This is a genomic window from Clostridioides sp. ZZV15-6388, from assembly GCF_020657755.1.
GTDB lineage: Bacteria > Bacillota > Clostridia > Peptostreptococcales > Peptostreptococcaceae > Clostridioides.
In genome coordinates this window covers 1-44,550 of sequence record NZ_JAGWCU010000030.1, presented here as the reverse complement: position 1 = coordinate 44,550, position 44,550 = coordinate 1, and the positions used below count along the sequence as shown (strand labels likewise).

30 protein-coding genes, 17 tRNA genes and 1 other annotated feature are annotated in these 44,550 nt (G+C 30.2%); of the genes, 1 reads left to right on the top strand and 46 read right to left on the bottom strand.

Translation table 11 applies throughout. The annotated features are described in order from the left end of the window. Window positions 1-351: 351 nt before the first annotated feature. The 16 genes from proS to KGF48_RS15745 all read right to left on the bottom strand — a co-directional run bounded on the left by proS (window position 352) and on the right by KGF48_RS15745 (window position 19,437). Window positions 352-1,797, bottom strand: coding sequence for a proline--tRNA ligase (gene proS, locus KGF48_RS15820; RefSeq protein WP_227839851.1), 1,446 nt, complete (start codon window positions 1,795-1,797; stop codon window positions 352-354). A gap of 123 nt (window positions 1,798-1,920) precedes the next feature. Next, window positions 1,921-3,636 (bottom strand): proline--tRNA ligase, encoded by a 1,716-nt coding sequence (locus KGF48_RS15815; protein WP_227839850.1) that lies wholly within the window; start codon window positions 3,634-3,636, stop codon window positions 1,921-1,923. Window positions 3,637-3,699: 63 nt separating this feature from the next. Further along, window positions 3,700-3,908: a binding site (T-box leader), on the bottom strand. 94 nt (window positions 3,909-4,002) lie between these two features. Next, window positions 4,003-4,488: a 2-C-methyl-D-erythritol 2,4-cyclodiphosphate synthase gene (ispF, locus tag KGF48_RS15810; RefSeq protein WP_227839849.1), complete on the bottom strand. Its 486-nt coding sequence runs from the start codon at window positions 4,486-4,488 to the stop codon at window positions 4,003-4,005. Further along, window positions 4,485-5,198, bottom strand: a complete 714-nt coding sequence (gene ispD / locus KGF48_RS15805) for a 2-C-methyl-D-erythritol 4-phosphate cytidylyltransferase (RefSeq protein ID WP_227839848.1) — start codon at window positions 5,196-5,198, stop codon at window positions 4,485-4,487. Before ispD ends, ispF begins: the two co-directional genes overlap by 4 nt. A gap of 277 nt (window positions 5,199-5,475) precedes the next feature. Continuing rightward, a complete protein-coding gene (locus KGF48_RS15800) occupies window positions 5,476-6,408 on the bottom strand; it encodes a lipoate--protein ligase family protein (RefSeq protein WP_227868233.1) in 933 nt (310 codons plus the stop codon). 178 nt (window positions 6,409-6,586) lie between these two features. Continuing rightward, window positions 6,587-7,237 (bottom strand): class II aldolase/adducin family protein, encoded by a 651-nt coding sequence (locus tag KGF48_RS15795; protein WP_227830176.1) that lies wholly within the window; start codon window positions 7,235-7,237, stop codon window positions 6,587-6,589. Window positions 7,238-7,412: 175 nt separating this feature from the next. Next, a complete protein-coding gene (locus tag KGF48_RS15790; RefSeq protein WP_227830177.1) occupies window positions 7,413-7,886 on the bottom strand; it encodes a hypothetical protein in 474 nt (157 codons plus the stop codon). 29 nt (window positions 7,887-7,915) lie between these two features. Continuing rightward, on the bottom strand, window positions 7,916-9,271 hold the full coding sequence (locus tag KGF48_RS15785) for a PTS transporter subunit IIC (RefSeq protein WP_227868232.1): 1,356 nt from the start codon (window positions 9,269-9,271) through the stop codon (window positions 7,916-7,918). A 77-nt stretch (window positions 9,272-9,348) separates the two neighbouring features. Next, window positions 9,349-9,651 (bottom strand): PTS sugar transporter subunit IIB, encoded by a 303-nt coding sequence (locus KGF48_RS15780; protein ID WP_227437087.1) that lies wholly within the window; start codon window positions 9,649-9,651, stop codon window positions 9,349-9,351. A gap of 81 nt (window positions 9,652-9,732) precedes the next feature. Then, on the bottom strand, window positions 9,733-10,197 hold the full coding sequence (locus KGF48_RS15775) for a PTS sugar transporter subunit IIA (RefSeq protein ID WP_227868231.1): 465 nt from the start codon (window positions 10,195-10,197) through the stop codon (window positions 9,733-9,735). After that, window positions 10,175-13,123, bottom strand: coding sequence for a sigma 54-interacting transcriptional regulator (locus KGF48_RS15770; RefSeq protein ID WP_227868230.1), 2,949 nt, complete (start codon window positions 13,121-13,123; stop codon window positions 10,175-10,177). The genes KGF48_RS15775 and KGF48_RS15770 overlap by 23 nt, the downstream gene beginning before the upstream one ends. A 390-nt stretch (window positions 13,124-13,513) precedes the next feature. Next, on the bottom strand, window positions 13,514-15,244 hold the full coding sequence (lpdA, locus tag KGF48_RS15765; RefSeq protein WP_227830181.1) for a dihydrolipoyl dehydrogenase: 1,731 nt from the start codon (window positions 15,242-15,244) through the stop codon (window positions 13,514-13,516). A gap of 169 nt (window positions 15,245-15,413) precedes the next feature. Then, window positions 15,414-16,460 (bottom strand): 2-oxo acid dehydrogenase subunit E2, encoded by a 1,047-nt coding sequence (locus KGF48_RS15760; protein WP_227868229.1) that lies wholly within the window; start codon window positions 16,458-16,460, stop codon window positions 15,414-15,416. A gap of 12 nt (window positions 16,461-16,472) precedes the next feature. Then, on the bottom strand, window positions 16,473-17,459 hold the full coding sequence (locus KGF48_RS15755) for an alpha-ketoacid dehydrogenase subunit beta (protein WP_227868228.1): 987 nt from the start codon (window positions 17,457-17,459) through the stop codon (window positions 16,473-16,475). Window positions 17,460-17,483: 24 nt separating this feature from the next. Beyond that, window positions 17,484-18,446 (bottom strand): thiamine pyrophosphate-dependent dehydrogenase E1 component subunit alpha, encoded by a 963-nt coding sequence (locus tag KGF48_RS15750; RefSeq protein WP_227830184.1) that lies wholly within the window; start codon window positions 18,444-18,446, stop codon window positions 17,484-17,486. Between the two features lie 37 nt (window positions 18,447-18,483). Then, the gene (locus tag KGF48_RS15745; RefSeq protein WP_227830185.1) at window positions 18,484-19,437 is read right to left on the bottom strand and encodes a sugar-binding transcriptional regulator; all 954 of its coding nucleotides are present in this window, start codon (window positions 19,435-19,437) and stop codon (window positions 18,484-18,486) included. 414 nt (window positions 19,438-19,851) lie between these two features. Between KGF48_RS15745 and KGF48_RS15740 the strand changes: the two genes are divergently transcribed. After that, window positions 19,852-20,682: a MerR family transcriptional regulator gene (locus tag KGF48_RS15740; RefSeq protein WP_227839840.1), complete on the top strand. Its 831-nt coding sequence runs from the start codon at window positions 19,852-19,854 to the stop codon at window positions 20,680-20,682. Here the strand turns inward: KGF48_RS15740 and KGF48_RS15735 are convergent. The 30 genes from KGF48_RS15735 to KGF48_RS15590 form a co-directional block, all read right to left on the bottom strand. Continuing rightward, a complete protein-coding gene (locus tag KGF48_RS15735; RefSeq protein WP_227839839.1) occupies window positions 20,665-21,876 on the bottom strand; it encodes an MFS transporter in 1,212 nt (403 codons plus the stop codon). The genes KGF48_RS15740 and KGF48_RS15735 overlap by 18 nt on opposite strands. Window positions 21,877-21,888: 12 nt before the next feature. After that, window positions 21,889-25,317, bottom strand: coding sequence for an excinuclease ABC subunit UvrA (uvrA, locus tag KGF48_RS15730; protein WP_227839838.1), 3,429 nt, complete (start codon window positions 25,315-25,317; stop codon window positions 21,889-21,891). Window positions 25,318-25,544: 227 nt separating this feature from the next. After that, on the bottom strand, window positions 25,545-27,722 hold the full coding sequence (locus tag KGF48_RS15725; protein WP_227830189.1) for a hypothetical protein: 2,178 nt from the start codon (window positions 27,720-27,722) through the stop codon (window positions 25,545-25,547). A gap of 128 nt (window positions 27,723-27,850) precedes the next feature. Next, window positions 27,851-28,945, bottom strand: a complete 1,095-nt coding sequence (locus tag KGF48_RS15720; RefSeq protein WP_227830190.1) for a PIN/TRAM domain-containing protein — start codon at window positions 28,943-28,945, stop codon at window positions 27,851-27,853. An 88-nt stretch (window positions 28,946-29,033) separates the two neighbouring features. Then, window positions 29,034-30,104 (bottom strand): DNA integrity scanning diadenylate cyclase DisA, encoded by a 1,071-nt coding sequence (gene disA / locus KGF48_RS15715; protein WP_227437106.1) that lies wholly within the window; start codon window positions 30,102-30,104, stop codon window positions 29,034-29,036. 2 nt (window positions 30,105-30,106) lie between these two features. Continuing rightward, window positions 30,107-31,480, bottom strand: a complete 1,374-nt coding sequence (radA, locus tag KGF48_RS15710) for a DNA repair protein RadA (protein WP_227830191.1) — start codon at window positions 31,478-31,480, stop codon at window positions 30,107-30,109. A gap of 179 nt (window positions 31,481-31,659) precedes the next feature. Beyond that, window positions 31,660-34,107: an ATP-dependent Clp protease ATP-binding subunit gene (locus tag KGF48_RS15705; RefSeq protein ID WP_227868227.1), complete on the bottom strand. Its 2,448-nt coding sequence runs from the start codon at window positions 34,105-34,107 to the stop codon at window positions 31,660-31,662. Further along, on the bottom strand, window positions 34,094-35,119 hold the full coding sequence (locus tag KGF48_RS15700; RefSeq protein WP_227839836.1) for a protein arginine kinase: 1,026 nt from the start codon (window positions 35,117-35,119) through the stop codon (window positions 34,094-34,096). Before KGF48_RS15700 ends, KGF48_RS15705 begins: the two co-directional genes overlap by 14 nt. A gap of 15 nt (window positions 35,120-35,134) precedes the next feature. Continuing rightward, on the bottom strand, window positions 35,135-35,629 hold the full coding sequence (locus KGF48_RS15695; protein ID WP_227437113.1) for a UvrB/UvrC motif-containing protein: 495 nt from the start codon (window positions 35,627-35,629) through the stop codon (window positions 35,135-35,137). A 6-nt stretch (window positions 35,630-35,635) separates the two neighbouring features. Then, on the bottom strand, window positions 35,636-36,100 hold the full coding sequence (locus KGF48_RS15690) for a CtsR family transcriptional regulator (RefSeq protein WP_227437114.1): 465 nt from the start codon (window positions 36,098-36,100) through the stop codon (window positions 35,636-35,638). 504 nt (window positions 36,101-36,604) lie between these two features. Further along, entirely contained in the window at window positions 36,605-38,533 is a 1,929-nt protein-coding gene (locus KGF48_RS15685; protein ID WP_227830196.1) for an elongation factor G, read from the bottom strand. Between the two features lie 239 nt (window positions 38,534-38,772). After that, entirely contained in the window at window positions 38,773-42,204 is a 3,432-nt protein-coding gene (locus KGF48_RS15680) for a pyruvate carboxylase (protein ID WP_227839835.1), read from the bottom strand. A 303-nt stretch (window positions 42,205-42,507) separates the two neighbouring features. Next, window positions 42,508-42,921 (bottom strand): hypothetical protein, encoded by a 414-nt coding sequence (locus KGF48_RS15675; protein WP_227830198.1) that lies wholly within the window; start codon window positions 42,919-42,921, stop codon window positions 42,508-42,510. Window positions 42,922-42,995: 74 nt separating this feature from the next. Then, a tRNA-Val gene (locus tag KGF48_RS15670) sits at window positions 42,996-43,071 on the bottom strand. A 12-nt stretch (window positions 43,072-43,083) separates the two neighbouring features. Further along, a tRNA-Arg gene (locus tag KGF48_RS15665) sits at window positions 43,084-43,160 on the bottom strand. 7 nt (window positions 43,161-43,167) lie between these two features. Further along, a tRNA-Cys gene (locus tag KGF48_RS15660) sits at window positions 43,168-43,241 on the bottom strand. Between the two features lie 7 nt (window positions 43,242-43,248). Further along, window positions 43,249-43,324: transfer RNA gene (locus KGF48_RS15655), tRNA-Lys, on the bottom strand. Between the two features lie 8 nt (window positions 43,325-43,332). Further along, window positions 43,333-43,409, bottom strand: a tRNA-His gene (locus KGF48_RS15650). A 20-nt stretch (window positions 43,410-43,429) separates the two neighbouring features. Further along, window positions 43,430-43,506: transfer RNA gene (locus KGF48_RS15645), tRNA-Ile, on the bottom strand. Window positions 43,507-43,520: 14 nt separating this feature from the next. Next, window positions 43,521-43,594 (bottom strand) — tRNA-Met (locus tag KGF48_RS15640). A 6-nt stretch (window positions 43,595-43,600) separates the two neighbouring features. Then, window positions 43,601-43,676, bottom strand: a tRNA-Phe gene (locus tag KGF48_RS15635). Window positions 43,677-43,679: 3 nt separating this feature from the next. Beyond that, window positions 43,680-43,768, bottom strand: a tRNA-Ser gene (locus tag KGF48_RS15630). Window positions 43,769-43,770: 2 nt separating this feature from the next. Then, window positions 43,771-43,846: transfer RNA gene (locus KGF48_RS15625), tRNA-Lys, on the bottom strand. A gap of 11 nt (window positions 43,847-43,857) precedes the next feature. Next, a tRNA-Gln gene (locus tag KGF48_RS15620) sits at window positions 43,858-43,933 on the bottom strand. A 9-nt stretch (window positions 43,934-43,942) separates the two neighbouring features. Beyond that, window positions 43,943-44,019: transfer RNA gene (locus KGF48_RS15615), tRNA-Arg, on the bottom strand. A 23-nt stretch (window positions 44,020-44,042) separates the two neighbouring features. Then, a tRNA-Gly gene (locus KGF48_RS15610) sits at window positions 44,043-44,117 on the bottom strand. Window positions 44,118-44,140: 23 nt separating this feature from the next. Beyond that, window positions 44,141-44,224, bottom strand: a tRNA-Leu gene (locus KGF48_RS15605). Between the two features lie 9 nt (window positions 44,225-44,233). Then, window positions 44,234-44,318: transfer RNA gene (locus KGF48_RS15600), tRNA-Tyr, on the bottom strand. 14 nt (window positions 44,319-44,332) lie between these two features. After that, window positions 44,333-44,407 (bottom strand) — tRNA-Thr (locus tag KGF48_RS15595). 18 nt (window positions 44,408-44,425) lie between these two features. Next, window positions 44,426-44,502, bottom strand: a tRNA-Asp gene (locus KGF48_RS15590). Window positions 44,503-44,550 lie beyond the last annotated feature (48 nt).

Sequence of the window (44,550 nt, the reverse complement as noted above, 5' to 3'; positions counted from 1 at the left end):
CCTCCTACACATAATCTATCATTCGTAGTGTTAGGTTGCAAGTATTATTCTGACTTTTATTTATATTAAGACCTTGCCTTTCATCCCCACATCTAAAGAAGGGGGCTTTTCGGCAATTTTATTGTAATTTCTAAATCCTTCTTCTACATGTTCCTTGCTATTAGAATCTTCTTTAACATTATTTAAATTTAAAATTTTACTTTTTCAAATCTTTAATCTACTCAGTTATATTATTATCACCCATTGAAAGTATTATTAATCTTAGTAGAATATTAAACAATAAAAAACTGGGATAAAGTATTTAATACTTTACATCCCAGCTAAACTATTTTTACATTTAAATATTTGATTCTAGTAAGCTTTTGCCATTACTACCATATGGTCTGCTTCTTTTCCACAATATATACACTTGTGACCTAAGTTTTCTTGTTCAAAAGGTAGACATCTTATAGTCGCCCCTGTCTCTTCCTTAATCTTAGCCTCACATTCAGCATCTCCACACCACATAGTTTTTATGAATCCTGGTTTTTCTTCCAAGGCCTTTCTAAATTCATCCATATTTTCAACTACAGATGTATTATCTTCTCTATGTTTTCTTGCTTTTTCAAACATATCATTGTGTATAACATCAAATAAATCATATACAGCATCAGCTAATCCTTCTAGAGGCATAGAACTCTTTTCTAGAGTATCTCTTCTAAATATCATAGCTTGATTATTTTCTATATCTTTTGGTCCAATTTCAATTCTTACTGGTACACCTTTCATTTCCCACTCATTAAATTTCCATCCAGTTGTATAGTTATCTCTATCATCAACTTCTACAGTTACTCCTTTAGCTTTTAAATCTGCATATATTTTATCAACAGTTTCCATTACATTGCCTTTTTTAGCAGCTATAGGAACTATAACAACTTGTATTGGGGCTACTCTTGGTGGTAATACTAAACCTCTATTATCACTATGAGTCATTATAAGCCCACCTATAAGTCTTGTAGATGCTCCCCAAGATGTATGATATGGATTAGCTAAGTTACCTTCTCTATCTGCAAAAGTAATATCAAACGCTTTTGTAAAGTGTTGTCCTAAGAAGTGACTTGTACCTGATTGTAATGCTTTCCCATCATGCATCATAGCTTCTATAGTATATGTTCTTTCACCACCTGCAAATTTTTCACTTTCACTTTTTTGACCAGATACAACTGGCATTGCAAGCAATTCTTCACATAAAGCTTTATATATTTCTAATTGTTGTATTGTTTCTTGTTGTGCTTCTTCTGCTGTTTCATGTAATGTATGACCTTCTTGCCATAAGAATTCAGATGTTCTTAAGAAAGGTCTAGTTGATTTTTCCCATCTAACAACTGAACACCATTGATTATAAAGATATGGTAACTCTCTATATGATTTTAGCCATTTAGCATACATTGTACATATTATAGTTTCTGAAGTAGGTCTTACACATAATCTTTCTTCTAGTTTTTTATTTCCTCCATGTGTTACCCATGCAACTTCTGGAGCAAACCCCTCAACATGCTCTGCTTCTTTGTTTAATAAACTTTCTGGTATCAATAATGGAAAATAACAGTTTTTGTGTCCAGTTTCTTTGAATTTTTTATCCATAAATTCTTGCATTTTTTCCCATAAAGCATATCCATATGGTTTTACGACCATAAATCCTTTTACTGGTGCATAATCAACTAAATCAGTCTTAGTTATAACATCCGTATACCATTGTGGAAAATCATCTTCCATCTTTGTTATTTCTTCAACAAATTGTTTTTCATTTTTTGCCATCTTAATTACCTCCTCATTTATTATGTTTTTATACAAAAACACCCTTTTATCTTTTTTATATAGATAAAAGGGCATTTATAAAGTACAACTCTGATTATCTATACAGTAGCTTTCTTTAAATTATTATCCTAACTTAACATTGTTTTTGATAAATTCTGCTTTTACTTTTTCACTTATTTCTTCTATTTTAATTAACTCTTTATCTTCTTCGTATCTAAGTTTAAATTCTACTTTACCTTCATCAATATTTTTACCTACTGTAATTCTCATAGGTATTCCTATTAATTCTGAATCGTTGAATTTAACACCAATTCTTTCATCTCTATCGTCTAATAAGACTTCAACACCCATATCTTGTAAATCATTATATATCTTTTCAGCTAATGACATTTGTTCCTCATTTTTCATATTTGCTGGAACTATCACAACATGATATGGAGCTACTGATAAAGGCCAAATTATACCTTTTTCATCATTATGTTGCTCAATTATAGCTGCTGCTGTTCTTTCTACACCTATACCATAGCATCCCATTATTATAGGTTTTGATTTACCATCTCTATCAATAAAGTTTGCATTCATAGATTCTGAGTATTTAGTTCCTAACTTAAATATGTGTCCTACTTCAACACCTCTAGCTATTTCAAGAGGTTTACCACACACTATACATTTGTCACCTTCTTGAACATTTCTAAAGTCTCCAACTATACCTTCAAAATCTCTTCCATAGTTAGCATTTCTTATGTGATACTCAGTTTTATTAGCTCCAACAACTATATTTCTTTGCTCAACAATTTCTTTATCTATAAAGACATAATCAGCATTTACTCCTATTGGCCCAGCAAACCCAACCTCTGCATTAGTTACTTCTCTTACAACATCGTCTGTAGCAAGTGCAAATTCTATAACAGAACCTATTGCATTAGATACCTTAACTTCATTAACTTCTCTATCTCCTCTTACAACAACTACAACTGTTTTCCCATCTGCTTCATATACTAAAGTCTTAGCAAATTTATCTGGAGAAGCATTTAAAAACTCTTCTAATTCTTTTATTGTAGATGCTCCTGGTGTATGAACTTCTTCTAATTCCTTCATTTCTTCTTTTTCTGATACTGCATTACAAGACTCTGCTCTTTCTACATTGGCTGCATAGTCACATCCACTACAGAATACAACTTCATCTTCTCCAACTTCTGATTTAACCATAAACTCAGCTGATGTAGAACCTCCTATAGCTCCTGAGTCTGCCTGTACTGGGCTATTGTCTAATCCACATCTATCAAATATACTTACATATGCATCAAACATATCTTGATATGATTTATCTAACCCTGCTTCATCTACATCAAAGCTGTATGCATCCTTCATTGTAAAAGTCTTAGTTCTCATAACACCAAATCTTGGTCTTCTCTCATCTCTATACTTTACTTGTATTTGATACAAGTTCAGTGGTAATTGTTTATATGAAGTAATCTCTTGTCTTATTATGTCAGTAAAAGCTTCTTCATGCGTTGGCCCAAGGCAGTACTCTCTTTCTGTTCTATCTTTTAACCTAAACATTTCTGCACCCATAGCAGTCCATCTTCCAGATTCTTTCCACAATTCTGATGGAAGTAAAGCCGCACATAATATTTCTTGACAATCTTTTTTATTTAATTCTTCTCTAATTATTTGCTCAATTTTTTTGAATACCCTTAACCCCATTGGCAATTGATTATAAACTCCTGAAGTCATTTTTTTTATCATTCCTGACCTCACCATTAATTGATGGCTTGTGATTTCAGCATCTGCTGGAATCTCCTTCAATGTTGGCATAAACATTTTAGACATTTTCATTAATAAATTCCTCCTGAATATTGTTTTCCTGAAAATATAAAAAACCCCTCATCTCTATACAAGTATAGAGACGAAAGGTTTGATTTCCGCGGTACCACTCTAGTTAGCTATATAAATAGCTCTCTTTAGGGAATGTAACGGTTCCTACCGTAAAGATTTTTATACCTTTAAGCTAAAAGACAGGTTCAAAGACTTCCTCTTGAAAACTCTCACCTCTGTTTTCTCTCTGTGAAGATTTCGTCATTTTACTATTTCTTTATCATAGCTAATTTTATATTTATATTAATTTTACTTAAATTCACATATTATAGATATTCTATATAGGCCTATTATTTGATATCCATTAAACTTATTACTAATAATATATTAATTATTCTGACTTGTCAATAATAATAAACAAATACTTTGTGAAGCTATTCCTTGTTTTGCTCCTGTAAAACCAAGACCTTCTTCTGTAGTTGCTTTTATATTTATGTTTTCAATATCTGTATTTAAAACTTTTGCTATGTTTTTTCTCATACGCTCAATGTGAGGAGCCATCTTAGGACTTTGAGCAATTATAGTACTATCTATATTACCAATTTTATATCCTTTACTTGTTATTAGATTATATACATGTTCTAATAATTTCATACTATCTATTCCCTTATATTTTTCATCTGTATCTGGGAAATGCTTACCTATATCGCCTAAAGCTAATGCCCCTAAAATAGAATCCATTATTGCATGTATCAATACATCAGCATCAGAATGACCTAGTAAACCTTTATCATGTGGTATCTCTACTCCACCAATTATAAGTTTTCTTTCTTCTGTCAATTTGTGTACATCATATCCCAATCCTATTCTCATATAATTCTCCTTCTACTATTCACTTCATCTCTTTTTTCCATATTTAATATTTGTTCTGCTATATTTAAATCTTCTGGACTAGTTATTTTTATATTTTCATAAGAACCCATTACCATCGTAACACTTTGCCCTATATTTTCTACTAGCATTGAGTCATCTGTTCCATAATAGTTAGTTTTATACGCTTGTTCATAAGCATTTATTATAAGATTATATTCAAAAGTTTGAGGGGTTTGTGCTGCCCACAATAGACTTCTTTCTGGAGTTTCTTGTACTGTACCATCAGATACTATTTTTATAGTATCACTTACTGGTACACCTACAACTACGGCCTTTTTTTCTTTAGCCATTTTTATAGATTCATTTATTATTCTATGGTCTACAAAAGGTCTCGCTCCATCATGAATAAGTACTATATCACAATTTTTATCTAATTTTTTTAATCCATTATATATTGAGTCTTGTCTTTCTTTTCCACCATATGCTATTTTTATATTTTTAAAGTTATATTTATTTATTATATTTTCCTTAAAAAAATCTTCCTCTTCTTTTTTTATACATACCACAATTTCATCTATATTTATATTTTCGTAAAAAACTTGAATTGTATGCGCTATGATTTCTTTTTCTCTTAATTTTATGAACTGCTTATTTACGTCTAAGTTCATTCTCCTTCCGCTTCCTGCCGCAACAATTATAACACTATACATGGTATCACCTCGTATTTTATTTTTACCTATCATTTATTAAAACTTTTAATGTTTTTATATTTTAACCATCTGATTAATTATATATTAAATTTTCAGTTGTATAAATAGGTAATATCCATTTTCTAGCCTAAAATATGTGTGTTTGTTGCAAATTATATTGATTTTTCAATAGCTTCATCTTTTTATTTTACAACTTTGTAACAGTTTGTATATCTATAAAAAATATTTAAACCTCTAGATTGATATAAAACAAGTTTATCAATCTAGAGGTTTTGTATTAAAATATTAAATCAATTAAATCCATGTAATCTGGATAATTTTCTAAAATTTTGTTTTTTATTTCTTGTTTGTTAAAATCTACTTCTATCAATTTATCCATATTGACTATACCATCTTCACAAGAAATAAAACATTTTGATATTTTCCATTTATTAACATGTACATTGATTTTCCTTTTATTATCAATTGGTAAAACTATTTGAAACTTAGGCGTTTTATTATATATCCATTCTGTTTTTTTATATTTATCTTCTACCAGATTGTATACACTTTTGATATCATCATCGTCTAATTCAACTTCTTTTATATTTTTTATATTATTTTTTATATAATTAACACAATAATCTAAAAAATAATATATATCTTTTTTAAGTAGAAAATTAATATTTGTAACTTTGCTTGAAACAGACTTAGTTGCCTTTGATTCTGTTGATTTATCTGAATTTAAATACTTAGTTAATTTATTTAAATCTGAATCATAAAGAAGAGTTCCATGATAAAGAGAATTTTGCCTTTTTATAGATTGTGCAGAACCAGAAATTTTTTTGCCATTCAAGAATAAATCTTTTCTTTCTGTTATGGATACATCTAATCCAAATGATAAAAGCATACTTTGCATAAATTTAGTATGTTCTAAAAAATCTATTTCATGAAGACTTCTATTTTTTTGTATAAATGACATATTGATGTTTCCTAAGTCATGATACACAGTACCTCCACCAGATATTCTTCTTAAAATGGGAATTTCGCCATTTTCAATAACATCATGATGTATCTCCTGATATGGATTTTGATTTTTTCCTATAAAAATAGATTCTTCATTTCTCCATATGATTATGATATCATCATTATATTTCTCATTTAAAAATAGATACTCTTCTAGAGCTAAATTAAAGTAAGGATTGGTGTTTTTGTTTAATAAGTAATACATAAAAATATAGACTCCTTTTATATTTTATCTTCCTATTTATTTTAAATTTAAATAAGTTTACATAGTATTTAACTTTAAATTATTCTTTCTAAATCATTAAACTTATTATAACATAATACAACACCTTACTATTACTGAACATCTGTGTTTTTATATTACTATGAGAGTTTTATTAGGTTTACTTGTCTTGACCATACACATTAAGAAATACATTTCTAGCTCTTTGAATTTCTTCATCTGGCAATAATACTGGTGTACCAATTGACTTTGCCAAATAATATACTTTTGCTGCGTCTTCTAACATTACTGCTGCTGTAAATGCATGGTTTACAGATGGTCCAACTGCAATTACTCCATGATTTGCTAAAAGACAAGCTCTCTTATCACCTATTGCATCAATAACACATTTTCCCATCTGATTAGATGTTGGTGGTGAAAATTTTGCAACTGGAACTGAACCTCCTACTTCATTTGCAAGAGTTGTACTTGCACACTCTATAGACTCATTTAAAATTGCAAAGCAACTTGAATATGTAGAGTGTGTATGTATTATACTATTTATATCATTTCTATGTTTATATATATATAAGTGGTCTGGTGAATCCACTGATGCTTTCCATTTACCATCTACAGTATTTCCATCTATATCTATTACAACAATATCACTTGGTGTAAGATTTCTATAATCCATTCCACTTGGTGTGATTGCTATATATCCAGTTTCTTCATCTCTTCCACTGACATTTCCTCCTGTCAATGTAACTAAATTATAGTTTAGAAGGTCTAAAGACGCTTGTAATACCTCTTTTCTCAAATTTTCTAATAACATTAGCTAAATCCTCCCATTTATTAGAAACATAGTTTTATATGTTCCTGTTATATATCTTACACAATAAGATATTACTCTTGACATTTTAATTGAAAATTCTAAAAACTCTTTATAAAATTTAAACTTATATACTTATACTAAACACAAGTCGATTTTAATTTGAAATTTTCATTTTTTATAGTTCATTACTCTTTAAGCTTTTATTTCTAAATTTTAATGATTCTGGGTGCAAACATTCTTCTAATTCAATAAAATAATTATATAATTCTATATTGCCATTAAACATGTTTGTTTTTATCCAATATCTCCCCTTAAGAAAACTACCATCATTAATTTTTAGATACATTTTTTTGCCATGAAATTCTCTTATTCTTATTTTTTTTATATCTTTAATTTCATACTTATGTGTAATATTAAATGAACTAAAACATATGTATTTATTGTCCATAGTAATCATTTTAGGATTACTTGAAGATACAAACGTATTAAATACTCCATAAGTACAAATAACTATCATCAGGCTATATATATTAATACTAGGATTTATATAATTATTAAATAGTGCATAAATCAATATTAAAATCATAAAAATTCCTGGTATTGTTACACTAACTGTATATCTTTTAGAATCATATATATATTTTTTCATAATTTACACACTCCTTAATAAAATTACATTTAAGCTTCATCTTGTGTAGATAATGCTTTATTTTCCTTTATTATTCTACTTCTATTATAGATAGCCATCCCTAAAGCTATAACAGCCAAAATTATTCCTCCAATTACTTTGTAATTCATAATTTTTACAAATACCCAGCTTAATGGATTTGCACCATCACAAATACTTGAAATCATAGTTGCTCCTTCAGGCATTTTAAAGCTTGCATTTAAAGCCATTTGGGTAAATAGAGGTGCTAAATTAGTTGCAATTAGTAGTCCAGAAGTAATAATAACTATTCCTATTATTAGAGTTCTAAATACATTCCCTTTTGTAATTGGGACGATTAAAACAAGTGCAAATGGTATTACAGCTAAATCTGCAAAAGGTAAAACTTTATTACCTGGTAAGATAGCTGCTATAACTATAGTTAGAGGTACTAGTACTAATGCAACTGATAATGTAACAGGATGTCCTATTCCTACTGCTGAATCTAAACCGATGTATATTTTACCTCTATTTTTAAATCTCTTTTCAATAAATTCTTGTGCTGCCTCTGAAACTGGCAACAAACCTTCCATTAACAAAGCTGCCATCTTTGGAATTAGTATTAAAACAGCTCCCATAGTTATTCCTAACTGCAATATACCTTTTATGTCATACTTCGCTGCAATACCAATTATTATCCCTATTAAAGACCCCATTATTAAAGGTTCTCCAAATAGACCAAATTTTTTCTGTAATGTGTCAGCATTTATTTCAATTTTATTTATCCCTGGAATCAAATCTAGTACTTTATTTACAACTATAGCAATTGGAACAAATGCTTGTGTAAATCCATGAGGAAGAGATATACCTGGCATTCCTAAGTATTCTTCTATACCTGGAGCTGTTAAATCTGCCATTACTAAAACAATTACCATATTGGCTACTGCTGCAAATACACCCCACATAACACTTTGTGTAGCCCCTGCCACCAAAGCTCCTGTAAATGCAAAATGCCAGTAATCCCATATATCTACATCAACAGTTTGAGTTGTATTAGTAATTAACATAACTATATTTACTACAAGACCTATTGGAATAATTAAAGCACCCACTGTTGATGCAAAAGCTATAGCTGATGCTGCTGGCCATCCAACATCTATTATTGATAAGCTTAGCCCTAAATTTTTGACCATTTGTTGTGTAGCTGGACCTAAGTTATCTGTTAACAAAGCTATAATAGTATTAAGACCTATAAATCCAACCCCTACTGTTAAACCAGCTCTTAAAGATTTCCCAAGCTTTGTACCTAATATCAAGCCAAAAATACATATTATTATTGGCATCATTACTTGTGCATCCAAACCAACAATGAAATTTAATATCGCCATCTAAACTTCCTCCTCTATTTAATTTTCAGTCTCTAAAACCGAAAAATTTTAGAGACTATTTCATTTAAAAATTCAAATTATAACTCTAATTTTTCAAGCACTTCTTTGATTAATTTATCCATTCCTACTCCAGTTAAAAAAGGTAGCCCATTTATTACAGGTGTTTTTATACTACTAGATATTTGTGTAGTACAGATTATTAAATCATAATCTGGTGCTTTTGAAGCCACTTCTACTACTTTACATTGCGTAATACTAACCCTATCTAATTTACCAGCTTCTTCTAATGCCTTCTTTAATTTGTTTATAGCAATTGTTGAAGTACATACTCCTGTTCCACATGCAACTAATATTTTTTTAGCCACATTATTCACCCCCATTAAAATTATTTTATTTTTAAAGATATCTGTAATTAGAAATCTTTGATAACTTTTTATATTTTTAATACTATTTGTGTATGTTTAATTATTCAGTTTAGAATTTAATAAATCACTTACACTTTCTTCACTTAAATCAATAATATTATTTAAAATATTTTCATCTTGAAATATTGTCATAAGTCTTTCTAATAGTTGTAATTGCTCTTGTGGCTCTTTAACTGCCAACATAAATATAACCTTTACATCAATTTCAGTATCATCTGTACCCATCATTATGAATTTTACAGGTTCATTTAATATACCAATAGCTATCCCTGGTTCATTTACATGGACTATATCTGTATGTGGTATTGCTACTCCATAACTTCCTGTTGGCAGTCCTGTTGCATATTTTTTCTCTCTTGCTATGACTGCTTCTATATAACTTTTTTTTACATATTGTTCCTCAAATAAACGTCGTCCCAAAAACTTCAAAGCATCTTCATTACTTGATACTTCAATATCTTTAAAAATTAAATTGCTACTAATTATTTGCATTGACTCCATCTAATATCATCTCCCTAATAAAATCTCTATCTTTAATGTTTTTTATTTTTTTAAATTCATCTGTTTCTATAAATGTAAGTAGAGTATTCAATGGATTAAAACATTTCTGGTCTACAGCTAGTAAAAGTATTATTTTTACTTTGTTTTTACTCCATACAATAGGATTTTTTAAGATTGCTATGCTTATTGCTGGTCTGATTACATCAATTCCATCTGTATGAGGTATTGCTATTCCATCTGACAACTCAGTTGGAAATAAGTTATCTCTTTCCACTACTTTTTTATAGAAATTTTTTGTTACATAGCCTTTTTCTCTAAGTTTTTTGCTCATATATTTGAGAACTTCTTCTTTTGATTTTATTTCTAAATCTACAAATATATCTTCTTTTTGAATTAAATCAGATAATTCATATTTTTTATTTATTTTGGCAATTTGATTTGTATCAATTAAGTTATTTATTTGATTTAATTTTGTTTTATCATTAATGTCTACTAGGCTAAAAAATGGGATGTTTGGTATCTGAGGGTCAATTGTTCCAACTATTGCGATTACATTTTTCTCATTACTTATTTGTTTTATCTCTAAATCAAGACTTGGATATTCAATCATACCAATAGTCTCTATATCAACCTTTTCATTTATCCCTTTAATACTTTCCTCTAAACTTTGCTTTATCTTACAAGCTCCTCCCAATCCAGTAATACATAATGTTACAATTATAGGCTTTCTATTGTCTACTTTTGAATTGTTCTCTTTACTAACTTTATCTTTTACTAATGGCTCTATATTTTTAACTTCATCAACTATCTCATCTATTGTTAAATCTGGTAGAACTGCTCTTCGTATGACTTCTATACAGAGTAATGTATCAAATCTAGATATTGTTCTTATATCAATCCCTGTTTTTCCAGAGATAATATCTCCAAAGTATGAAAGTGAACCCATATCAACTAATATAATTACTCCTCTTCCTTCATCAATATCTTTTATTACAGTAGTAGCTTCTTCAATCATTTCTTCCGGCTTTTTCTCAAATGGCATATCCAAATACCTTGCGTGATTAATACCTAATAACTTATTGGTAACCTCACACACAGATGATGCAACTCTTCCATGAGCCATTAGAAGTACACCTATCTTTTTTTGTTCAGAAATTTCTCCTCTACTACTCATTTTAAAATATATTGCTATTATACCTATTTCTTCTTTTGGCAAATTTATATTGTATCTTTCCTTTAAATGTTGTGCTACCTTTTCTGCTACAGAATACTCTAATGGATAATTTCCTATTATCTCTTTCAAATGAGCATTTGATATTACCTTTCCTTCTTTTAATCTTTCAAAAGCTGCTTTTAAATGAACAGCTAAACATAAATGTAGATTTGGTTCTAATGAATTAAGATACTGTGATGCTATTTTGATTACTTCATAAGTTAACTCTACAATGTATCTTCCAACAATTGGACTTATATCAGGTAAATTCTCAGTGATAGAAACTTTTTTAACTTGTTTTATGTACTTCTGAATACAGCTTTCTAATTCTCCTCCGACAATCCTATTGATAACATCAAAATCTAAACCTTGTTCTAATAAATCAATGTGTCTTCTTTCAGTAAGTTTGTAGATTTCATCTGGGAAAGTATATATATCTTCATTTTTCTTTTCTATCTCAATTTGAAAGTCTGAATCTATAATTAAATCTCCATCTACATAATTTTCTATCTTTCCTCTACAATTTCTTATCCTTATAAGACCTTGTTTCACATACCCAGGTACATCTGATATATTTATAGTTACTTCTTTTTGTTTATTTGTAAGTTGATTTAATAGTCCTCTAGCACAAGCTACTTGAATATCACTTCTAAGCTGACCTACATTTCCTATACAATCATAAAGCATAAGGGCTTTTAAGACATCTGATTTTATGTGTATGTTTGCTCCCATTCTTTGGGCTTCTATCAAGAAAAAATTGTTTATAATGTCAAATCTTTCGTTTAATGGTCTTGCAACTAATTCTGGTATTTCAATTGTCACAGGTATACGTCTTTTAAAGGTATTAAGTAAATGAGAATCTATTGGTTCAGAAGTTGCAGAAATAATCATTACATTTATTTTATTTGTAAGCTTTGTTTCTCCTAATTTTCTAACCATTCCCTTATCAATCAATTGAAAGAGTATTTCTTGACCCTCATAGGGCAATCTATGTATTTCATCTATAAACAAGATTCCTCCATCTGCTTTTGTTACCAGACCTTCTTTAGTTTCATCAGCTCCTGTAAAAGCACCCTTAACATGACCAAATAATTGAGATAACAAAAGTTGTGGATTTTCTGAGTAGTCAGCTGCATTAAAGACTATAAATGGTGCATTTTTAGGAAATCTAGATGATTCTACTGCAAAGTTATACATGCACTCTGCTAACTCACTTTTTCCAACACCAGTTGGACCCATAATAATAGTATGCAATCCATGAGGTGGATAAAGTATAGCTGCCTTAGCTAATTTGATGATTGTACTTAAACTTCCACTACTTCCTATTAATTTATCAAAGGCTACATCTATTTTTTCTTCTTTATCATTTAGTTTCTCTTTTTTATCATCATGCTCTTTATCATGTTTTAAATCACCAGAATCTTGGATTTCTTTTAAATACTGTATAACTGTAAATCTCGATACAGTAAATCCAATACTATTTAATCTTCTTGTTATATCATTTTTATTTATATTTTTTTCTTCTTTTACAATATCTTTTATAGCTTTAATCAAAACAACTTTTCTTCTTTGTCTAGAATCTTCTATTTTTAATTCATTTCTTAAAAAGGTAACATCTTCTCTTCGAATATTTAACATACTTGAAATTGCTTCATCTGTTAAAGGATTTTTTTTATCTTCATTTTCAATTAAGTTTTTTATTCTTTGCCTCATTTGTAATTGTCCCTCCTTACTATTTATATAAGCAACTTACATGCCACATAGTGTTTTTTTTGTGCCATTTTTTACTTCATAAACTTATAACGTTTAAATCAAGCTATTCTTTTATTTAAATATTAAGAAAATTTTTTTTATTTTTTACAAATAATACTATCTTAAAAAACAAAAAAGTCTTTTCTCCTAAATCTTTCTGTAATAAATATAAAATGACACTATTATTCTATATTACTATCTTTTTTGTACAACAAAAACTACAAATAACTCTATGTTATATTTTTCCAAAAAAATACCCCTTTTTGTATAAATACATACATTTATACAAAAAGGGTATGGCTAATTGAGTGTTTCAAGATTTTATATATTATATAAACTTAGGTTAATAGCTTATTTTTTTGGTAAATGTAAACACTCACCATTTACATCTGCTAAAGCTTCCATTAGAGCTTCTGAAGTGCATGGATGACCAAAAATCAAATCACTAGCTTCATCGGCAGGTATTTCTAATGCCTTAAATGATGCTGCATGATTTATAAGTTCTGCTACACCACATCCAAACATATGCACACCTAAAATTTCTCCATATTTAGCATCTGATATTACTTTTACATATCCTTGCTCTTGCCCAGAAGCTAAAGCTCTTCCATTTCCAGCAAAGTTAAATTTACCGATTTTTATATTATATTTTTGTTTAGCATCTTCTTCTGTAAGTCCAACTGATGCAACCTCTGGAACTGTATAAACACAACTAGGTAATGCACTTAAATCTACTTCTTCATCCATACCTAAAGCATTTGAAGCTGCTACCTCTCCCATTTTAAAAGCTGCATGAGCTAGCATTATACCTCCAGTAACATCACCTACTGCATATATACTTGGTATACTTGTTTCCATTTTGCTATTTACAGCTATTGAACCTCTATCTATTTTAACATCTAAGTCTTCTATACCAGATAGATTAGCTTGTCTTCCTATAGCATATAGACCTAAATCTGCCTTTATTGGTTCTTCTCCTTCAATACATACTACTATTTTATTTCCTTCTTCCTTAAATTCAGAAACTTTCTTTTCAGTTAATATAGTTATTCCCTTTTTCTTAAGTGAATCTCTTAAAGACTGACTCAATTCTTTGTCCATTCTTGGAATTATTCTGTCTTCCATTTCTATTATAGTTACTTTAGAGCCTCTTGAGTTGAATATCTCTGCAAATTCACAACCTATTACTCCACCACCAATTATTACTAACTCTTCTGGTACTATGTCTAAATCTAAAGCTTCCGTACTAGTTATTATTAATTTTGATTCTATCCCTTTTATTGGTAAGATTCTCACCTTAGAACCAGTGGCAATTATTGTATTTTCTGTATCTAAAACTTTTCCATCTGATAATATTACTTTATGTGCTTCTTTGACAGTAGCTTTAAGATTAAAAACATCTACTCCTCTGCTTTTTAACAATCCACCAACACCAGCTGTAAGCTTTTTAACCACTCTATTTTTATATTTTATAGCCTTTTTTATATCTTGTTCCTTATCAACAGATACTTTCACACCTCTCTTTGATAATTGTTCAATTTCTTCTAATATTTCTACTGTTTTTACATAAGTTTTTGTAGGAATACAACCTCTATTTAGGCAAGTTCCTCCTAATGTGTCCTCTTCTACTAATGCAACTTTTCCTCCTAATATAGCTGCTTTTAGTGCTGATAAATACCCTCCAGGACCTCCACCTACTACTACCACATCATAATCATGATTACCCTCTTTTTTGATTGTCTTTTCTTCTTCTATTTCTATTTTTTCTGTTTCAACAATTAAATCCTCCTTTGATATATTTCCAGATAAATATTTAGCCTTTATTTCTTCTTGCTTTTCTCCCTTTTCTGCTATTATACCTATTACTGTAAATACTGGTAATACTTCTCCTTCTTCTTTGTGTATAATTGCAGCAAGTATACCTTCTCCTTCTGATTCTATTTCCATGTTGACTTTATCTGTTGTTATCTCTAGTATAGGTTCTCCAATTTTTACTTCTTCGCCTTCTTGTTTTAGCCAAGATACTATAGTACCTTCTTCCATAGCTACTCCAGCTTTTGGCATTATGACTTCTACTGACATAGGCTATCCTCCTATTTATTTTTTATATATTTTAGTTAATCCTCTTATATTCATACAGATATTTTTTACAAATAATATTGCACATAATAATTTTAAATCTATTAAAATTACACACATCCTTTTATGTATTTTATTCAATTTATTTACATAAAGAGTAAGATATCAAAACCTATACAAGCATTGATAATGGATTTTCTAATAATTCTTTTAAATCCTTTAAGAATTTAGCTGCTACTGTACCATCTATTATTCTGTGGTCTGATGTTAATGATAAATTCATTATAGGTTTTATTTTAGCCTCCCCATTTACTGGAACAAACTTATCTTGAGTTGCTCCCACACCAAGTATCGCACTTGAAGGCATATTTATTATAGGGGTAAATGTCGTTATGCCATACATTCCAACATTGCTTATAGTAAATGTGTTACCTTCTTGGTCTGCTGGTAAAAGCTTTCCTGTTTTTACTTTTTCAGCAAGTTCTTTGCTTTCTTTGGCTATTTCTTTTAACGATTTTTCATTTACATTTTTTACTACTGGGACATATAAACCTTCATCCAGCCCAACAGCAATAGCTATATTTATATCTTTATATCTAAATATTCCATTATCCGTCCATGCTGAATTTAATGCTTGATGCTTTGGAAGTACTCTAGATACAGCCATTACTATTAAATCTGTCATTGTTAATTTTACTCCAGTAGACTCTTTTACTGTATCTATTAATTTTGCTCTAAGTGCTTTAAGTTCTGTAGCATCTACCTCTATATTGAATGTAAATACAGGAGCACTGAAGTAGCTTTCTGACATTCGTTTTGCTACAGTTGCTCTCATTGGATTTGGCTTTTCAAACTCTCCTTCTACAGTATTAAATGTACTTAAATTTTCATGCTTTGATTTTGTTTTTTTTGTATCATTAGATTTAGATACATCAGTTGATACGAGAGTCTCTTTTGTATGTATCTTTTCTATATCTGACTTTTTTATTTTTCTATTGTATCCAGTACCTACAACATTTTCTAAATCTATATTTAAATCCTCCGCTATTCTTTTTGCTAAAGGAGTTGCTTTTACTTTATTATTTTCTATATAATTTAACACATCTACTAGATGTATTCTTCCATTTTCTCCACTTCCAATCAGCCTATCTAACTCTATGTTGTCTTTTCTTGCTTGATTTCTGGCTGCTGGTGTGGCTTTTACTTTATTTGCCACCATTTCTATCCCCCCTTATCTAACAATTAAAGATCTTATTGCATCTTCTATTTCATCAATTCTTGGGACTACTGCTTTTTCTAGTTCTGGATTATATGGTATTGGCACATCTTTTCCACATATTCTTTTTACTGGTGCATCTAAATAATCAAATGATTCACTTTCTGTTATTAATGCTGATATTTCTCCACCTAGACCACCAGTCTTAGCTGCTTCATGACAAATTAAAACTCTACCAGTTTTGCATACACTTTTTACGATTGTCTCTTTATCTAGTGGATATAAAGTTCTTAAATCTATAATTTCTACATCTATATTTTCTTTTAATAGAGTTTCTGCAGCTTCTTCAACACTTTGCAACATCCTTCCGTAAGTGATTACTGTAACATCAGAACCTTCTTTTTTAACATCTGCCTTTCCAATATCAATTACATAATCTCCCTCTGGGACAATCCCTTTTTTTCTATATAACAATTTGTTTTCAACAAATATTACTGGATTATTGTCTCTTATAGCTGCTTTTAATAATCCCTTAGCATCTGCTGGTGTTGAAGGTGCAACCACTTTTACCCCTGGTACATGACAAAACCATGCTTCCAAACTTTGTGAATGTTGTTCTGCTGAACCAGTTCCAGAACCTCCAGGACATCTAACAACCATTGGAACTTGGGCTTTCCCACCAAACATATATCTCATTTTTGCTGCTTGATTTACAATCGCATCCATAGATATTGTAACAAAATCCATAAACATTACTTCCATAATAGGTCTTAACCCAGTTGCCGCTGCACCTGCTGCTGCACCTGCTATAGCTGCCTCTGATATAGGTGTATCTCTTACTCTTTCTGGACCAAATTCATCTATCATTCCCACTGATACGCCAAATGCTCCTCCGTATATTCCTATATCTTCTCCCATAAATACTACATTTTCATCTCTTCTCATTTCTTCTGACATTGCTTCTTTTATTGCTTGTGCATATGTTAATTCTCTTGTACTCATTTTTATTTTCCTCCTTTACTATTTTTAGTCTGCATATACATCCTCTAATAAAGATTCTATTTTTGGATTTGGGCTATTTTGAGCAAATTCTACTGCATCTTCTATTGATTGTTTTGCAAAATCTTCAATTGTATCTAATTCATTTTCATTTGCCATATTATTTTCTATAAGATAATTTCTTAAAAATTTTATAGGGTCTTTTGACTTCCATGATTCTATCTCTTCTTTTGTTCTATATACATTTGCATCTGATTTCGAATGACCTAACCATCTATAAGTTCTACTTTCAATTAGTACAGGCCCTTCTCCTCTTCTACATTTTTCAGCAGCTTTTTGTACTGTTTCATATACTTCTATTGGATTATATCCATCTATAGATATACCTTCTATACCATAAGATGCTGCTCTTGTAGCAACACTATCTATATTCATATGACGTTTTATACTTGTTGACATACCATATAGGTTGTTTTCACAATAAAATATTATTGGTAATTTCCATATTGATGACAAGTTTATTCCTTCATGAAATGTACCTTCATTTGATGCACCATCACCAAAACTACATAAAACTATTTTTCCTGTCTTTTTATATTGTTGTGTAAGTGCAGCTCCAGGAGCTATAGTAAGACCTCCACCTACGACTCCATTTGCTCCTAAGTTGCCTGACTCAATATCTGCTATGTGCATTGAGCCTCCTTTTCCTTTACAAAACCCAGTCTCTTTCCCCATAAGTTCAGCCATCATTTTATTTAAATCTATTCCCATTCCTATAAATTGGCTATGACCTCTATGAGTTAATGAAACCAAATCTCCTTTTTCTAATGCCATTACTGCGGCTACACTTGAAGCTTCTTGACCTACTGATAAATGAGTTGTTCCATGTACCATACCTCTTGCAAAAAACCAACTAACTTTCTCTTCAAACTTTCTAGCTTGATTCATTCTCTTATACATTTCAAGCAATGTTTCTTTTGATACTGTCATATAAATTCCCTCCTATTAATTTTTATCTATCTTTTTATTAGTCACAATCTTCTAATAATTCAAGTGCTAAACTGTGATTAATTGCTAAGCTATTTATAAATTTGGCTTTTAATGATGCTTTTATTGCTTCTATTTTTTCATCTCCTGAAGCAACACCTATTGTTCTTTTTATCTTTTTCAAATCATTTAGTTTTACTCCTAATACTCTTTGATTAAATTCAAGTATTGAAGTTTTTCCTTCCTTATCAAAAGCTTGCAAACAAATTGCACCTATTGAGTTATACTTTTTTAAATCGTCTATATCTTCTTCATGCATGTATCCTGAAGCCATTATCGTTGAGTTTAAACTCATAGGGTTTCCTATACCTACAATTGCAATAGTTGTTTTATCTATTAAATCTAGTACCTCTTTAATTTTTTCATCTTTACAAAGTTTTTCTTTTGTAGATAAATCAGACATCACAGCAGGAGCATGTAATAACTTAAAATCTCCTCCAAAAGCTCTTGCTAAGCTTACAGCTATTTGATTTGCATGTATGTCTATTTCATTATCTCCGATTCCACCTAGTAAAGGTATAAATGTAACATTTTTGCAGTTATTTTTTTCTACATATCTAGGAATTTCTTTTAGAGTTGTTCCTATGGAAACCCCAATTATATCATTTTCTTTTACTACTCTAGTAAGATATTCAGACACAGCTCTTGCCAGTTCTTGTTTTTGTGTTAATGAATCTTGTTTATCATCTACTACTATTACTTCTTTCAATTTATATTTTCTTTCTAAACTTCTCTCTATTTTTTGATAGTCATTTTTTAAAACATCAACTATTTGTATTTTTACTATTCCTTGCTCAAAAGCTTCTTTTAGTATTCTTGATATTGTTGGTCTTGATATTCCCAATTGATTTGCTATTTCTTGTTGATTCAAATTATCTTCATAATAAAGTGAACAACATTTCATCATTAATCTTAAATCTCCAATTTTTTTCATTTCCCTTCCTCCAAAATCAAGATTTTTTAATTATTTTTACATTTGTTCAATGATTTTACTTAATTTCAATAACATTATAGAAGTGGTATATATAAAAAGTCAACTGTTTTTTTTGTATAACAAAAAATATACTGTTTTAAAATAAAATAGAGATTCTCCTATATAAAAAGGTAAATCCTGATATACAAGATTCACCTTTGTGTAAGAATATTTTATTAGTAGTAAGAATGTACATGGATATGTCCTATTTTGTAAGTTATATTGACTTTATTTGAAGAATTAGTTTTTAATATAAATCTATATCATAACTCATTTTTTATAAACATTAATAAAATTATTTTTTATTTCTTATTTATATTAAATCTTGAAGTATCAAAATTAATCTTATATACTAAATTTATGGAGGTGAAACAAATGAAAATAGGTGATTTTTCAAAATTAACAAAAGTTTCAGTACGAATGTTGAGGTATTATGATAAGAAAGGAATTTTAAAACCCGAATACATTGACTCCTCTACAGGTCACCGATTATATTCAACTAATCAAGTCCCTTTGCTTCAAAAAATTATAATGTTAAGGGACTTAAATTTTAGTATCGTAGAAATAAAAGATATAGTTGACCATTGGAATCAGCAGTATCTTTTAGATAAAATGTCAAAGAAATTAAATGCAACCTATGAATACATAGAAGAAGAAAAACTTCGTGCCAACAAACTAAAAGAAGCAATTGAGCATATTCAAAAAAATGAAATTGAAAAACATTACAATATATCTTTAAAAAGAGTAGAAGCAATTCCTATCATTTCATTAAGAAGAAAGATGAACAGCCCTTTCGAAGAAGAACTCCTTTGGAAAGAGCTAACTGAATTTGTCATACAGAATAATATTACTATTGACCAAACTAGATACAACAATATAGCTATTTATCATGATATTGAACACGCAGATGATAGAGTTGACATTGAAGTTGCTTTCATTGTAAAGAAACTTGGAACTTCTTCTGGTAGTATTTGTTTTAGAATGTTGGAATCTGTTGACGTTATGGCTTCAATGATGGTTTATGGACCTTATTCTAATCTTGAGGTTGCTTATTCATCATTTGTGCAATGGTTAATTGAACATAATGAATATTCAATCGGTAATTACTCACGCCAAATTACCATTGTTGATTATAGACATACAGATAATCCACAAGAATACTTAACCGAAATTCAAATTCCTCTAGTTTTAATCGATTCTATCTGATTTGTTGGATAGAATTGTTTCCTTTTTTATTAGTATGCTTCCACCTAAAAATGCCAGAAATAATCCAGGTATGATAAAGGCACTGCTCAAATTTATAGAACTTAATGGTCCAAATATAAACATCCCACATGGTGTAGCCAAAGTTCCCAATAAGTCTACATAGGAGAAAACACGTCCCATATATTCTAATTGTGTTTCTTTCTGGATAATTGTAATGAGTGGAGTATAATAGAGAGGGCTTCCTATACCCATAACAAACATACTCACCAGAAATAGGTGCACTTGTTTACTAATTACTACTAAAATCATCATCAAGCCAAATAGAAAGGCAGAACAACCAATTAGCTTAAAATGGGAAATTTTAATCTTTTTATAACCCATTACTAGACTTGATACCAGTGCCCCTACTGAAAAAGAAATTTCGATTACACTTAATATCCACACTTTTTCTCCCAAATTATTTGAAGCTAGAAGAGGAGTTAGTTGAGAAGCAGGAACTACTAGAAATTGAAAAACTGTGTATAGTATTAATATACTTTTCAATGTTTTTGAGCGAGACAGATATTGAAATCCTTTTTTCATTTCTCTGATACTATTTTCTGCTACCTTTTGCTCTGTTTCCTGTATTGAAATGGTTGACAATAAGCTAACACCAATAAGTGCAGTCACAACATCAATAAGAAAAACTTCTCCCAATGGCAACATGGTTAGTGCCAATCCTCCTAAACCAGGGGAGATAAGTTGTATTACACTCCAAATAGTTGTTGAATAGCTATTTGCTCGCAATAATTCATCTTCTGGAATAAATAGAGGAAGGATACTTTTTGAGGCAGGTAATTGAATTCCAGTCCCCAAAGATCTGAAAGTATTAAAAATGTAAATCCATAAAATAGACTGATAACCTAAAAAGTATAAAATTGCTAAGCAGAGTGTAGCTCCTGCAATAAAAATATCAGACAAAATGATAATCTTTTTCATGGAAAAGCGGTCTGCAATTACTCCTCCCGCTAACATAATGAGTGCTTGTGGGAGAAATGTAGTTATTGTAATTCCTGCAATACTAATTCCTGAGTTTGTTTGAAGAGTGACATGCCACATCATTGCTAAAGATACAATAGACGAGCCTAACATTGAGATTGTTTGACTAAGCATGTAAGCAGTCAATTTCATTTGCCAACTTTTTTCTTTTCTCATGTATTTCTCCTCCTATAAGAATCTTCCAGTTATGCTATCATGGTTATTTTTTATATCATTAGGTGTTCCAAAAGCAATGATTTCTCCCCCTTGAGCACCACTATTAGGACCTACATCAATTATCCAATCAGATGCATTCATAATTTCAGTATTATGTTCAATAACTAACAAAGAGTGTTGTTCTTCTACTAATTTTTTAAATGTAATTAGTAAATTTTCAATATCTTGAAAATGAAGACCTGTAGTAGGTTCATCTAGGATATATAGCATTCGCTTTTTCGTTTTTGCTCCCAATTCTTTCGCTAACTTCATTCTTTGAGATTCTCCACCACTCAAACCTAAAGTACTTTGTCCTAATTTTAAATAACCTAGCCCAACCTCTTCTAATATAGATAATTTTCTAAATAATTCAGAATTGTCATTAAAAAACTCTTTTGCTTCTCGTACTTCCATGGAAAGAATATCTACAATAGATTTTTCTTTGTATAAAATTGATAAAATTTCCTTTTTATATCGTTTCCCGCCACATTCAGAACAAGTTGCCCAACTATCAGCCATATATTGTAGAGTAATTTTTGTTTTTCCTAATCCTTGACAATTAGGACATTGACCGTTTTTGCTATTAAAGCTAAAACAACTATCATCAAATAATCTCATCTTGGCCTCTGGTGTTTGAGCAAATATATAGCGAATATCATCAAAAATATTGATATAAGTAGCTGGAGTAGATCGATTTGATTTTCCTATAGGTGTTTGGTCCATCGTTATGAAACCATCAATATGCTCTGTTCCAGTTAGTTCATCATATTTTTTGTTACGATTAATTTTCTGATTTATTTGTTCTTCTAAAGCTGGTATTAAGCTATGAAAAATAAGCGAGCTTTTTCCAGAACCACTCACACCTGTAATACAACACATACAGTTCAATGGAATTTCTACATCAATATTTTTTAAATTATGGGCATTACATCCTTTTAAGCTTAACCATTTTTTAGGTACTTGTTTAGTTAGTGTTCCTTTTTTCTCTGTTATTTGAAGATACTTCCCAGTAATAGAGTTTGGATTTTCTATAATTTGTTGAACGGTTCCTTTCGCAATTATTTTTCCCCCATTTATACCTGCACCAGGCCCTACATCAATAATATAATCTGCCTGTAGCATGGTATCCTTGTCATGTTCTACGACAATAACAGTGTTACCCTTATCTCTGAGTTCTTTCATCATCTTAATCATTAAATGGTGATCTCTAGGATGTAATCCAATAGAAGGTTCATCTAAAATATAAGTTAATCCAATTAATTCACTACCTAATTGGCTAGATAAACGGACACGTTGTAATTCTCCGCCTGATAATGTTGGTGCCGTTCTGTCAGTAGTCAAATAGTGTAGCCCAACTTTTAGTAAATAATTAACTCGAATTTCTAGTTCCATTAGTATATCTTGTACAACCTTTATTTCATTTTGTTGAAGGTAGTTTGGTAATTCAGATAACCAATCCCATAATTGTTCTATTGTCAGTTTAGTTAATTCAGGAAACCTATAACCTTGAATGGTAGTAAACCTTGCTTCTGTGCTAAGTAGTTCACTATTACATGTATGACATGGTACTTCCTCCATGTATTGTTGTGAAGCATTATTATTTGCACTAGATTCTCTAAAAAGTCGCTGAATATGATTAATTGCTCCAGAAGCAGGTCTTTTGATTTTTGCTAATCTACCTTTTGATTCATAGCTAAATTCATATATTTTATTTCCAGTACCATATAAAATAGCATCAATAAATTCCTTAGGAAGTAAGTTCCAAGGTGTAGATAAGTCAATATTTTGATGTTCTGCAATTGCAAATAATTCGCCTACCATCCAGTTTCCTGTTAGCTTTTTACCTCTTAATTTTCCCCAATAATAAGTAGCTCCATCTAATATGGAAATATTAGGATTTTTTACGATTAATTGAGGGTTAACTTCATAAATAATACCTAAACCGTTACACGTATGGCATGCTCCTGTATGGGAATTAGCATTGAATGTTGAAGTATTTATTTTCGAAAAAAGAGTTTCACAATGTGGACAATAATTTTTTGTTTTATTCTTTTTCTTTAAGGGTACTTTACAGTATGGGCAATAGCTTCTCCCAATTGAAACAAATAGCATTCGTAAATAATCCCAAATACCAGTAAGAGTTCCTACTGTAGAACGTGGATTTTTACTTCCTTTTTTCTGTTCAATAGAAATTGTAGGTGTTAACCCTTGAAGCAAATCAAACTCAGGCTTTTGAATTTGTTCTTGTAACTTTGCAGCATTGCTTAGATTCTCAAAATAACGTCTTTTTCCTTCTTCATAAATTGTATCAAAAGCTAAGGATGATTTTCCACTGCCACTTACTCCCGTAATTACTGTAAACTTATTTTTGGGAATACTCACTTCTATATCCTTTAAATTATTTTGTCTCCCTCCTTTTAAATAAATTGTATCTTTGTTAGAAGAAGGTATGTATTTACTAGGTATTTTCGAAGTCTTAATAAGTTCAAATTTTTTCTCCAATTCTTTAGGATTGCTAAATTGTTTTGATTCTAAAATACCTAATAGTTTAAGTTGAGAAAAAATAGATGTAATGTATTCTTCTGGTAATTTAGAAATCAGCTTATTTATGTTATTTATCTTCATATCTTTATCAGATATTATTTCGGCGATTTCATCTAATAAATTTTTTTCTTCTATAGTTAGTTGACTATATTTTTTTGTACTCAATTCTGTCCATAAATCCCAAGGAAGTAACTCTAATCCAATGAGATTATTAAAATCATATAAAAGATTTCCTTTTACTGAGTGCCATCCTTTCCAGTTTTTGTTGTATCCAAAATCATACTGATGAGCAGTACCTTGTCGGCAATTTATCCAAGCTTCTGCTCCTGTTAAAAATCCATTTTCTTTACCAATATCATGAGTATCAAAATCAAGTTGAAAATGTTTCTTTTGAATCTCATCAATCTGAGCATCAATTTTTATCCATCTGTTTTGGATTTTATTATAATATTCAACAACCCAATGATCCTCGTAAGGAATCTCACTTTGAAAGTAGCTGGCAAACCCAGCTCTCATTCTGGCTTCGTAACCCTGATACCTAAGAAAAGAAACAAAGAGTAAAGAATAATCTCTACACATACCTACTAATCGTTGCTTTGGTTCTCTAGGTATAGTTATCGACTGAGAATTTATCTTCATAATCTTCCCTAGCATTTGTGAAACTGTACGTAGTAATTCTTCTTCTGATTGTTGCTTACTAAACGATACACCATATAGATTTCCATGTTCTCTATGAATAATTAAATTCTGAACAATCTCTAATAGTTCAGTAGGAGTAGTAGGAAGGTTCTTATACTCTTTTTCAAATTTTGTAGGATTAGTAATTATACTTTGATTTGTATAGTTTAATATTTTCATCATCATTCACCTCTCTAAATAGAGGTTACAACATGACACTGTGTCAATAGCAAGGGGTATTTTTTTCTTTATTTTTTATTAACAAATATATAATATATTGTATTTACATAAAAAAGAGTGTCTCATCTATAACCTTAAAAAATTATTTTGAGACACTCTCTTTAATTGTATTATATAAAAATCAATTTAAATTAATATTTTAACCTTTATATAGCGATATCTATAATTTATTCTTTTAATGCTGTCATATTTATACTTAATATAATCATAGGTACAATTACATATATAAAAGCTGTAGCTGATGAAACTATACCAGAATCATTTACTAAAAGAGTGACAAAACATCCTACTACGGATGCTATAAACCCTTTAAATACAATTGGATATTCATTAATTAATTGTTTGAAATATCTAATTTGAGTAAGCATAAGTACTAAAATTACTCCTATTCCAGCTAATAATATATTTACCCATGCACTGGTTTGAGCTAATTTTAAATTCATTTCTATCTTTCTACTAAATGTTTGTATTATTTCTCCTGGACCATTAAAGTAAATGTCTTTTACAAACATACCTAAATGTGAGTTGCTTCCTGAAACTATATCTATTGTTACAAAAACTCCTAAAACAAGTAGTACTGCTATGCCTAACAATATAACTTTTTTAAAATCTATCTTTACATCATATATCAATAATATAAATAGTAAAAATGCTACACATTCAGAAATAGCACTTCCTACATTTGCTCCCATAATTGGAGATGCACTAGTAATTAAAATGGCTAAAGAAAAGACTATTACAGACCATTTTGGTATCTTTTTATATGTCAATAAAATTGCAAATGTAAAAATTGCACTCCCTATTGCCACACCTTGATATTCATTTCCTACACCATAATATCTAGCTCCAATTATACAATCATAGCTCATTACATTACTTTTCATTAGATATGCACCAAGTGCAGAATCTATAACCATAATCAATATAGTTAATCCTGTAAAGAACAGAATATTTTTTAGGTCATTTTTTATTAAAACTTTACTTATTAAATATATAGTAAGTGTTATTATAATTATGCCTAAGGAAATTGCTACTGGTGTTTTAAAGTTCATTATTGGGGTTATCATAAATGACAGAGGCATTACTATTCCTATTTTTAAAAGTTCTTTTAGTATAAAGTATGTTGTTTCTTTGTGTTTTTTTGATATATGTTTTCTAAATAAAATTGCAATCATCGCAACTATCCACGACAAAAAAACTACATTTACAAAACCATTTAATATCACAGACCTTATACTTGAAATAGATACTATCTTTTGATATTCATCCATTAAATATTCTTTATTATCATCTCTATTGATAAGTTCATACTTTCTTCCAACCATATTTGGATTTTTTAAATCAAAACTATCTAGTATGTCTACTCCTACATCTAAATTAGTTACAATACCTTCTCTTCTAGTAGTTGAAGATGACAACAATCCTTTTCCATTCCCACTTAACTTTATTATTGGAGAAAGTCTTCTTTTATTTTTATAATCTAAATCACTTGGAAATGCACTGGCTATGTAAACAGTATCATTTTCTCCAACCATAGAAAATATATTTTTTAAATATTCATCTATATTTTTTTCTATCTTGTCTTTCATGTTTTTATATGTATTTTCATTCAAGTTTGGTTTATATAAATCTAATCTATATGTATCTCCAAGTTCTACAAAAACTACATCACTGTTTTTATAAGCTTCTTTAGTTTCAGCAACAAGCTTAGTATAATCAGTTGATATTCCATAAGGCATAGATAAATCTTTTTTATTGATATTATCTACATTTCCATAAGGAATTCTACCATACTCATCCATAGCTGTTAGGCATAAATTTCTATTTTTTACAAGTTGACCACCTTCAACTATATCTGCATTTCCTAATATGGACGTTTTCAGTTCATTTTCAGATAAACTTTGACCTAATGAACCCAATGTAGAGCCATATTCTCCAAAGTTTAGATTCTCATTTATTGACATATTTATAGTCAAATCATTTATACCTTTTGCTTTCTTACCTGTAACTGATTCAAAAACTATATTTCTATCTTTGCTTGAGCTTTCAAAATTAATATCTTCTTCATTAGCTACATTGGCTCTTCCACCAGCACCCATACTGGCATATGACCTTCTATCATCACTACCTTTATCGCCTCTTATGTTCATCAAGCCAATATACCCTCTATTTTCTAGCTCTTCTCTCAATGATTTTATTCTTAACATATTGTTCATACTAGTTCTATTCATATCTATAAATATTACTTTTCCATGCGTTGGTATATCATCTGCAAAGCTATACTGACTCATCGATATTAATATTATGATAAATGTTGCTAAGAAAGATATAATCTTTTTTCTCATAAATTCTCCCTGCTTTCTGATTTAAATCCTCACACTTAAGAATACATTAAACATTATCGTTATAAATAAATAAATTTGGACCATCTATTTACAATAAACAGCCCAAATTTTAGGTTTATTTGAATATATCAATTTTTAGGTTTTGCAAATATCATTCTACCAGCAGGAGTTTGAAGAACAGAAGTTACTAAAACTTTTATAGTCTCATTCATATGTTTTCTTCCTCCATCAACAACTATCATAGTTCCATCATCTAGATATGCAACACCCTGTTGAGCTTCTTTTCCTTCTTTAACCACTTGAACAACCATATCTTCACCTGGTATTGCAACTGGTTTTATAGCATTAGCCAACTCATTTATATTTAATACTTCAACACCTTGAAATTGAGCAACTTTATTTAAGTTATAATCATTAGTAACAACTTTTCCATTTAATACTTGGGCAAGCTTTAATAATTTACTATCAACTTCTGCTATATCATCAAAGTCCCTTTCACTTATTTCAACCTCTATATTTAATTCTTTCTGAATTATATTTAATATATCCAGACCTCTTCTACCTCTTACTCTTTTTAAATCATCTGAAGAATCTGCAATATGTCTTAGTTCTTCCAAAACAAAAGCAGGGATAATAAGTTTTCCTTCTACAAATCCTGTTTTGCAAATATCAGCTATCCTTCCATCAATTATTACACTTGTATCTAATACTTTTGGAGGTATCGCCTTTACTTCTTTTTTATTATCTTTGTCTTTATCCTTATCTTTAATAGGATTTGCTAATCTTCCTAATTTTCCAATATTAAATAAATCATTTTTACTTTTAAGCGCAACTTTCATTCCAAGATATCCTAGGAATAAATATAATAGTAAAGATAGTATTCCACCTACTATTGGTATTCTGTTTACTAATCCACTCAATAAATATGCAATTACGAATCCTACTATAAGACCCATAGACCCTAATAATATATCCGTTTGAGGATATTTTGATAACTCTTTATCCACAACTTTAGCAATTTCTTTTGTTCTATTTACAACCCACGGCTCTATAAGATATCCTAAAATAGCTATTACTATACCTGCTACTACAGCTGCTATATAACCATACGTTTCTTTTCCAAATGTTAATATTTCAAAATCTCTCATCAATGTTAAATAGGTCGTTATACCTATCGTAAATCCAAGTAAAATAAACAATATCCTTGTTACTTTCCTTATCAATGCTTCACCCCCTAGTTATACTTATCTATTATAGACCAAAGTGTATATTATATTCAAGAAAAAAGTAGTAAAATTCACTTAAAATTCATTATATGTGTCTATCTAATAATACTAATTGTTTCATTTTTATAAGTCCATTTTTTATATATGTTGCTCTTATTTCGCCTATTCCTTCAACTTCATCTAACTCTTCAATAGATGCATCTAATATTTCTTGGAAGTTTTCAAAATAATTTACTAAGTTTTCTATTATTGCTGTTGGTAGTCTATGTATTTTGCTAAGAATTCTATAGCCTCTTGTTTTTATAGGCATATCCATACTTTCTGAAAATCCACTATACCCTAATAGTTTTGCCATATTAAATAATTCTATTAGTTCTTCTGAATTTAAATTTTTAACTTTTTTCATAAGTTCTTTTATTTCAGTATTTTCTTTGTTATAATCTTTGAATATTAATTTCTGATCTATTCTAGTTGTACCCATTAATTCCTCTAATTGCATGCTTACTAAAGTTCCTTCATCCCCCAATTCTATTACATATTTTTCAATTATACTTGTAACTCTCATTACCATTTCCATTTTCTGCATGACTAGCGCTACATCATAAATAGTTACCAAATCATTAAACTCTAGAGCATTTAAATTAGTTATAGCTTGGTCTAATACTGTTTTATATTTTTCTAAAGTTTGTATTGCTTGATTTGCCTTAGTAAATATCTTAGATATATCTTCGACCACATACTTCTCATTTCCTCTATAAACTGTTATAACATTTCTTCTTTGTGAAATTCCTATGACTATAGCACCAGTTTGTTTTGCTACTCTTTCTGCCGTCCTATGTCTAGTTCCAGTCTCTGACGTTTCTATAAAGTAATCTGGTATAAGTTGTGCATTAGCAAATAATATTTTCTTTACATCACCACTTAAAACTATCGCTCCATCCATTTTGGCTAATTCATATAGATATGATGGTGAATACTCTGCATTTATAGCAAATCCTCCATCTACTATTTTCATTACATCTTCATTTGTCGCAATTACAATTAAACCACCAGTCTTAGCTCTTAGTACATTGTTTAGACCTAATCTAAGAGGGGTTCCAGGAGATATCATTTTTAATGCATACAGCATATTTTTATTATCCAAAAAATTCTCCATATTTATTGATTCCTCCCAAGTACTATATTTATAGCTTGTCTTAAGTTATCTACTGGCCATATTTCTATACCCTTAGTATCTTTTACAACCTCATAATTACTTCTAGGAACTACTATCTTTTTAAATCCAAGTTTTTTGCACTCAGCAATTCTTTTTTCTATAAAACTTACTGATCTAACTTCTCCTGTAAGCCCTACCTCTCCTGTAACAGCTATATCTTCATCTATAGGTATATTTCTAAAACTAGATGCTACAGAAATAGCTATTCCTAAGTCAATCGAAGGTTCATTTATCTTTATACCTCCAACTATATTTATATATACATCTTGATTTTGTATTTGCAGACCAACACGTTTTTCTAAGACTGCTAATAACATACCAACTCTATTATAATCTACTCCTGTAGATGTTCTTCTTGCTATACCAAAACTTGTCGGCGAAACTAATGCTTGTAATTCAAGTAACATTGGTCTTGTACCTTCTACAGTAGATATTATAACTGAGCCTGCTACATCTTTTGGTTTTTCAGATATCAAAATCTTAGACGGGTTATCAAGCTCTACTAATCCCAAGTCCCTCATTTCAAATACCCCAAGTTCATTTGTTGAACCAAATCTATTTTTAACAGCCCTTACTAATCTATATGTATTATATCTTTCACCTTCAAAATATAAAACAGTATCAACCATATGCTCTAATAATTTTGGCCCTGCTAGTGAACCTTCTTTGGTTACATGACCAACTATGAATGTTGAAATTCCCATTTTTTTAGAAATCTTCATGAATTTTGAAGTACCTTCTTTAATTTGACTGACAGTTCCTGGTGCTGAAGATATTTCTGGACTAAAGACAGTTTGAATTGAGTCTAGAATTATTAATTCTGGATTTACACTTTCTAAATAAGATTCAATTATACTTAAATTATTTTCGGCAAATATATATAAATTTTCTGAATTAATACCTAATCTTTTTGCTCTCATTTTTATCTGTGATTCTGATTCTTCTCCAGTTATATATAAAACAGTCTTTCCTAACTTAGCTACATTACTAGAAACTTGAATTAAAAGTGTGGATTTACCTATACCAGGGTCTCCACCAACAAGTACTAGAGAACCTTTAACTATACCTCCCCCAAGTACTCTATCTAATTCTTTTATATCTGTTGTAAACCTTTCTTCTTCTTTGCTCTCTATTGAAGTTATACTAACTGGTTTAGATGAAGATTTATCTATTATAAAGACCTCTTTTTTTGTGCTTTTTTGATCTACTTCTTCTACAAATGTATTCCATTTTGTACACTCTGGACATTTTCCAAGCCACTTAGCTGTTTCATATCCACAGGATTGACATACATATTTAGTTTTTATTTTTGCCATATTTTAATCATCCTTAATTTATTATTCTATACTATAATTTTAGCATATGTGAAAGAGAATAGGTAAAGATTAAATAAAATAATTAAGGACAATGAATTATTATAGATTCATTGCCCTTAAAATTTTCTTTAAACTATAAAACTTATATCTATAAGATTTTAAAATGCAACTCTATTGAATTATTTAGTTTCAAAAACTATTTTTTCATCTTTAACTTTTGCTATTATATTACTTCCTTTTTTTACATCACCTTTTAAAATCGCTTCAGATAACTCATCTTCTAGTTCTTTTTGTAAGGCTCTTTTAAGAGGTCTTGCTCCATATTCCAAATCAAACCCAGATTTAGAAATTAAATTTATAGCTTCATCACTCATTTCTAGTTTTATATCCATATCTTTTAGTCTTTCTTGTAATTTGTCTACCATTAAAATTACTATTTTAGATATGTGTTCTGCATTTAATGAATGGAAAACTATTATATCATCTATTCTATTTAAAAACTCTGGTCTAAATCTTTGCTTTAATTCACCCATTATGTTTTCTTTCATTTTTTCATATTGAGACTTTTCTTCTTCGTCTCCTTTAGCTATACTAAACCCTAAAGTTTTTTGTCTACCAATTGTAGATGCACCAACATTTGATGTCATTATAACAATAGTATTCTTAAAGTCAACAGTTCTTCCTTTTGAATCTGTTAATCTACCATCATCTAGAATTTGTAATAGAATATTAAACACATCTGGATGAGCTTTTTCTATCTCATCAAATAAAATAACTGAATATGGGTTTCTTCTTACTTTTTCAGTTAATTGACCTCCTTCATCATGACCTATATAACCAGGAGGTGAACCTATCATTCTTGATACAGCATGTTTTTCCATATATTCAGACATATCAATTCTTATTATTTGATTTTCATCTCCAAATTGCACTTCTGCTAATGCCTTAGATAATTCTGTTTTTCCTACTCCTGTAGGCCCTAAAAATAAAAATGAACCAATTGGTCTATTAGGATCCTTAAGACCCGCTCTTGACCTTCTTATTGCCTTGGAAATAGATTTTACTGCTTGTTCTTGGCCTATAACTCTATTGTGTAAGATTTCTTCAAGTTTTAAAAGTCTATCAGCTTCTTCCTCAAGAATTTTATTAACAGGTATTCCTGTCCATAAACCTACTACTTCAGCAATGACTTCTCCATCAACTAAATCAGAATGTTTAGATGATTTATTCCATCTTTCTCTAACATCTTCTAATTGTTTTTTAAGTATGCCTTGCTCATCTCTTATTTTTGCTGCTTTCTCGAAATCTTGGCATCTTACTGCCTCTTCTTTTTCTTTATCTATATTTTCTATTTCTAATTCTAATTTTTTTATTTCGGCTGGAGGAGTATTTTCCTTTAGCCTAACTTTTGATGCTGCTTCATCAATCAAATCTATCGCTTTATCTGGTAGATATCTATCTGATATATATCTAGTTGATAATTCTACAGCTGTTTTTATAGCATCATCAGTTATTTTGACTTTGTGATGAGCTTCATATTTATCTCTCAATCCTTCTAATATTTTTATTGAATCTTCTTTACTTGGTTCATCCACCATAACTGGTTGGAATCTTCTTTCTAGTGCAGAGTCTTTTTCAACATGCTTTCTATACTCATCTATTGTTGTTGCACCTATAACTTGTATTTCGCCTCTAGCTAACGCAGGTTTTAATATATTTGACGCATCTATAGAGCCTTCTCCTGTAGACCCAGCTCCTATTATGGTATGCATCTCGTCTATAAATAAAATTATATTTCCGTTTTTAACAACTTCATCTACAACTTCTTTAATTCTTTCTTCAAATTCTCCTCTGTACTTAGCACCAGCTAATAAAGAACCCATCTCTAAAGAATACAGCGTTTTACTTTTTAGTGTTTCTGGAACATTACCTAATGCTATATTTGTTGCTAGACCTTCAGCTATAGCTGTTTTACCTACTCCTGGGTCTCCTATTAGCACAGGATTGTTTTTAGTTCTTCTACTTAATATTTGTATAACTCTTTGTATTTCTTTTTCTCTTCCTATAACAGGGTCTATTTTATTTTGTTTTGCATATAGTGTAAGATTTCTTCCATATTTATCGAGAATCTTAGATTCTGTTTGATTTTGGTTGCCCGTGTAACTATTTTCTGATTTATATTGATTATTATCACTTATACCCATCATATCAATTGTTAATTGGGCTAGAGTTCTGTCATTTACACCTGCATAGTTCAAAACTTTATTGGCTATTCCTTCACCTTCTTGAATAATAGCTAATAATATATGCTCAGTTCCTATATAATTTGTTTTTAATTTATTTGCAAACATTCCTGATAGTTCCAATATTTGTTTACTTCTTGGGCTTAATACTATATCCTCTGGGATTCCTTCACCCTTACCTTCCATATCAATTATTTTGCCTTCTAAATAAACCTCTGTAAATCCAACCTTACTTAGAACTTTGGCAGCTATTCCTTCTTCTTCTTTTAAAAGACCTAAAAGTATATGCTCGCTTCCAACAATATTATGTCCTAAGTTTTTAGCAGACTCAAACGCTAAATCAATTGCTTTTTTAGCTCTTTGTGTAAATCTATTGAAGTTCATAATTTATCCCTCCTCTTAATTTTTCCAAAGTTTCTCTAATGTATGTTGCTCTATTTATATCTCTATTCTCAACATCATCACTCTTATACATTATTGACTGATGTGCTGGTTGTATACCTATCATAAGTTGTTCTATAGCTTTTAAATCTAATTTTTTTATATAGTTCATTTCTATTCCCATTTTTATATTTGATAGATGGCTCATTGCCTCTGAACTACTCATTACCCTTGAATTTTCAAGTGTTCCTATTGACCTAAATATTTTATCTTCTAATTTTATACCCAATTTTTTTTGTAATATTTCTCTGGCTTTCACTTCTTTTGAAATTGCATCCTTTGTAAGTCCACTTACATTCTCTATAATATTAGACTCTGTTCTTCCAAGTGTAAGCTGATTAGATATTTGGTATATATTTCCCAATGCTTCTGTTCGCTCTCCATATATACCTCTTATTGCTATACCTATTTGTGATGAAATCTTATAAAGTTCATCCATATATCCTAATTGACTTAATGCAGGCAAGTGCATCATCACAGAAGCTCTCATTCCAGTTCCTGTGTTAGTTGGGCAAGATGTTAGATAACCCAACTTTGTACTAAATGCATATTCTAAATTTGATTCTAATAAATCATCTATCTCATTTGCTATGTTATAAGCATTTTCTAAATTTAAATCATCACATATAGTTTGTATTCTTATATGGTCTTCTTCATTTATCATTATACTTACAGTTTTATCTTTTTTTACTATAACAGCACTTTTATCATTTTCTGCTAAGTCTGGACTTATCATATGCTCTTCAACCATAAGCATCTTTTTAGATTGGTCTAAATCTTCAATCTTATAGAAATCAAACTCTTCTTTATGTTCTAAACTAGAATTCATAAATGCATCTTTTACCTTTTCTATTATTTCCATAGCACACTCTTTATCTAATCTATTTGGAAAAGGATAATTGTTCAAGTTCCTAGCTAGCCTAACTCTTGATTTCATGACTATATTCTCTTTCATAATATCACTCCAATCTTAGTCAATAGAGCCTTTTAAATACTTAATCTTATCTCTAAATTGAGCAGCTAATTCATACTCTTCATTTTTTATAGCTCTATCTAAATCTTCTTTTAATTCTCTAATCTCATTTTCTACACTTATTTTATAAAATGATTTTTTAGGAGCCTTACCTATATGTTCTATATGGCCATGTATATTTTGAAGCATTGGATTTACTTGACTGCTAAATGCATTGTAACATTCACTGCATCCAAATCTTCCATTATTCTTAAATTCACTATATGTCATATTACATTTTTGGCAAACTAACTTTTCTTCAAGCTCTTTTTTAGGTTGAAATCCTAAGTTGGAAAATATATCCATCATTGAAAAAGGCATATCTAAATTAAAATTCATCTCTGTATTCTCTTTAGCACATTCACTACACAAATACATTTCAGTCTTTTCTCCATTGACTATTTTATTGTAATATACAGATGCTTTATTCTTATTACATTTTTGACATAGCATAAATTATCACTCCTCTATACTAAATACTCCTATTATTATATTCTTTAAAACATTAGACCTTACCTTCTCTTTTAATTCATATACTGGCATACATAATGACTTATCATCTATTGCATATAATATTAGTTTTAATTCTCTTTCACTAATTAAGTCTGATTCTCTCAAACTTTCTACCAACTCTTTTGCCTTCTTATAGGATATTTGGCTTCCTATTCTTTCATTCAATATTTCTCTAATATGTCCATCTTTACTTCTTCGTATTTTTTCTATCTGAACATATCCTCCGCCACCTTTTTTACTTTCTATATAATAACCTTTATCTATGGTAAACCTTGTCGTTAAAACATAATTTATTTGTGATGGTGCACAACTAAACAAGTTTGCTAGTTCATTTCTTTGAATCTGTATACTATTATCTTCTTCCATCAAATCTTTAATAAATTTTTCAATTATATCTGTCATAGTTGCCATTTATATCACCACACACCTTTTAATTTTTGACTTTCTTTGACTACTATTTTACACCTATTATTTAAATTTTTAAAGCCCTAAATTGTGTAAATTTATTTTTTTCATAATAATTTAAATGTAAGTGTCCATCTTTTGTTAAATATGAGCTTCTACTTCTTACATTTACAACAATTAAGTTTTAAAATTCTTGGTTATTAATTGATTTTTAATGTATCTATACCTTGTATTTGTAAATATACCTTCATATCATTATTATTAAACATTTCTAAAAATAATAATATAAAAAGATACTTTCTTTTATTAAAACAGTTTAAGAAAGTATCTTTTATTCTTCACATTTTTTATTACTTTAATTTGATTTTTTCTTGTTTTTTATAAAAACACATAAAAACTAGATATACACTTATTTAAAATAAGCATATACCTAGCTTTAATTACAAAATTATTTTTATATAATATTATATAATAGATGGATATTAATTATTTAATATTATATCTTCTTTATTATTTTGCAGTAACTAATCCAATTATTTTTTCTGCAAATTGTGATGGAACTTCTCCATATCTTTCTAATTCCATTTCAAAGTATCCTCTACCTTGTGTCATTGCTCTTAAATCTATTGCATATTTAAATGTCTCTGCTTGTGGAGCCTCTGCAAATATTATTTGTTTTCCTTTATTATCTGGCTCCATACCAAATATTTTACCTCTCCTCTTGTTTATATCTCCCATAACATCTCCCATATATTCTTCTGGAACAGTTATCTTAAGTTTCATAATAGGCTCTAATAATATTGGATGAGCTTCCTCCATACCTTTTTTAAACGCTGCACTTGCTGCCATCTTAAAAGCCATTTCAGAAGAATCTACATCATGATATGAACCATCATAAAGAGTAGCCTTTATATTTGTAACAGGGAAACCAGCCAATACCCCTTTTTGCATAGAATCTTTTAAACCTTTTTCTACTGCTGGTATATATTGTTTTGGTACAGAACCACCAAATATTTCTTCTGCAAATTCAAAATCAGATTCACATCTTTCAAATCTTATCTTTACATCTCCATATTGACCATGGCCACCTGATTGTTTCTTATGTTTCCCTTGTACATCAGCTGTTTCCTTTATAGTTTCTCTATAAGGAACTTTAAGGTCATTTAATTCAACATCTACCCCAAACTTATCTTTCATTTTATTTTTAATTGTTTTTATGTGAAGTTCCCCTTGTCCTCCTAAAAGAGCTTGCTTTGTCTCTGTATTTCTATACCAATGTAATGTAGGGTCTTCCTCTACAAGTTTGTTTAATACAGCAGCTACCTTTTCTTCATCACCCTTATTTTTAGGATTGACAGCATAATATATTTGTGGTTTTGGGAAATCTATCTTATCTAAAGCTTCTGCATCTTTATCTACAGATATAGTATCTCCTGTTTTTAGAGAATTAACTTTAGTTACAACTACCACATCACCAGCCTTAGCTTTTTCTATTTCAACTAACTCACTATTTCTCAATGTATATATGTTAGCTATTTTTTCTTTTATGTTTTTGTTTATATTAAAAATTTCTTTATCTTTAGAAATTGTACCTTGAGTAATTTTTATATATGACATTTTTCCTACGAATGGGTCGACCATAGTTTTAAATACTAATCCTTTAAATGGCTTACTCTCTTCTGTAAATATAGGTTCTATATAATTTGATATTGTATCTAATATTTCTTTTGTCCCTATGTTATTTATAGTTGAACCACATATTACAGGTATAATATCTCCTCTTTGTATACCTATAACAATACCTTTTTGGATTTCTTCTGTAGTTAACTCTTCTCCATTAAAATACTTATCTAATATTTGGTCATCTGTTTCTGCTATAAGTTCCATTAAAGCTTCTTTTACACTCATAGCTTGTTCTTTAAATTCACCTTCTAAATCATCTATATTTTCAAATACATTATGTAACTTGACAAAGTTTTTATCTTTGTATATAGGACTTATCATTGGAACTATCTTATTATTGTATTTTTCTCTTAACATTGCTATTGCATCTTTATATCTTGCTTTTTCATTATCTATTTTATTTATAAACATTATCTTAGGAATACTCTCAGTTAGTTCTAATGATTTCTCTGTACCAACTTGAATAGGTGCTGTTGCATCTATTACTATTATTGCTGCATCACTTGCTCTAAGAGATGATACAACGTCTCCGCTAAAGTCAAAATATCCTGGTGTATCCAATAAGTTAAACTTATAGTCATTATATTCTATAGGTATTAATCCCATACTATAAGTCATATTTACCTTGTCAGTTAATTTAGGTATCTTATTAGTGTTTGCTGTGTAAGCTATAGTTTCGATTAGATTTGTTTTACCACATCCGCTATGTCCTAATACCGCTACATTTCTCAACATATTACTATCATAAACTTTCATATAAGCACCCACCTTTTAAATTTATGTATTTTCTCTTAGCTGTTATTTCCTAAGAAATAGTCTAGAAAATGTTTATTATTTTTAGAATTTTTAGATAACATTTTCCTTACTAGCTTTATTTCTACATAGGGATATAATTTTCCTCTTTTTTTTAACAAATATTTAATTTAAATAAATAAAAACACTCTAAATATTTAATAAAAATATTTTAGAGTGTTTTATAAGTTATTTTAATTCAATTATTTCATTATCATTAATAATTGTTTATCTTCAACCATATCATCTTCTTTTACTTTAATTGATTTAATTACTCCATCAGTCTTAGCAACTATTATAGTTTCCATTTTCATTGCTTCTATAACTATTAATGGTTGATTTGCTTTTACTTCATCTTCTTCTTTAACCATTATCTTTATAACTTTTCCTGGTATACTTGCTCCGATTTGAAGTGGATCATTCATATCAGCTTTCTCAACATTAGTAACTTTTCCAGAGAAGTTTCTATCTTTTATTTCCACTTCTCTAACCATTCCATTTAATTCAAAACCTATAGTTCTAAATCCATCTTCTTTAACTTCGCCAACTTCAACTAATCTTATCGTTAATACTTTACCTTCTTCTATTTCTACTTCACATTCTTCATTTTTATTTAATCCATAGAAGAATACATCACTTTCAAGTTTAGATATATCATTATAATGTTGTAAATGTTTAATATAGTCTTCATAAACTTTTGGATATAAAGCATAACTTATAACATTTCTTATATTTGCATTTATATCATATTTTTCATTTAGATATTTTGCTATCTCATCAAAATCTTCTGCTGGTAATAGTGAACCTGGTCTTACTGTAATAGCTTCTTCACCTTTTAAAACTATTTCTTGTAAATCTTTTGGTACACCACCTTCTGGTTGACCAATCATACCTTTACAGTAGTCTACAACAGAATCTGGGAATGATAAGTTCTTACCTTCTTCTATTATATTATCTTTATCTAATTTATTTTTAGTCATAAAGATAGCTAAATCTCCTACAACTTTTGAAGATGGTGTTACTTTTATTATATCTCCTACAACTTCATTAGCTTCTTTATATTTTTCTTTAACTTCATCAAATCTATTAACTAATCCTAAACTATCAGCTTGAGGTTTTAAGTTTGTATATTGACCTCCTGGTATTTCAAAATTATATATTTCTGCACAAGAGTTAGTTAAGTCACTTTCAAATTTGTTATAAACTTTTCTTAAATCCTTATAGTATTTTCCTAACTCATCATATCCAAATAAATCTATACCTGTATCTCTTTCTGTATTTTTAAGAGCTTCTACTATTGCATTAAGCGATGGTTGACTTGTAAGCCCTGCCATAGATTCTAATGCAGCGTCAATTATATCTACACCAGCTTCTGATGCCATCAAACAAGTTGCCACACCATTTCCACTTGTATCATGAGTGTGTAAATGTATTGGTGCTTTTACATTTTTCTTTAGTTCTTTGACTAATGTGTAAGCAGAGTATGGTTTAAGAAGTCCTGACATATCTTTTATTGCTATTATATCTGCTCCTAAACTTTCTAACTCTTTTGCCATCTTAATATAATATTCTAAGTCATATTTAGTTTTAGTCTTATCTAATATATCACCTGTATAACACATAGTTGCTTCAACTATTTTTCCAGTTTCTAGAGCTGTATTAATGGATGGTTTCATATTTTCAACCCAGTTTAATGAGTCGAATATTCTAAATACATCTATTCCTTGTTTAGCAGACTCTTTTGTAAATTCTTCTATTACATTATCTGGATAGTTTTTATATCCAACTCCATTTGATGCTCTAAGCAACATTTGGAACATTATACTTGGTATTTCTTCTCTTAGTTTTTGTAATCTACGCCAAGGTGACTCTTTTAAGAATCTATATGCAACATCATAAGTAGCTCCACCCCACATTTCAAGTGAGAATAAATCTTTTTGATATTTTTCTGTTGGTTTAGCAGCTTTTAGTAAGTCATATGTTCTTAATCTTGTTGCCAATAATGATTGATGTGCATCTCTCATTGTTGTATCTGTTAATAATAGTTTTTTATCATTTTTTATTTTTTCTATATATGCAGATTTACCTAACTTATCAAAAAGTATCTTACTTCCTTCTGCCTTTGAACCATCTTTATTCATTCTTGGTTCATGTAACGCATCAAATAATGGTTTTTCTTGACAAGCGTTATCATTTACAATTACATCACCTATAAATTGAAGTAATTTTGTTCCTCTATCTTTACTTTCTGTTATTTCAAATAAATCTGGATTTTCATCTATAAATTTAGTACTACATTTACCATTTGAGAATATAGGATTATTTAAAACATTAACTAAAAATCCTACGTTAGTCTTAACACCTCTAACTCTAAGCTCTTTTATAGATCTTATAGTTTTATTTATTGCACCTTGGAATGTTCTATCCCAAGATATTGTCTTAACCAATAAACTATCATAGTGAGGACTTATGTTTGCTCCTGTAAATCCATTTCCACCATCTAGTCTTATACCAAATCCTGAACCAGTTCTATAAACTTGAATTTTACCTGTGTCTGGCATAAATCTATTTTTAGGGTCTTCTGTAGTTATTCTACATTGGATAGAATATCCTCTTATTTCAACATCATCTTGTGATTTTATATTTATTTCTTCACTATCTAAACTGTATCCTTGAGCTATTAATATTTGACTTTGAACTATATCTATTCCTGTAACCATTTCTGTTACAGTATGCTCAACTTGTACTCTTGTATTCATTTCTATAAAATAATGACCACCATTTGCATCTACTAAGAATTCTAGTGTCCCTGCATTAGAATATCCTACATATTTTGATAACTTGACTGCATCATCACATATTTCTTTTCTTACTTTTTCATCTAATGAAAATGCTGGTGCATATTCTATTATCTTTTGATGTCTTCTTTGAACAGAACAATCTCTTTCGTATAAATGAACTATATTTCCATAGTTATCCCCTAATATTTGAACTTCTATATGCTTTGGATCAGCTATATATTTTTCTATGAATATAATATCTTCACCAAAAGCTTTTCTTGATTCACTACAAGCAGTTTCATATTCAAGCTCTAAATCTTTTTCATGATGTACGATTCTCATACCTCTACCGCCACCACCATTAGATGCTTTTATCATAACAGGATAACCTATTTTGTTTGCAACTTCTTTTGCTTCTTCAGTACTTCTTATTGCTTTTTCCACTCCTGGTATAGTTTGAACATTAACTTCTTTTGCAATTTTTTTAGAGTTTATCTTATCCCCCATCATATTCATTACTTTAGATGATGGGCCTATAAAAGTAATTCCATTTTCTTCACATTTGCGAGCAAATTCTGCATTTTCTGCTAGAAAACCATATCCTGGATGTATAGCGTCAACTTTTTTTCTCTTTGCTAAGTCTATTATTCCATCCATATCTAGGTATGCATCTATTGGACCTTTGCCTTCCCCTATTAAATACGATTCATCTGCTTTTGTTCTAAATAATCCATATTTATCTTCTTTACTATATATACCAACACTTTTTATCCCCAATTCTGAACAGGCTCTAAATATTCTTATAGCTATTTCGCCTCTATTAGCTACTAGTATTTTATTAAACTTTTTAAGCATACTCTATTCTTCTCCTTTATTGTTTGTGTAATATTAAAGATTATAGACTAAAATACTTTATTTTTGAAGATGTTTAAGCAAGTTCCTTAATTAATAAGATAAATTTATAAATATATATAACTTTTAGACTGTCTAAACTCAATTTACCTCACTAAAATTAAGGGATTTTTTATGGAATTTCAGACAAACTTGTGTGAAAATTTCTACAATTGATATTATTTTATACTATTTTTTTCTCTGTTTACATAATTATTTTCATCTTTACGTAATATTTCACATACTTTTCTCAATATAGTTCATATCTTAATCTATCTGTCTTAACAAACGTTTTATTACATCAGAAAGTTTTAGATGACCTAAATCTGCATATGCTATAACTAGTATTATTTTTACTACTCCTTCTACCTCATCTAATTTATATGCTCTAGCATTTATTATTGTGTACTTTGGCATAAGTTCTTCTAAATCTAGTGCAAGTTCATCAGATAAAGTCATATACTCATCAAACTTTTCCTCATCAGATAAAGTCATATACTCATCTTGTTCACTTATAATAGTATCTAAGTAATCCAAATTTATACTTAATTGATAAGCTATTACATCCTCTCTTTTTGTACTTTTACTTAAATCCTTTTCAACTTTGAATTTACTATTTTTATCTATGATTATTTTAAGTTCTTCACTATCAACTATTTCATTTCCTATAATTATATACAAATTTTTTACCTCCTAAATATAAATCTTTTTTAATCAAAAATAAAACCTCTAGTAAAATTACTAGAGGTTTGCACTGGTGGGATTAACAGGGCTCGAACCTGTGACCCCCTGCTTGTAAGGCAGGTGCTCTCCCAGCTGAGCTATAATCCCTCGATGTTTATATGGTGCGCCCAAAGGGACTCGAACCCCTAACCTTCTGATTCGTAGTCAGACACTCTATCCAGTTGAGCTATGAGCGCATTTTATTGGAGGCGACACCCAGATTCGAACTGGGGATCAAGGAGTTGCAGTCCACTGCCTTACCACTTGGCTATGTCGCCACCTTTTTGGTGATCTATCCGCGACTCGAACGCGGGACACCCTGATTAAAAGTCAGGTGCTCTACCGACTGAGCTAATAGACCATATTAGTTGGGGTGGATAATGAGAGTCGAACTCACGACCTCCAGAGCCACAATCTGGCGCTCTAACCAACTGAGCTATACCCACCATAAATCTTTAATTTAATGTGGTGGGCCATCAGGGACTCGAACCCCAGACCTACCGGTTATGAGCCGGGCGCTCTAACCAACTGAGCTAATGGCCCACATTAAATTTTAGTAGCGGTAATAGGAGTCGAACCTATGACCTTTCGGGTATGAACCGAACGCTCTAGCCAACTAAGCTATACCGCCATATTCTGGTGCCCAGAGGCGGAATCGAACCACCGACACGGGGATTTTCAGTCCCCTGCTCTACCGACTGAGCTATCTGGGCATTTGGCGGAGAGGGTGGGATTCGAACCCACGGCCCCTTTCGAAGTCACTGGTTTTCAAGACCAGCTCCTTAAACCACTCGGACACCTCTCCATTGGTGATCTATCCGCGACTCGAACGCGGGACACCCTGATTAAAAGTCAGGTGCTCTACCGACTGAGCTAATAGACCATGTTTTTATTTGGCTGGGGATGCAGGACTCGAACCTACGCATACATGAGTCAAAGTCATGTGCCTTACCGACTTGGCTAATCCCCAATATATATGTGGTGAGCGCACAGGGATTCGAACCCCGGACACACGCCTTAGAAGGGCGTTGCTCTATCCAGCTGAGCTATGCACCCACATTGCACTATAAACATAAATTTGGAGCGGGAAACGAGATTCGAACTCGCGACTTCAACCTTGGCAAGGTTGCGCTCTACCACTGAACTATTCCCGCTCGTTTATTAAATTAAATAAAAATGGTGCGGATGAAGGGAGTCGAACCCCCACGCCAATGGCGCTAGATCCTAAGTCTAGTGCGTCTGCCAATTCCGCCACATCCGCGCATTTTTTTGGTGGAGGATGGTGGATTCGAACCACCGAAGTCGATGACAACAGATTTACAGTCTGCCCCCTTTGGCCGCTCGGGAAATCCTCCGTATTAATTTTACATGGAGCTGGTGATAGGAATCGAACCTACAACCTGCTGATTACAAGTCAGCTGCTCTACCGTTGAGCCACACCAGCATTTCTTATATTTTATTTTGGCGACCTGGAAGGGGTTCGAACCCTCGACCTCCAGCGTGACAGGCTGGCATTCTAACCAACTGAACTACCAGGCCGCAAATGGTGGGACCAGCAGGGCTCGAACCTGCGACCCCCTGCTTGTA

What these genes read in the sequence shown, in the direction of transcription:
- proS (WP_227839851.1), bottom strand. Translation starts at nt 1,797, where the DNA reads ATGGCAAAAAATGAAAAACAATTTGTTGAAGAAATAACAAAGATGGAA.
- KGF48_RS15815 (WP_227839850.1), bottom strand. Translation starts at nt 3,636, where the DNA reads ATGAAAATGTCTAAAATGTTTATGCCAACATTGAAGGAGATTCCAGCA.
- ispF (WP_227839849.1), bottom strand. Translation starts at nt 4,488, where the DNA reads ATGAGAATAGGATTGGGATATGATGTACACAAATTGACAGAAGAAAGA.
- ispD (WP_227839848.1), bottom strand. Translation starts at nt 5,198, where the DNA reads ATGTATAGTGTTATAATTGTTGCGGCAGGAAGCGGAAGGAGAATGAAC.
- KGF48_RS15800 (WP_227868233.1), bottom strand. Translation starts at nt 6,408, where the DNA reads ATGTATTACTTATTAAACAAAAACACCAATCCTTACTTTAATTTAGCT.
- KGF48_RS15795 (WP_227830176.1), bottom strand. Translation starts at nt 7,237, where the DNA reads ATGTTATTAGAAAATTTGAGAAAAGAGGTATTACAAGCGTCTTTAGAC.
- KGF48_RS15790 (WP_227830177.1), bottom strand. Translation starts at nt 7,886, where the DNA reads ATGAAAAAATATATATATGATTCTAAAAGATATACAGTTAGTGTAACA.
- KGF48_RS15785 (WP_227868232.1), bottom strand. Translation starts at nt 9,271, where the DNA reads ATGGCGATATTAAATTTCATTGTTGGTTTGGATGCACAAGTAATGATG.
- KGF48_RS15780 (WP_227437087.1), bottom strand. Translation starts at nt 9,651, where the DNA reads ATGGGGGTGAATAATGTGGCTAAAAAAATATTAGTTGCATGTGGAACA.
- KGF48_RS15775 (WP_227868231.1), bottom strand. Translation starts at nt 10,197, where the DNA reads ATGGAGTCAATGCAAATAATTAGTAGCAATTTAATTTTTAAAGATATT.
- KGF48_RS15770 (WP_227868230.1), bottom strand. Translation starts at nt 13,123, where the DNA reads ATGAGGCAAAGAATAAAAAACTTAATTGAAAATGAAGATAAAAAAAAT.
- lpdA (WP_227830181.1), bottom strand. Translation starts at nt 15,244, where the DNA reads ATGTCAGTAGAAGTCATAATGCCAAAAGCTGGAGTAGCTATGGAAGAA.
- KGF48_RS15760 (WP_227868229.1), bottom strand. Translation starts at nt 16,460, where the DNA reads ATGGTGGCAAATAAAGTAAAAGCCACACCAGCAGCCAGAAATCAAGCA.
- KGF48_RS15755 (WP_227868228.1), bottom strand. Translation starts at nt 17,459, where the DNA reads ATGAGTACAAGAGAATTAACATATGCACAAGCAATAAAAGAAGCAATG.
- KGF48_RS15750 (WP_227830184.1), bottom strand. Translation starts at nt 18,446, where the DNA reads ATGACAGTATCAAAAGAAACATTGCTTGAAATGTATAAGAGAATGAAT.
- KGF48_RS15745 (WP_227830185.1), bottom strand. Translation starts at nt 19,437, where the DNA reads ATGAAAAAAATTGGAGATTTAAGATTAATGATGAAATGTTGTTCACTT.
- KGF48_RS15740 (WP_227839840.1), top strand. Translation starts at nt 19,852, where the DNA reads ATGAAAATAGGTGATTTTTCAAAATTAACAAAAGTTTCAGTACGAATG.
- KGF48_RS15735 (WP_227839839.1), bottom strand. Translation starts at nt 21,876, where the DNA reads ATGAGAAAAGAAAAAAGTTGGCAAATGAAATTGACTGCTTACATGCTT.
- uvrA (WP_227839838.1), bottom strand. Translation starts at nt 25,317, where the DNA reads ATGAAAATATTAAACTATACAAATCAAAGTATAATTACTAATCCTACA.
- KGF48_RS15725 (WP_227830189.1), bottom strand. Translation starts at nt 27,722, where the DNA reads ATGAGAAAAAAGATTATATCTTTCTTAGCAACATTTATCATAATATTA.
- disA (WP_227437106.1), bottom strand. Translation starts at nt 30,104, where the DNA reads ATGGAGAATTTTTTGGATAATAAAAATATGCTGTATGCATTAAAAATG.
- radA (WP_227830191.1), bottom strand. Translation starts at nt 31,480, where the DNA reads ATGGCAAAAATAAAAACTAAATATGTATGTCAATCCTGTGGATATGAA.
- KGF48_RS15705 (WP_227868227.1), bottom strand. Translation starts at nt 34,107, where the DNA reads ATGAACTTCAATAGATTTACACAAAGAGCTAAAAAAGCAATTGATTTA.
- KGF48_RS15700 (WP_227839836.1), bottom strand. Translation starts at nt 35,119, where the DNA reads ATGAAAGAGAATATAGTCATGAAATCAAGAGTTAGGCTAGCTAGGAAC.
- KGF48_RS15695 (WP_227437113.1), bottom strand. Translation starts at nt 35,629, where the DNA reads ATGCTATGTCAAAAATGTAATAAGAATAAAGCATCTGTATATTACAAT.
- KGF48_RS15690 (WP_227437114.1), bottom strand. Translation starts at nt 36,100, where the DNA reads ATGGCAACTATGACAGATATAATTGAAAAATTTATTAAAGATTTGATG.
- KGF48_RS15685 (WP_227830196.1), bottom strand. Translation starts at nt 38,533, where the DNA reads ATGAAAGTTTATGATAGTAATATGTTGAGAAATGTAGCGGTATTAGGA.
- KGF48_RS15680 (WP_227839835.1), bottom strand. Translation starts at nt 42,204, where the DNA reads ATGCTTAAAAAGTTTAATAAAATACTAGTAGCTAATAGAGGCGAAATA.